The organism is Streptosporangium sp. NPDC051023 (assembly GCF_040689595.1).
In the GTDB taxonomy this organism is placed as follows: Bacteria; Actinomycetota; Actinomycetes; order Streptosporangiales; family Streptosporangiaceae; genus Streptosporangium.
The window spans coordinates 53,487-109,113 of the sequence record NZ_JBFBCE010000009.1; the positions used below are offsets into that span (position 1 = coordinate 53,487).

56 protein-coding genes, 1 pseudogene and 1 riboswitch (1 of these 58 running past the window's edge) are annotated in these 55,627 nt (G+C 70.3%); of the genes and pseudogenes, 25 read left to right on the forward strand and 32 right to left on the reverse strand.

Annotated elements, in window-relative coordinates:
- Positions 1 to 132: 132 nt before the first annotated feature.
- The 3 genes from AB0395_RS08210 to AB0395_RS08220 form a co-directional block, all read right to left on the reverse strand.
- Complete coding sequence (locus tag AB0395_RS08210; protein WP_366278207.1) at positions 133 to 450, reverse strand: multidrug efflux SMR transporter; 318 nt, start codon at positions 448 to 450, stop codon at positions 133 to 135.
- Positions 447 to 1,091: an NAD(P)H-dependent oxidoreductase gene (locus AB0395_RS08215; protein ID WP_366278209.1), complete on the reverse strand. Its 645-nt coding sequence runs from the start codon at positions 1,089 to 1,091 to the stop codon at positions 447 to 449. The genes AB0395_RS08210 and AB0395_RS08215 overlap by 4 nt, the downstream gene beginning before the upstream one ends.
- Positions 1,092 to 1,316: 225 nt before the next feature.
- Entirely contained in the window at positions 1,317 to 1,718 is a 402-nt protein-coding gene (locus AB0395_RS08220) for a hypothetical protein (protein ID WP_366278210.1), read from the reverse strand.
- Between the two features lie 182 nt (positions 1,719 to 1,900).
- On the opposite strand from AB0395_RS08220, the gene AB0395_RS08225 reads away from it, so the two are divergent.
- A complete protein-coding gene (locus AB0395_RS08225) occupies positions 1,901 to 2,488 on the forward strand; it encodes a TetR/AcrR family transcriptional regulator C-terminal domain-containing protein (RefSeq protein ID WP_366278211.1) in 588 nt (195 codons plus the stop codon).
- A gap of 362 nt (positions 2,489 to 2,850) precedes the next feature.
- A complete protein-coding gene (locus AB0395_RS08230; RefSeq protein ID WP_271217515.1) occupies positions 2,851 to 3,042 on the forward strand; it encodes a DUF5999 family protein in 192 nt (63 codons plus the stop codon).
- 7 nt (positions 3,043 to 3,049) lie between these two features.
- Here the strand turns inward: AB0395_RS08230 and AB0395_RS08235 are convergent, their stop codons facing one another.
- Complete coding sequence (locus tag AB0395_RS08235; RefSeq protein ID WP_366278390.1) at positions 3,050 to 3,622, reverse strand: alpha/beta family hydrolase; 573 nt, start codon at positions 3,620 to 3,622, stop codon at positions 3,050 to 3,052.
- Between the two features lie 145 nt (positions 3,623 to 3,767).
- On the opposite strand from AB0395_RS08235, the gene AB0395_RS08240 reads away from it, so the two are divergent.
- Entirely contained in the window at positions 3,768 to 4,106 is a 339-nt protein-coding gene (locus tag AB0395_RS08240; RefSeq protein ID WP_366278212.1) for a hypothetical protein, read from the forward strand.
- A gap of 67 nt (positions 4,107 to 4,173) precedes the next feature.
- Here AB0395_RS08240 and AB0395_RS08245 read toward each other — a convergent pair whose 3' ends face one another.
- The 10 genes from AB0395_RS08245 to AB0395_RS08290 form a co-directional block, all read right to left on the reverse strand.
- Complete coding sequence (locus tag AB0395_RS08245) at positions 4,174 to 4,956, reverse strand: hypothetical protein (RefSeq protein ID WP_366278213.1); 783 nt, start codon at positions 4,954 to 4,956, stop codon at positions 4,174 to 4,176.
- Positions 4,957 to 5,049: 93 nt separating this feature from the next.
- The gene (gene gcvP, locus AB0395_RS08250; RefSeq protein WP_366278215.1) at positions 5,050 to 7,905 is read right to left on the reverse strand and encodes an aminomethyl-transferring glycine dehydrogenase; all 2,856 of its coding nucleotides are present in this window, start codon (positions 7,903 to 7,905) and stop codon (positions 5,050 to 5,052) included.
- Between the two features lie 158 nt (positions 7,906 to 8,063).
- Positions 8,064 to 8,155: riboswitch (glycine riboswitch) on the reverse strand.
- 14 nt (positions 8,156 to 8,169) lie between these two features.
- Positions 8,170 to 8,790 (reverse strand): MerR family transcriptional regulator, encoded by a 621-nt coding sequence (locus tag AB0395_RS08255; RefSeq protein ID WP_366278216.1) that lies wholly within the window; start codon positions 8,788 to 8,790, stop codon positions 8,170 to 8,172.
- A 144-nt stretch (positions 8,791 to 8,934) separates the two neighbouring features.
- Positions 8,935 to 9,405 carry a bifunctional nuclease family protein gene (locus AB0395_RS08260; protein ID WP_366278217.1) on the reverse strand — a complete coding sequence of 157 codons (471 nt, stop codon included), beginning with the start codon at positions 9,403 to 9,405 and terminating at the stop codon, positions 8,935 to 8,937.
- Between the two features lie 79 nt (positions 9,406 to 9,484).
- Positions 9,485 to 10,135 carry a MerR family transcriptional regulator gene (locus AB0395_RS08265; protein WP_366278218.1) on the reverse strand — a complete coding sequence of 217 codons (651 nt, stop codon included), beginning with the start codon at positions 10,133 to 10,135 and terminating at the stop codon, positions 9,485 to 9,487.
- Between the two features lie 26 nt (positions 10,136 to 10,161).
- Complete coding sequence (locus tag AB0395_RS08270; RefSeq protein ID WP_366278219.1) at positions 10,162 to 10,674, reverse strand: FHA domain-containing protein; 513 nt, start codon at positions 10,672 to 10,674, stop codon at positions 10,162 to 10,164.
- A gap of 265 nt (positions 10,675 to 10,939) precedes the next feature.
- Positions 10,940 to 13,441, reverse strand: a complete 2,502-nt coding sequence (locus AB0395_RS08275; RefSeq protein ID WP_366278220.1) for a mannose-1-phosphate guanyltransferase — start codon at positions 13,439 to 13,441, stop codon at positions 10,940 to 10,942.
- A 3-nt stretch (positions 13,442 to 13,444) separates the two neighbouring features.
- Positions 13,445 to 14,005 carry a CDP-alcohol phosphatidyltransferase family protein gene (locus tag AB0395_RS08280; RefSeq protein WP_366278221.1) on the reverse strand — a complete coding sequence of 187 codons (561 nt, stop codon included), beginning with the start codon at positions 14,003 to 14,005 and terminating at the stop codon, positions 13,445 to 13,447.
- 247 nt (positions 14,006 to 14,252) lie between these two features.
- Positions 14,253 to 14,696: a DoxX family protein gene (locus tag AB0395_RS08285; RefSeq protein ID WP_366278223.1), complete on the reverse strand. Its 444-nt coding sequence runs from the start codon at positions 14,694 to 14,696 to the stop codon at positions 14,253 to 14,255.
- Positions 14,697 to 15,120: 424 nt separating this feature from the next.
- A complete protein-coding gene (locus AB0395_RS08290) occupies positions 15,121 to 15,540 on the reverse strand; it encodes a hypothetical protein (protein WP_366278224.1) in 420 nt (139 codons plus the stop codon).
- Positions 15,541 to 15,811: 271 nt separating this feature from the next.
- Between AB0395_RS08290 and AB0395_RS08295 the strand changes: the two genes are divergently transcribed.
- Positions 15,812 to 16,426, forward strand: coding sequence for a methyltransferase domain-containing protein (locus AB0395_RS08295; protein ID WP_366278226.1), 615 nt, complete (start codon positions 15,812 to 15,814; stop codon positions 16,424 to 16,426).
- 54 nt (positions 16,427 to 16,480) lie between these two features.
- Positions 16,481 to 17,695, forward strand: coding sequence for an acyl-CoA dehydrogenase family protein (locus tag AB0395_RS08300; RefSeq protein WP_366278228.1), 1,215 nt, complete (start codon positions 16,481 to 16,483; stop codon positions 17,693 to 17,695).
- Between the two features lie 35 nt (positions 17,696 to 17,730).
- Here AB0395_RS08300 and AB0395_RS08305 read toward each other — a convergent pair whose 3' ends face one another.
- Both AB0395_RS08305 and AB0395_RS08310 read right to left on the reverse strand, forming a co-directional pair.
- Positions 17,731 to 18,645 carry an alpha/beta hydrolase gene (locus tag AB0395_RS08305; RefSeq protein WP_366278230.1) on the reverse strand — a complete coding sequence of 305 codons (915 nt, stop codon included), beginning with the start codon at positions 18,643 to 18,645 and terminating at the stop codon, positions 17,731 to 17,733.
- A 61-nt stretch (positions 18,646 to 18,706) separates the two neighbouring features.
- A complete protein-coding gene (locus tag AB0395_RS08310) occupies positions 18,707 to 19,396 on the reverse strand; it encodes a gamma-glutamyl-gamma-aminobutyrate hydrolase family protein (protein ID WP_366278231.1) in 690 nt (229 codons plus the stop codon).
- A 490-nt stretch (positions 19,397 to 19,886) separates the two neighbouring features.
- On the opposite strand from AB0395_RS08310, the gene AB0395_RS08315 reads away from it, so the two are divergent.
- Entirely contained in the window at positions 19,887 to 21,002 is a 1,116-nt protein-coding gene (locus AB0395_RS08315) for a globin domain-containing protein (RefSeq protein ID WP_366278232.1), read from the forward strand.
- A gap of 103 nt (positions 21,003 to 21,105) precedes the next feature.
- Positions 21,106 to 21,423, forward strand: coding sequence for a molybdopterin synthase sulfur carrier subunit (locus AB0395_RS08320; RefSeq protein WP_366278234.1), 318 nt, complete (start codon positions 21,106 to 21,108; stop codon positions 21,421 to 21,423).
- Positions 21,424 to 21,484: 61 nt separating this feature from the next.
- Here AB0395_RS08320 and AB0395_RS08325 read toward each other — a convergent pair whose 3' ends face one another.
- The gene (locus AB0395_RS08325) at positions 21,485 to 21,943 is read right to left on the reverse strand and encodes a nuclear transport factor 2 family protein (protein WP_366278236.1); all 459 of its coding nucleotides are present in this window, start codon (positions 21,941 to 21,943) and stop codon (positions 21,485 to 21,487) included.
- Positions 21,944 to 22,044: 101 nt separating this feature from the next.
- Here AB0395_RS08325 and AB0395_RS08330 point away from each other — a divergent pair, with 101 nt between their 5' ends.
- From AB0395_RS08330 to AB0395_RS08365, 8 genes and pseudogenes are all read left to right on the forward strand, one after another.
- Positions 22,045 to 22,644, forward strand: a complete 600-nt coding sequence (locus AB0395_RS08330; protein ID WP_366278237.1) for a TetR/AcrR family transcriptional regulator — start codon at positions 22,045 to 22,047, stop codon at positions 22,642 to 22,644.
- A gap of 282 nt (positions 22,645 to 22,926) precedes the next feature.
- Complete coding sequence (locus AB0395_RS08335) at positions 22,927 to 23,448, forward strand: hypothetical protein (protein ID WP_366278239.1); 522 nt, start codon at positions 22,927 to 22,929, stop codon at positions 23,446 to 23,448.
- An 18-nt stretch (positions 23,449 to 23,466) separates the two neighbouring features.
- A complete protein-coding gene (locus AB0395_RS08340; protein ID WP_366278241.1) occupies positions 23,467 to 24,480 on the forward strand; it encodes a peptidase in 1,014 nt (337 codons plus the stop codon).
- Between the two features lie 242 nt (positions 24,481 to 24,722).
- The gene (locus tag AB0395_RS08345) at positions 24,723 to 25,736 is read left to right on the forward strand and encodes a hypothetical protein (RefSeq protein ID WP_366278242.1); all 1,014 of its coding nucleotides are present in this window, start codon (positions 24,723 to 24,725) and stop codon (positions 25,734 to 25,736) included.
- Positions 25,737 to 25,841: 105 nt separating this feature from the next.
- Entirely contained in the window at positions 25,842 to 26,858 is a 1,017-nt protein-coding gene (locus AB0395_RS08350) for an alpha/beta fold hydrolase (protein ID WP_366278244.1), read from the forward strand.
- A gap of 159 nt (positions 26,859 to 27,017) precedes the next feature.
- Positions 27,018 to 28,109 (forward strand): annotated as a pseudogene (locus AB0395_RS08355) (transposase); the annotation flags it as partial.
- Positions 28,110 to 28,113: 4 nt separating this feature from the next.
- Positions 28,114 to 28,341, forward strand: coding sequence for a zinc ribbon domain-containing protein (locus AB0395_RS08360; RefSeq protein ID WP_366278392.1), 228 nt, complete (start codon positions 28,114 to 28,116; stop codon positions 28,339 to 28,341).
- 54 nt (positions 28,342 to 28,395) lie between these two features.
- On the forward strand, positions 28,396 to 31,218 hold the full coding sequence (locus AB0395_RS08365) for a BTAD domain-containing putative transcriptional regulator (protein ID WP_366278245.1): 2,823 nt from the start codon (positions 28,396 to 28,398) through the stop codon (positions 31,216 to 31,218).
- 158 nt (positions 31,219 to 31,376) lie between these two features.
- Here AB0395_RS08365 and AB0395_RS08370 read toward each other — a convergent pair whose 3' ends face one another.
- Positions 31,377 to 31,520, reverse strand: coding sequence for a hypothetical protein (locus AB0395_RS08370; protein ID WP_366278246.1), 144 nt, complete (start codon positions 31,518 to 31,520; stop codon positions 31,377 to 31,379).
- Positions 31,521 to 31,760: 240 nt separating this feature from the next.
- On the opposite strand from AB0395_RS08370, the gene AB0395_RS08375 reads away from it, so the two are divergent.
- Positions 31,761 to 32,126, forward strand: coding sequence for a DUF488 family protein (locus AB0395_RS08375; RefSeq protein WP_366278248.1), 366 nt, complete (start codon positions 31,761 to 31,763; stop codon positions 32,124 to 32,126).
- Between the two features lie 187 nt (positions 32,127 to 32,313).
- Here the strand turns inward: AB0395_RS08375 and AB0395_RS08380 are convergent, their stop codons facing one another.
- Complete coding sequence (locus AB0395_RS08380) at positions 32,314 to 34,659, reverse strand: FdhF/YdeP family oxidoreductase (protein ID WP_366278250.1); 2,346 nt, start codon at positions 34,657 to 34,659, stop codon at positions 32,314 to 32,316.
- A 408-nt stretch (positions 34,660 to 35,067) separates the two neighbouring features.
- Here AB0395_RS08380 and AB0395_RS08385 point away from each other — a divergent pair, with 408 nt between their 5' ends.
- Positions 35,068 to 36,390 carry a pitrilysin family protein gene (locus tag AB0395_RS08385; RefSeq protein WP_366278252.1) on the forward strand — a complete coding sequence of 441 codons (1,323 nt, stop codon included), beginning with the start codon at positions 35,068 to 35,070 and terminating at the stop codon, positions 36,388 to 36,390.
- Positions 36,387 to 37,769: a pitrilysin family protein gene (locus tag AB0395_RS08390; protein ID WP_366278254.1), complete on the forward strand. Its 1,383-nt coding sequence runs from the start codon at positions 36,387 to 36,389 to the stop codon at positions 37,767 to 37,769. The genes AB0395_RS08385 and AB0395_RS08390 overlap by 4 nt, the downstream gene beginning before the upstream one ends.
- Before the next feature lie 99 nt (positions 37,770 to 37,868).
- Here AB0395_RS08390 and AB0395_RS08395 read toward each other — a convergent pair whose 3' ends face one another.
- From AB0395_RS08395 to AB0395_RS08430, 8 genes are all read right to left on the reverse strand, one after another.
- Positions 37,869 to 38,306, reverse strand: coding sequence for a VOC family protein (locus AB0395_RS08395; protein WP_366278394.1), 438 nt, complete (start codon positions 38,304 to 38,306; stop codon positions 37,869 to 37,871).
- A 259-nt stretch (positions 38,307 to 38,565) separates the two neighbouring features.
- Entirely contained in the window at positions 38,566 to 39,594 is a 1,029-nt protein-coding gene (locus tag AB0395_RS08400; protein WP_366278255.1) for an alcohol dehydrogenase catalytic domain-containing protein, read from the reverse strand.
- Positions 39,595 to 39,883: 289 nt separating this feature from the next.
- On the reverse strand, positions 39,884 to 40,486 hold the full coding sequence (locus AB0395_RS08405; protein ID WP_366278256.1) for an energy-coupling factor transporter transmembrane protein EcfT: 603 nt from the start codon (positions 40,484 to 40,486) through the stop codon (positions 39,884 to 39,886).
- Positions 40,483 to 41,157 (reverse strand): ABC transporter ATP-binding protein, encoded by a 675-nt coding sequence (locus AB0395_RS08410; protein WP_366278257.1) that lies wholly within the window; start codon positions 41,155 to 41,157, stop codon positions 40,483 to 40,485. Before AB0395_RS08410 ends, AB0395_RS08405 begins: the two co-directional genes overlap by 4 nt.
- Positions 41,158 to 42,339 (reverse strand): thiolase family protein, encoded by a 1,182-nt coding sequence (locus AB0395_RS08415; protein ID WP_366278259.1) that lies wholly within the window; start codon positions 42,337 to 42,339, stop codon positions 41,158 to 41,160. It lies immediately after the preceding gene.
- Positions 42,340 to 42,364: 25 nt separating this feature from the next.
- Entirely contained in the window at positions 42,365 to 43,822 is a 1,458-nt protein-coding gene (locus tag AB0395_RS08420; protein WP_366278261.1) for an AMP-binding protein, read from the reverse strand.
- 6 nt (positions 43,823 to 43,828) lie between these two features.
- On the reverse strand, positions 43,829 to 44,476 hold the full coding sequence (locus AB0395_RS08425) for a biotin transporter BioY (protein WP_366278263.1): 648 nt from the start codon (positions 44,474 to 44,476) through the stop codon (positions 43,829 to 43,831).
- Positions 44,477 to 44,724: 248 nt separating this feature from the next.
- Positions 44,725 to 45,252, reverse strand: coding sequence for a TetR/AcrR family transcriptional regulator (locus AB0395_RS08430; RefSeq protein WP_366278265.1), 528 nt, complete (start codon positions 45,250 to 45,252; stop codon positions 44,725 to 44,727).
- 114 nt (positions 45,253 to 45,366) lie between these two features.
- On the opposite strand from AB0395_RS08430, the gene AB0395_RS08435 reads away from it, so the two are divergent.
- A complete protein-coding gene (locus AB0395_RS08435) occupies positions 45,367 to 46,608 on the forward strand; it encodes an FAD-dependent monooxygenase (protein ID WP_366278267.1) in 1,242 nt (413 codons plus the stop codon).
- A gap of 162 nt (positions 46,609 to 46,770) precedes the next feature.
- Positions 46,771 to 47,436: an alpha/beta fold hydrolase gene (locus tag AB0395_RS08440; protein WP_366278269.1), complete on the forward strand. Its 666-nt coding sequence runs from the start codon at positions 46,771 to 46,773 to the stop codon at positions 47,434 to 47,436.
- A 41-nt stretch (positions 47,437 to 47,477) separates the two neighbouring features.
- Here AB0395_RS08440 and AB0395_RS08445 read toward each other — a convergent pair whose 3' ends face one another.
- The gene (locus AB0395_RS08445; protein ID WP_366278271.1) at positions 47,478 to 48,284 is read right to left on the reverse strand and encodes a LuxR C-terminal-related transcriptional regulator; all 807 of its coding nucleotides are present in this window, start codon (positions 48,282 to 48,284) and stop codon (positions 47,478 to 47,480) included.
- Positions 48,285 to 49,629: 1,345 nt separating this feature from the next.
- Here AB0395_RS08445 and AB0395_RS08450 point away from each other — a divergent pair.
- From AB0395_RS08450 to AB0395_RS08470, 5 genes are all read left to right on the forward strand, one after another.
- The gene (locus AB0395_RS08450; protein WP_366278273.1) at positions 49,630 to 50,025 is read left to right on the forward strand and encodes a DUF3592 domain-containing protein; all 396 of its coding nucleotides are present in this window, start codon (positions 49,630 to 49,632) and stop codon (positions 50,023 to 50,025) included.
- Positions 50,026 to 50,056: 31 nt separating this feature from the next.
- The gene (locus tag AB0395_RS08455) at positions 50,057 to 50,491 is read left to right on the forward strand and encodes a DUF3592 domain-containing protein (RefSeq protein WP_366278275.1); all 435 of its coding nucleotides are present in this window, start codon (positions 50,057 to 50,059) and stop codon (positions 50,489 to 50,491) included.
- 365 nt (positions 50,492 to 50,856) lie between these two features.
- Positions 50,857 to 52,065: a cytochrome P450 gene (locus AB0395_RS08460; RefSeq protein ID WP_366278277.1), complete on the forward strand. Its 1,209-nt coding sequence runs from the start codon at positions 50,857 to 50,859 to the stop codon at positions 52,063 to 52,065.
- Entirely contained in the window at positions 52,059 to 52,709 is a 651-nt protein-coding gene (locus AB0395_RS08465; RefSeq protein WP_366278279.1) for a TetR family transcriptional regulator, read from the forward strand. Before AB0395_RS08460 ends, AB0395_RS08465 begins: the two co-directional genes overlap by 7 nt.
- A gap of 200 nt (positions 52,710 to 52,909) precedes the next feature.
- Positions 52,910 to 53,104: a ferredoxin gene (locus AB0395_RS08470; protein WP_366278281.1), complete on the forward strand. Its 195-nt coding sequence runs from the start codon at positions 52,910 to 52,912 to the stop codon at positions 53,102 to 53,104.
- Positions 53,105 to 53,249: 145 nt separating this feature from the next.
- Here AB0395_RS08470 and AB0395_RS08475 read toward each other — a convergent pair whose 3' ends face one another.
- The 4 genes in view from AB0395_RS08475 to AB0395_RS08490 are tightly spaced (at most 50 nt apart) and all read right to left on the reverse strand, a layout consistent with a single transcriptional unit that may run on beyond the window.
- Positions 53,250 to 54,440, reverse strand: coding sequence for a HAMP domain-containing sensor histidine kinase (locus AB0395_RS08475; RefSeq protein ID WP_366278283.1), 1,191 nt, complete (start codon positions 54,438 to 54,440; stop codon positions 53,250 to 53,252).
- A gap of 3 nt (positions 54,441 to 54,443) precedes the next feature.
- Positions 54,444 to 55,106, reverse strand: coding sequence for a two-component system response regulator CseB (gene cseB / locus AB0395_RS08480; RefSeq protein ID WP_366278285.1), 663 nt, complete (start codon positions 55,104 to 55,106; stop codon positions 54,444 to 54,446).
- 3 nt (positions 55,107 to 55,109) lie between these two features.
- Positions 55,110 to 55,550 carry a hypothetical protein gene (locus AB0395_RS08485; protein ID WP_366278287.1) on the reverse strand — a complete coding sequence of 147 codons (441 nt, stop codon included), beginning with the start codon at positions 55,548 to 55,550 and terminating at the stop codon, positions 55,110 to 55,112.
- Between the two features lie 50 nt (positions 55,551 to 55,600).
- Positions 55,601 to 55,627, reverse strand: the end of a protein-coding gene (locus AB0395_RS08490) for a hypothetical protein (RefSeq protein WP_366278289.1). 441 nt of this gene lie beyond the right edge of the window; the window shows 27 of its 468 coding nt (coding positions 442–468); its start codon lies off the right edge, out of view; its stop codon occupies positions 55,601 to 55,603.

Below are 55,627 nucleotides of genomic sequence, written 5' to 3' on the forward strand. Positions count from 1 at the left end.
GCCCGCGTGCAACCCCCCGCACCACAACCTCCCGCCGCCCCTTCCGCTTTCCCGTCCCTCGTTCCCGCGTGCGCCCCCGCACCCCGCGAGCCCCCGGGAAACCGGCCTCACCTCTCGTCCGGTCCGGGCGGGTCAAGCAAGGACCCTGGCCAGTACGATCCCGCCGACGATCAGCGCGAGCGCTGCGATACGGCCGATCCCGACCGGGTCCCCGTGCAGCACCACTCCGAGGGTGATGGCGCCGACGGCGCCGATGCCCGTGAAGACGGCGTAGGCGGTGCCGACGGGGAGGCCCTGTTGCATGGCCTTCGACAGCAGCCACACCGCGAGGGACCCCAGCACGAAGCAAATCACCGTGGGCACGGGCCGGGTGAACCCCTCGGTCGGCTTGATGCTCTGCGACCAGGCGATCTCCACCAGCCCGGCCACGACGAGCAGGAGCCAGTTCATCGGGCGGCCAGCTTCCCGGCGAGCTCCCGCGCGGCGGCGTGCGACTCCTCGTGCTTGGTCCGCAAGGCGGCGAGTGCGGGATCGATCAGCGCGTTGACCAGCTCAGTGTGGACGAACGTGACGTCCTCGACGGCGAAGTGCCCGAGGAAGAAGTCACGCAGGTAGCGTTCCTCGTGATCGAAGGGCTCCCTCGGCGTGCCGGGGCCGTAGGACCCGCCCCTGGCGCCCGCGACAACGAACGTCCTGCCCGTCAGCTTCATCCTGGGGAAGGTCACCTGGTCGATCCAGGCCTTCAGCGCGGAAGGGATGGAGTAGTTGTACATCGGCGTGCCGATCAGCACGACGTCGGCGGCCACCAACTCGTCCAACAGCGGCTCCACGATCGCCCAGGCCTCGGCCTGCTCCGGCGTGCGCACCGCCTCGCCGTAGCGGCCGATGTCAGTAATGCCGTTGGCCAGGACGTGGTCGCACAGCTCGGTCCACGCCTGGCCGATGTGCGGGACGGGGTTCGCGGCCAGGTCCCGGTAGGAGTATTCGCCCTCGGGATTCGCGGCGCGCCACGTCGTGGCGTAGATCCCCGACAGGGTGCGAGAGAAGGACTCGCGGCGGGCGCTGGCATCCAGGTGGAGCAGGCGGCTCATGGGTCTCCGATCATCGAAATCAGCCAAGCGGACATGACGTCCACTTAGCCATCATAGCGACAAGCGGACACAGTGTCCAGATAACCGGGTCCGGAGGCGACATCTCCGCATCACAGCGACGGCGAGGCCGGGCGCGGGCATGAAAGCAGACATGAAAAAGGCATGAAAAAAGGCATGAAAAAAGGCGGCCCCGGTGTTCCGGGGCCGCCTGCTGTCTCCTGTCGCCTACGCGGAGCGAACGGCGGCGGGGCGCGGGACGCGGGCGATGCCGGTCAGGCGGTTCTGCTCACGGAGGCTGCGCAGCCGGTCGACCTCCGCGGTCCACTCGGCGCCCTTCGGGGTCGCCTTGCCCTTGCGGCGGCGGATCCGGTCGTCGTAGGCCTTGGGGCCGAACGTAGCCCGCTGAGCCGCCTCCGCCGCGCGCAGCGCTTCGGTCAGCGCCGCGTCGAAGGCCAGCCCTGCGGCCCTGAGGACCTCGGGGGAAGCCGCGGCGGCCTGCGCTCCGCGCAGCGCAGCCTCGGTCTCGCGCGCCTTCTCGAGAAGCTCGGGGAAGCTCTTCCCGACCTCCTGGTCAGCGTGGTGACGAACCTCCGCCTCCCGGCTCACGTTCGGTCGGAAAAACGCCATCGTCTGCCCTCTCTCACCCGTCGCCGGGCACACCCCGGCAGATCACGGCTGTAGCCTACGCCGTCCACCCCCGGATCACCCACTCAGGGATCTCCGGGCTGCGGGATCCATGCGCCCGGATGATCGACTCCTCCGGCGCGGCGCCCTTTACGCAGTAAGGCCGCCGGTGACAGGATCTTCCCATGCCCGCCAAGCGACCGCCCGTCCCGCTCTCCAGGGAGCGCATCATCGAGGCCGCCCTGCACATCGCCGACAGCCAGGGGCTGCGACGGCTGACGATGCGGCGTCTCGGCGACGCGCTCCAGGTGGAGGCGATGGCCATATACCACCATCTGCCGCGCGGTAAGGACGCCCTCATGGACGCCCTCGCCGAACACGTCACCGCCGTCCACGCCGAACCCGCGGGAAGCTGGCAGGACAGCGCACGGGCCTGGTGCCGGGCGAGCCGGGCCGCCCTCAGAGAGCATCCCGGGGTGCTGGCACTGGCGCTCACCAAGCCGCCGAAGGGTCGCGCCGCGATCGCCGTCATGGAGCAAACCGAGCAACTCTCCGACGCGGGGCTCGCGGACGCGGCCCAGGCGGTGCGCGCGCTGCGGGCCTACGTCTTCGGCGCGGTCGCGGTCGAGGTGCAGCAGTCCGGCTGGGCCGAGCCCACGGGAGACGACGACGAACCGTGGCGTCCTCCGTCGAAGGGAGGAGGCTCCGCGGCGGCCGATGCCGACTTCGAACGCGGCCTTAGCGCCCTCCTGGCGGGCCTGAACACAGGCTGAACGGCAAAGAAACTCGCGGCCGATCCTTTTTTACCCGACAGACGGCGTGTCCCCCTTGGCCAGATGTCCGCTTATGAGGCATCCTGTGCTAAAGGTCACACCCCCGAAGGAGCCCTGAAGGACCACCCTGCAGAGTTCGTAAACAGTCCTAACGGGCTATGTCGCGGGATGCGATCCAGATCCACACTTGATCTGCTCGATGTGTGAGCCTCACCCCGTTCGAGGCGCGCACAGCCACATGTCCACACCAGATGCTCGTCGCCCGTCGAACGATGGGAACGGAATCCCATCGGGGACGCGGTACTCACCGGTTGTCCGATGTCGATCCAGCGAGCCGACAAGAGAGATCCGGAGGCACGCCGATGTGCCCGCATCAGCCGTCCTGTCCGTCCGCCGAGGCGCTGGACCGCGAAGCCGCCCGTACGATGGCAGCACACCCCGAGCAGGGATGGAGCCTGCTCTGCAACGGTGTGGTGCTGTTCGAGGACACCGGCGAGCTCCTGCCCGACGGCGCCGTCATCGAGCCGCACCGGCCACTGGCCGGCGTCTCCTGATCATCATTCACTCCGTGGCAGGGCGCATCCTCACGCCGAGCCACAGCGCGACCGCCTCGCCCACCCTGGCGGGATCCTTCTTGAGATCGTGCCCCTCACCAGGCAGCACCACCAGGCGCGAGGCGTCCGCCGCCTCGGGCACCCCGAACGGGTCGCGTCCCCCGCTGACCACCAGCACGTCGACTCCCGCGCCGCGCAGCTCGCCCGCGCGGGACCTGTCCGGCTTACCCGGAGGGTGCAGGGGGAAGGCCAGCGCGACGACCGCCTCCGCCCCCGTGCGCGAAGCCGTACGGCAGGCGACGCGGGCTCCGTTGCTCCGCCCTCCCTGCACCAGCGGCAGCCCGGGCAGATGACGGCGCAGCTCGGCCACCAGCTCCGTCCAGGCCTCGTCCTGTTTGACCGGGGAGCCGGGAGCCCTGGCCCCCCGCATCCTGAAGGGCTGGAGCACCCGGGCGACCACCCCGCCGATCGGTGTCACCGCGTCCCGTACGGCCAGCAGGTCAGGAGCGTCGACTCCCCCGGCCGAACCGTGGGTGAGCACCAGGAGAAAACGCGGATCGACGGCCTCGTCGATCTCCACCCTGGCCTGGCCATGGGTGGTCGTGATCTCGAAGGGCGACGGGGTACTCCGGATGGACACAGATCTAGTCCTAACGGCCGATGCCACAGACCTGCGATGGGCGGACAATCACAACGTGCAGGATCATCAAGATATCCGACAGGACATGCGCGCCACCATCGAGGCCCGGCGTGACCTCGGCCCGGAGTACGAGAGCGCGCTCATCGAGTCGTTCGTCGAACGCCTCGATGCGACGATCGCCGCCCGCGTGCGAGCCGAGATGCAGGGTGCCGGCTACCGCCCCCAGCACCTCAACCAGCCTCCTCCCCCACCGCGCAAGAACGGCAACGGCGCCCTCCCGCTCGCGCTCGGCTCGATGGCCCTCGCCATCCCGCTGACCGCCATCGCGACCGAGAGCGGGACCGTGGGGGTCCTCCTGGCCTGGGGCGGCATCGTGGCGGTCAACTTCGCCCACGCGATCGGCCGCCTGTTCGGCCGCGACTGAGCGACCCGGCGACGGATCCGCGAAGGCCGCGGATCCCCCGGCGACGAACGGCGCAGTCGCGAGGGCGTCAGCCGCCGCGGTTGATCCGGAGCCTGACGCCCTCGGCCAGATCCTCGTCAGCGCTGTCCAGGCCGTAGCGCCACACCCGCTCTGCGTCCTCGTCGCGGCCTCTCAGCGGGAGCGTGCGGGCCAGCAGCTCGATGGCGAGCGCGCCGGTCTCGGCGTCGCCGCCCTCCTCGACCGCCCCGGTGAGCTCGGCGCAGGCCAGTTCGAGATGCGCGATGCCGAGGAGCACCCGCAGCCTCGCCACCTCGGCGACGTCGGGCACGGACAGGGCGTCCATGAGCACTCCCGCCGCCTCGGCCGCCTCCCCCTCGTCGAGCAGGATCTCGGCCAGCCGCTGGGCCGCTCTGGAGGAGATCTCCGGTTCCTCGGTGGCCAGCGCGGCCCTCAGAGCCTTCTCCGCCTCCTCCAGGCCTGTCGCAAGCCTGGCGAGGCCCATGTGGGCCAGCGGGACACAGACGGGGTCCCCCGTGCCCAGGGCGGCCTGCCAGGCGGCCCTGGCCTGGTCGGGAAGGTTCTCCCGTTCGAAGCTCCTGGCGAGCAGGCAGGCGGCCTGCGCAGCGTACTCCGGGTGCCCGGTCGCCAGCGCGGTGCGGGCCGCCGCCCTGGCACCCGCCACGTCTCCGCGCTCCTCAAGCACCACCGCCAGCCCGACCGCCGCCTGGGCCTGATCCGGCTCCGCGGTGTCGGCGGCGAGCTCCGCGAAGATCGTCGCGGCTGCGGCCAGGTCACCGCCCTCGGCCAGCCTCCGCGCGGTGTCCAACGGACGCGTGTCCACCTCTGGCATGCAGGGTCCCTCCGGGTAAGGAATCGCCCCGAGCCTAATGACCCGGGGCCATGTTCGTCTCCCGACATACGAGGTGGATCTTAACGGTGCGAATCAGTCCTCGTAGGCCTCAAGGGGCGGGCAGGAGCACACGAGGTTGCGGTCGCCGTACGCCTGGTCGATGCGGCGGACCGGCGACCAGTACTTGCCCTCGCGCACCGACGGCAGCGGGTAGGCCGCCTCGGTGCGGGAGTACGCGTGCTTCCAGTCGTCGGCGACCAGGCAGGCGGCCGTGTGCGGGGCGTTGCGCAGCGGGTTGTCCGTCCTGTCGTACGCCCCTGAGGCGACCTTCTCGATCTCACCCCTGATCGCGATCATCGCCTCGCAGAACCGGTCGAGCTCGGCCAGGTCCTCGCTCTCGGTCGGCTCGATCATCAGCGTGCCCGCGACGGGGAAGGACATGGTCGGCGCATGGAAGCCGTAGTCGACCAGACGCTTGGCCACGTCGTCGACGGTCACACCGGTCTCCCTGGTGATCTGGCGCAGGTCGATGATGCACTCGTGGGCGACCAGGCCGCCACGGCCGGTGTAGAGGACGGGGTAGTGCGGGGCGAGCCTGCGGGCCAGGTAGTTGGCCGACAGGATGGCCTGTTCGGTGGCCGCCTTGAGGCCGTCGGCGCCCATCATCCTGATGTAGGCCCAGGAGATGGGCAGGATGCCCGCGGAGCCGTACGGTGCGGCCGAGACGGGGCCGACCGGCGAGTCGTCGCGCAGCGGGTGGCCGGGCAGGTAATCGGCAAGGTGGGCGCGGACCGCGACAGGGCCGACGCCGGGGCCGCCGCCACCGTGCGGAATGCAGAAGGTCTTGTGCAGGTTCAGGTGGGACACGTCCGCCCCGAACTCGCCCAGCTTGGCCAGACCGACCAGCGCGTTGAGGTTGGCGCCGTCGACGTAGACCTGGCCACCCGCCTCGTGCACCCGCTCGCAGATCTGGGTGATGGTCTCCTCGTAGACGCCGTGCGTCGACGGGTAGGTCACCATGATCGCGGCGAGATGGTCACGATGCTTGTCGATCTTGACGTTGAGGTCGTCGAGGTCCACGTTGCCGTTGTCGTCGCAGGCGACCACCGCGACGCGCATGCCCGCCATGACCGCACTGGCGGCGTTCGTCCCGTGCGCCGACGACGGGATCAGGCAGACGTCGCGGCCGGAGTCGCCGCGCGCCTTGTGGTAGGCGCGGATCGCCAGCAGACCGGCGAACTCGCCCTGGGAGCCCGCGTTCGGCTGAATGGAGACGGCGTCGTAGCCGGTGACCTCGGCCAGCCAGCCTTCCAGTTCCCCGACCAGCTCCGCGTAGCCGGCGGCCTGGTCCTCGGGGGCGTAAGGGTGCAACCCGGCGAACTCGGGCCAGGTGATCGGCTCCATCTCGGTGGTCGCGTTGAGCTTCATGGTGCAGGAGCCCAGCGGGATCATCGACCGGTCGAGCGCGATGTCCTTGTCCTGGAGTCTGCGCAGATAGCGCAGCATGGCCGTCTCGGACCTGTGGCTGTGGAACACCGGGTGGGTGAGGTAGTCGCCGACGCGCGCCAGGTGGGCGGGCAGCGCGTCGTGGGTGGCCGCGTCCAGGTCGGTCAGGACGGCGCCGCTGACCTCGAAGGCGGCCAGGACCAGCTCCAGGTGGAGCAGTTCGGTCCTCTCGTCGCAGGTGACGCCGACGTGGTCGGCGTCGACCAGACGCAGGTTGACCCCGTTGTCGCGGGCCACGGCGACGATCTGGGCCGCGCGGCCCGGCACCCGGGCGAGCACGGTATCGAAGAAGTCGTCGTGGACGACCTCGACACCGCCGTGGCGCAGGCCCGCGGCGAGCACGACGGCGTGCCGGTGAACGCGCCTGGCGATCCTGCGCAGGCCCTCTGGGCCGTGGTAGACGGCGTACATGCCCGCGATCACCGCGAGCAGCACCTGCGCGGTACAGATGTTGCTGGTCGCCTTCTCCCTGCGAATGTGCTGCTCGCGGGTCTGCAACGCGAGCCGGTAGGCGGGGCGCCCGTCGGCGTCCTGGGAGACGCCAACCAGGCGGCCCGGCATCTGCCGCTGCAGGCCGTCACGGACCGCCATGTAGGCCGCGTGCGGACCGCCGAAGCCCAGCGGGACGCCGAAGCGCTGCGAGGAGCCGATCGCGATGTCGGCGCCGACCTCGCCGGGGGCGGCGAGCAGGGTGAGGGCGAGCAGGTCAGCGGCGGCGATCACCTGGGCGCCACGCGCGTGGGCGGCGTCCGCGACGGCGCGGAAGTCCCTGATCCGGCCGCTGCCGCCCGGGTACTGCACGAGCACGCCGAAGCACTCGGGGAGCTCCGCGGTGAAATCGCTCTCGACCAGCTCGATGCCGAGCGGCTCGGCCCTGGTGCGCAGCACGGCCTTGGTCTGCGGCAGCGCGTCCGCGTCGACCACGAACACGTTCGACGAGGTACGGCCCGCCCTACGGGCCAGCGTCATCGCCTCGGCGGCCGCGGTCGCCTCGTCCAGCAGGGAGGCTCCGGCAACGTCGAGCGCGGTCAGGTCGGAGACGACCGTCTGGAAGTTGATCAGGGCCTCGAGGCGGCCCTGGGAGATCTCCGGCTGGTACGGGGTGTAGGCGGTGTACCAGCCCGGGTTCTCCAGGAGGTTGCGGCGGATGACGGCCGGAGTGATCGTGTCGTGATACCCCAGGCCGATCATCGAGGTGAGCACGGTATTGCGCCCGGCGAGGGCGCGCAGTTCGGCGATGGCCTCGGTCTCACTCGCGGCGGGCGGCAGTTTCAGCCGATCCTTCGCCCTGATGGCCTCGGGAACGGTCACCGCGACCAGGTCGGCGGTCGAGGCGAATCCGACCGCCTCGAGCATGCGGGCCTGGTCGGCGTCGGCAGGCCCGATGTGGCGGGTGGCGAACGGCGGAGGGGTGAGCTCGCTGAGCGGTGACAGGTCGGTCATGGGAAGCCTCCCGAGGCGTTGGAGACCGGCGCTGGGCGCGGGCGTATGCCGGATCTCCCCCTCTGTCATCGCGACCTGAGAGTTTCACCTCCCTGCCGCAGGAGGCTTTCACCGTCGGTGAGGCGCGCCTGGCGAGCGCACCTGCTTTCCAGAGTCGCCTCGTCCATGCGGTACCGGGTGCCTGAGAGATTCCGGGGAGGTTGCTCCTTCGGCGCCCCGATCGCGTCGGGGTCTCTCCCGCGCAGAGTCAGCAGCACACCAACCTTACCCGGTGCGGCGAGCCCTACGACGGCGGGCCAGCTCATCCGCGTGGTGATCGCCTAAAGGGCCCTGGTCCGACTCCGCACGCTCTCCGGGAAGGTCTGCTAGAGAGCCCTCCACCTCCTGCCAGACCCGGCCGAGCGCGATGCCGAAGACACCCTGACCCCCCTGAAGCAGGTCGATGACCTCGTCGGGCGAGGTGCACTCGTAGACGCTCACCCCGTCGCTCATGAGGGTGATCTGGGCGAGGTCGTTGACCCCGCGGTCGCGCAGGTGCTGGACCGCGATGCGGATCTGCTGGAGGGACACGCCCGTGTCGAGCAGCCGCTTGACGACCTTGAGCACCAGGATGTCGCGGAAGCCGTACAGCCGCTGGGAACCCGACCCGTGGGCGGCTCTCACCGTCGGCTCGACCAGGCCGGTGCGCGCCCAGTAGTCCAGTTGCCGATAGGTGATGTCGGCCGCGGCACAGGCCGTGGGGCCGCGGTATCCGATGTCGGCGGGCAGTTTCACCGGTTGCCCATCAAACAGCAGACCCTCTTCACCCGCGCGCTGACGTGCCGACTGGCGTCGTTCCGGGTCATCCTGGTCGGCGTTTCTACCCTCGCCGCTGCTGACCGCCACGCGGACCTCCGGCTTTCTCTCATCCCGTGGCCTGATCTGGGGGTTTGCGCACGGCCACGGGTTTCACTTGCACCGTAGGACCGGGACCAAGATCAGTCAACGACCCCACTCGGCGCGTCGTGAAGCGTAAATGCACCGAAATTCCTACCCTGCGCGACCGAAGTCCTCGGGTGTGATCGTGTCAAGGAACTCCCTGAACTTCTCCACCTCGTCCTCCTGGTCATCGGGAATGATCACCCCTGCCTCCCTGACGACCTCCTCACTGGCGAAGATGCGGGCGCCCGTACGCAGTGCCAGGGCTATGGAGTCGGAGGGACGGGCGCTCACCTCGACCCCGTTGGAGAAAACGAGATCGGCAAAGAAGATCCCGTCACGGAGTGCGACGATGTTCACGGTGCTCAGCCGAACGCCGAGCGCGTCGAGCACGTCGCGGAAGAGGTCATGGGTGAGTGGCCGGGGCGGCGGCTCTTCGGCCTGGGCCATGGCGATGGCCGTCGCCTCTGTCATGCCGATCCAGATCGGCAGGTAACGCTCCCCATGTGCCTCCTTCAGCAGGACAATAGGCTGGTTTGAGGGCATCTCAACCCGAACGCCCACGACCTCCATCTGCAACACGGGCTGCTCCGTCTTCGCTGGATTACGACCGGTTTGTTCAACGTAACACTCGTGAGGGCACGAGTGCCTGGTCAGGTTCTCACCGGCCCAAGACCCCACGCACGGCGGAACGCAGGAGTGAAGCATGCAATTCCAGTAGAAGACCGGAAATCTCCCTGGCGGTCTCATCCGCCCGGTCGATCGCACCGGGTCCCCTGCGGCGCAGCAACGGCGCGACGGCCTGCTCGACGAGGCCCGCCTCCCGCTCGGCCGCGGCCTTGACGACCCTCAGGTGGCGCGCTCTCAGCCCGAAGGCGGCCAGAGCCCCGACGCTGCGGGCCACGGCCAGCGCCTCGGCGTCGTAGTAACGGGCGACGGCGGCCAGCAGGCCGAAATCCTCGAGCTCGGCGAGGGTCTCCTCGTCGAGCTCGGCGGCGGTGAGCAGTTCCTCGCGGGTGAGGCGGACCTCGGGGGGCGCCTCGTCGGGGATGGCGCGCGGACGGGCGACGGGGCGCTCCTCGCGGGCCGCCGCCTCGAGCCGATCCTTGATCACACGCAGCGGCAGGTAGCGGTCACGCTGCTCGCTGAGGATGTAGCGCAACCGCTCGACGTCGGCGTAGCTGAACTTCCGGTAGCCGGAAGGGCTGCGCTCCGGCTCGATCAGCCCCTCGCCCTCCAGGAAACGGATCTTGGAGATGCTGACGTCGGGGAACTCACCCTGCAGGAGGGTGAGCACCTCCCCGATGCTCATGTGCGAACGAGCCGCCTGGGAGCTCATCATCCTCCAGCGGCGCCACGGGTGAGGAAGACCAGCCGGAACTTACCGATCTGCACCTCGTCGCCGCCGTAGAGCGGAACCTCCTCGATACGCTCGCGGTTGACGTAGGTGCCGTTGAGGCTGCCGACGTCGCGAACGGTGAACACCCCGCCACCGCGCCGGTAGAACTCGACGTGGCGGCGCGAGACGGTGATGTCGTCGAGGAAGATGTCGCTCTCGGGATGGCGGCCCACGGTGGTCAGGTCGCTGTCCAGCAGAAAACGGCTACCCGCGTTCGGACCACGCATGGCGACGAGCAGGGCGGTGCCCGGGGGCAATTGCTCGACGGCCTGCCGTTCGGCGAGAAGCGTCTCTCCAGTCTCCGCCTCGTAGGCCTCGATCCCGGACAGGGAGATCGTCGAAGTGCTGTCTCCCGGGGTATCGGACCTGCTCAGCGGCGACCCGCATCGTGAACAGAAACGGGCATCCTCAGGGTTGGCATGACCGCACTGCGTGCAGTAGACGCTCGGCATCGATCGGCTCGGCCTCCTACCGCGAAGACGCGGCAACGGTACTCAGTGATGCGCGCCTCGCTTCATCGCTTCTCAAGTATTTGCTCAGACTGCGAATGCCGCAACATACACCGAGGAGACAGAAAGATCAAGTCCGACGCTCGACCGCGGGTTCGGTCGGTGACAAAGCTACCGTCGGGCGGCGCCCCGGTCCATGCCGCCGCGCTGGGTTTTCGCACTCGCTCCGCCATGGCGGCGGATCACGCGGCCCGCCCCGGTCCGCCCCTCAGCTGGCCGCCGCGTCCTCGACGACCCTGGCCCAGTGTTCCAGCAGGCTCTGCGCCGAGTCGACGTCCCCGGCCTCGGCCCACAGGTGGGTGACGGCCTCGGCCGGGTCCGGCAGCACCAGCGCCCAGCTGCCGTCATCCGCCACGACACGCACCCCGTCCGTGGTGTCTATGCGGTAGAGCTCGGCGGCCTCGATGACCGAGCGCATCACCACGCCCTTGGCCGCCCACGGAGTCGGGACCGTACGGCGCAGCAGCTTGGCCTCGGGGATCCTGGCGTCGATCTGGCTAAGCGACAGGCGGGTCCTGGCGACCAGGCCGAGCAGGCGCAGGAACACCGCCAGGCCGTCCACGGTCGGGCCGAACTCGGGCACCACGAAGCCGCCGCGCCCGTCGGCGGCGAAGATCATGCCATGTCCCCTGGCCGAGGCGGTCAGCGCGTCGAGCGCGGTCGAGGTCCACTCGACCTGCACCCCGTGGAAGCGGGAGACCTGCTCGGCCACCCGGGTCGTGGTGACCGGCAGCGCGACCCTGCCGCCGCGCCGTTCGGCCGCGACCAGGTCGAGCACCACCAGCAGAGCGCGTTCCTCGCTAATCAGCTGGCCCATCTCATCGACGAGCGCGACCCGCTCCCCCACGGGGTCGAACCGTACGCCGAAGGCCGCCCGCGAGGAGCTGACGAGCTCAGAGAGGCGTTGCAGGGCCCGACGGCGCTCGGCGAGGGTCTCGGTCGGCGAGGCGTCGTCCAGGCGGTTGTTGACGGTGAGCACCTCGACACCGACCCTGCCGAGGAGGCTGGGCAGGACCAGCGAGGAGGTGCCGCCCGCGCAGTCGACCACGACCTTCATGTCGGCGTCGCGGACCCCGGTGATGTCCACGCAGCGCAGCAACTCGTGGGTGTAGCCCTCAACCGCCCTCGCGGGGAAGCTGAGCTCGGCGATCTCTCCGGGGAAGGCACGGCGGAACTCCTGGCGGGAGAAGACCCGCTCCAGCTTCCGCTGTGCCCCCTGGGAGAGGTCGGCGCCGTGCTCGTCCATGAAGACGATGTCCACGCTCTGCGGATCACCCGGGGTGGTACGCAGTGCGATCCCGCCGACGGCGCTCTCCCTGGCGGTGTGGAAGCGCGAGACCGGCAGCGGGGCGGCCTCCAGGTCGAGTACGTTGATCGCGCTGGCGTTCAGCGCGCTGATCACGGCCCGCTTCAGCGCCCTGGCGGCACGGGAGGAGTCCCGCGAGGTGATGACCGAGGCGCCCTTCTTCAGGGTGGTCGCGTACGCGCTGGCGAGCCGTACGCACAGTTCAGGGGTGATCTCCACGTTGACGAGGCCGGAGACCCCGCGCGGGCCGAACAGGTTGCGCTGGCCCCTCGGCTCCCAGATGACGCTGGTGTTGACGACCGCGCCCGCCTCGATGGTCTTGAACGGGTAGACCTTGACTCCGGAGGAGACATAGGCCTCGGCCTCGATGATGCACTCGTCGCCGACGACGGCGCCCTCCTCGATCCTCACCCCGGTCATCAGATCGGTGTTCTTGCCAATGACGCAGCCGCGCAGATGGGCGCTCGGCCCGACATAGACGTTGTCGTGGATGACGGCACGGTGCAGGAAGGCCCCCTCGCGTACCACCACGTTGCTGCCCAGCACGGTGTACTCGCGCAACTCGGCCCCTGCCTCGACCTTGGCGTAGTCGCCGATGTAGAGGGGGCCCTTGAGCACGGCGTCCGCATCGACGGAGGCGCCCTCCGCCACCCAGACGCCCGGTGAGACCTCGAAGGCGTCCGTGTCCACCCTGACCCGCGCCGACAGCACGTCGGCCTGCGCCTTGAGGTAGCTCTCGTGGGTGCCGACGTCCTCCCAGTAGCCGTCGGCAATGTAGCCGTACAGCGGGGCGCCCTGCGCCAGCAGCCGGGGGAAGACGTCCGCGGACCAGTCGACGGACTCGCCCGCCGCGATCTCGTCGAGGACCTCCGGCTCCATCACGTAGATGCCCGTGTTGACGGTGTCGGAGAAGACCTGCCCCCAGGTGGGCTTCTCCAGGAAGCGCTCGACCCTGCCGTGGTCGTCGACGATGACGATGCCGAACTCCAGCGGATTGGGGACGCGCTTCAGCCCGATGGTGACCAGCGCGCCGTTCTCGCGATGGAAACGGATCATGTCGGTGAGGTCGATGTCGGTGAGCGCGTCGCCGGAGATGACCAGGAAACGGTCGTCCCTGAGCTTGTCGGCGGCGTTCTTCACGCTGCCCGCGGTACCGAGCGGGGTGTCCTCGGTGGCGTAGTACAGGCTCATGCCGAGCTCGTCACCGTCGCCGAAGTAGTTGCGGACCAGTGCCGCCAGGAACTGCACGGTCACCACGGTCTCGGTGAACCCGTGCCGCTTCAGCAGGCGCAGCACGTGCTCCATGATCGGCCGGTTGATCACAGGTAGCAGTGGTTTGGGCTGGTTCGCGGTCATCGGCCGAAGCCGTGTTCCTTCCCCGCCCGCCATCACGACGGCCTTCACAAATCACCTCTTAAGGCGTCCAGCTCCTCGTATGAGCTGACGCACCTGTACCCAATACAGAACCCCTGACCACCAGTACAGGCCGGTGCCCCAGATCGCGAGCGACCACCCGACGATCCGGGCGGGCCCGGCGTACCAGGAGTCGTGGTGGGCGAGGAAGAGGAGGGGGAAGGCGTAGAGCAGGTTGGCGGTCGCGGCCTTGCCGAGGAAGTGCACGGGCAGGGCGGGGCCGTACCCGAGACGGCGCAGGATGAGCGGGATGCCCAGCAGCATGACGTCCCTCAGCGGGATCGCCAGGGCCAGCCACCAGGGGATGATCTCACGCATGGCCAGGCCGAACAGGGTGGCCAGAATGTAGAGTCGGTCGGCCAGCGGATCGAGGAGGCGGCCGAGCCTGCTGGTCTGGTTCCAGGCGCGGGCGATCTTGCCATCGAGCCAGTCGGAGAAGCCCGCCAGCATCAGCAGCGCGATGGCCCAGCCGTCGGCCTTCGGCCCCAGCACCAGCCACAGGAAGACCGGAACGCCGAGGAGTCTGGCCAGGCTCAGCGCGTTGGGGACCGTCAAGATGCGGTCTTCGGCTCCAGATGCTTCCGGGTTCACCCGAATGTCTCCCCTCCCGTGCTTGATGCCGACCCTACTGCGTCCGGTCACGACATCCGCAGGTGACGGGAGCGCGGGCGGCGCGGGCCGGTGAGGGACGCCGGGCGAACGGAGGAGGGAGCGGAGAGGGTCGCGCCCTCTCCACTCCCCCGGGAGAACACGGCCGGTCAGCGTCCCCGCGCGAGACCGGCCTCAGGATGGGCGGAACCGCTTAGTGCGCGGCCCCGACGGCGGTCAGCGAGCGGTCGCGCCGCCAGAGGCGGTCGAGGGCCAGCGCCCCTCCACCGCTGAACCCGATGGCCAGGCAGACGGCGAACAGGACGAGGACGTACTCGAATCCTCCCTGCTGGGAGAAGAAACCCTTGCCCGCGTGAACGAAGAAGTAGGCGCCGATCATGTCGAGGGCGAGGATGACGCCCACGACGGGAAGCCCCGCGCCGAGAATGAGGGCGGCGCCGCCGAGGACCTCGCTGAAGGCCACGACGGGGGCCGCCAGGGAGGGCAGGGGGATGCCAAGGTGGGTGAACCCGGTCGCGACCGCGCCGAGCCCCTCGCCGAGGACCTTCTGCAGCCCGTGAGCGATGAACACGACACCGATGACCACCCGCATGAAAAGAAGGGTGTAGGGCCCGATTCTCTCCAGTCTCTCCAGCATGACGTTTCTCCTGTTGCGATGTAGTTCTCTGGTGAACCGGCACCCACAGGTCGACATTTGATTGAAAGTTGAACCATTTGGGGACGCTAAAGCGGGGGGTCACCGCTTCATCGAAAAGGGGGGCCGGAACTGTGCAGTTGGCGCACTGAGCACTTCGCTCTTCATCGAGCGTGCGACCAAGGACGGCGGGCGACGGACCCGGCCACGGATGTTCCTTGACCCACATAGCATCCAACTATTCGCAACAGCCGCTGTCAACGGCCCTCGCGCGGGAACGGCCCTGGCGGCACGACAAAGGCCCGGCGCGCACGGTGAGGCTCGCTCACCGTGCACCCCGGGCCTTTGCGCGTCTCCCTGGAACGGACGACACCCCCCGGGTGAGGAGGGAGATCGGCCCCCACCAGGGCGCCGCCCCGTGTCGCGCTCAGGAGCCGCGGACCCCGGCGCGGGACGACCAGGCCCAGACGAGCACGGCCACGGTCAGCCCGAACAGCGTGAGCCCGCTGGGCACGTGTGTGCCGAGCAGGTTCCAGGTGAAGTGCTGCCCCATGCCGATCAGGAGCAGGCCGGCACTGGCCAGCGCGGGCCATCCCGCGCCCCTGCCCGGCCGCCAGAGCAGCACGGCCGCGACGACCTGCAGCAGCGCGATCAGGTGCACCACCATCCCGACCATGACGTGGGTTTCGGCCAGACCGGCTCCGCCCCGTACGGCCTGGCCCGCGAAGGACGCCGCGACGATCAGGCCTACCGCCTGGGCGGTCACCAGGACGCGCAGGCCGTACAGCAGGCCCACGGAGACGGAGCGTCCCGGCGCCGGAACCGGCCGGACGATGCCCTCCTGCATGAGATGTTTCCTTCCAGCATTGACTGTTCAGGGACACATCGTGGCCGCGCGGGCGCGCCGGGTCGTCAGCCTCAGGGGTTACCCGTCGATCCGCCGTGCGGCGGATTCGACGTGCTCAGAAAAGCGCACCGGAATGAGAATCTGTGCGCGGGCACCCGCACCCCTCCTCCTGAGGTAGGTCAATGCCGCTGGGCTCTCATCCTCCCGACGGAAGGAAAATCAACCGGATTACGGGGTCATGCCGCCCGGTTCAGCCTCTACCCTTCACAACATGACCAAAGACACCACGCTCTTTCTGGGGCAGTGGCTACGCTCCCCGGGAACCGTTGGGGCGGTGGCGCCGAGCTCGCAGCGGCTCGCCGAGATGGTGACCACCCCGGTCCCCCAGCGGGGCGATCCCGTGATCGTCGAGCTCGGTCCCGGCACGGGAGCGTTCACCGCGGAGATCCAGCGGCGGCTGAACGGCAGGGGGCACCACCTGGCCGTCGAGATCAACCCGGCCCTGGCCTCGTTCCTGTCGGCCCGGCACCCGAAGGTGGACGTCGTGGTCGACGACGCCGCGCGGCTGCCCGAGCTGCTGCGGGAGCGCGACCTCGGCAACGCGGACGTCATCGTGAGCGGGCTGCCCTGGGCGGCGTTCTCCGCGGACACGCAGACGCGCCTGCTGGACGCCGTCGTCGCGGTCATGAGCCCCCACTCGGCCTTCACCACCTTCGCCTACAGCTTCGCCAAGCGCATGCGGCCCGCGCAGCGCTTCCGGCAGCGCCTGCACGACACCTTCGAGGAGGTCGTCGTCGGCAGGACAGTCTGGGGCAACCTCCCACCGGCCTTCGTCTACTACGCACGCAGGCCGCGCGTCCTCGGCACCACCGGCCCGGGCGCCTGAGCGTGGGCGCGGCGGCGCCCCGGGGCTGGAGATCGAACCGAACTTCGTTCTACGATGACGGCCGCGACCGGAACGGAGTTGATCACGGTGGACTTCACGCTTCCCGAGAGCGCGCTCGCCGTCCAGCGCGGCGTCGCCGGGATCTGCTCGCGCTACGACCTGGACTACTGGGAGCGTTGTGAGGCCGACAAGCGCTGGCCCGAGGAGATCTGGGCTGAGCTGGCCGAGGGTGGCTGGCTCGGCCTGGCTGTTCCCGAGGAGTACGGCGGGGGCGGTCAGGGATTGCTCGAGCTGGCCGTCGCGACCGAGACCCTGTCGGCCTCCGGCTCCGCCGGAGGGTCGGCGTTCACCTACGTCCTCACCCCGGGCTTCGGCGCGCTGACTCTGGCCAGGCATGGCAACCTGCGGCAGCGCGAGGAGCTGCTGCCGGGACTGGCCCGCGGCGAGCTGGAGACCTGCTTCGCCCTCACCGAGCCGGACGCCGGGTCGAACGCCCTGGGCATCTCCACCTTCGCTCGCCGCGACGGGGACGGGTTCGTCGTCAACGGCCAGAAAATCTGGATCACCGGGGTACAGCGCGCGACCTGGATGCTGCTGGTCACCAGGACCGTTCCCGCCGCCGAGGCCAGGCCCCGCACGAGCGGCATGACGGTCCTGCTGGTGAACGTCCCCGAGGCGGTCGCCGCGGGCACGCTCTCCTTCCGGCCGATCCAGAAGATGGGCGCCAACACGACGCCGTCCAACATGGTCTTCATCGACGACCTGCGGGTGCCGTCTGCGAATGTGGTCGGTGAGGTGGACCAGGGCGCGCTCGTGCTGTGGGACATCCTCAACCCGGAGCGCGTCCTGCTGGCCGCCTCGGCCCTCGGCGCGGCCGAAGTCGCCCTGAGGGTAGCCGTGCGCTACGCCGGAGAACGCGAGGTCTTCGGCCGCCCGATCGGCGCCAACCAGGCGATAGCCTTCCCGCTCGCCCAGGTCAAGGCGAAGATCGAGCTGGCCAGGCTGATGCTCTACAAGGCCGCCTGGCTGTTCGACAACCGGCGGCCGTGTGGGACGGAGGCCAACATCGCCAAGCTGACCGCCTCGCAGGCGGCCTGGGAGGCGGCCGACCACGCCTTCCAGACCCACGGCGGCATGGCCTGCTCGCTGGAGTATCCGGTCGCCAGGCTGCTGGCCGACGCCCGCATCGGCCGGGTCGCCCCGGTCACCGAGGAACTCCTGCTCAACTACCTCGCAACCCAGGTTCTGGGGCTTCCCAGAAGCTTCTGACCCGGTCGCGGCCTCACATCGGCCCACCGGTCACCTCACCGGAAGGCCTCGCCGAACCTCCCCGCCGCATATCCGCGCGCCTCCTGCGCCTGGTCGAAGAAGCCGGGCAAGCCGAAGAAGCCGTGAATGGCGCCGTCGTAGCGCCTGAGCTCGACGGGGACGCCCGCCGCCGCGAGCTGGGCGGCGTACGCCTCGGCCTCGTCGCGGAGCGGGTCGTACTCTGCTGTGATCACCGTGGCCGGGGGCAGCCCCGCCTTGTCGGCGAGGCGGACCGGCGCGAGCGCAGGGTCGGCCGGGTCTCCGCCGTACTGCTCAACGAACCACGCCATCTCGTCGGCGCCGAGCCCGAACCCCGCCGCGCACACCCGGTAGCTGGGGGTGTCCATCGCCACGTCGAGCACCGGGTAGATCAGCATCTGGTGGACCAGGCGCAGCCCGGCGTCCCTGGCCCGCCAAGCCGCGACCGCGGCAAGGTTGCCCCCTGCGCTGTCGCCGCAGACGGCGATCCGCGCCGGGTCGGCGCCATAGGCCCCGGGACGGGCGAAGACGTCCTCGACGACGGCCGTCGCGTCGTCGGCCGCCGCGGGGAAAGGATGCTCGGGGGCGAGCCGGTAGTCCACGGAGACCACGACCGCCTCGTTGCGCGCGGCCAGGTCACGGCCGAGCGCGTCGTTGCGGCCGACGCTGCCGAACACCCAGCCGCCGCCGTGGAAGTAGACGATCACGGGGAGAGGGCGGTCGCCCTCCCGCGGCCGGTAGACCCGGACCGGCACCCCGGCCACGACCTCGTCCCTGACGACCGGCAGCAGCGCCTTCGGTCCCCGCTGCTCGGCGAAACCGTCCACACTCCGCATCCGGACGATCGTCTCGGGGGTGAGCGAGGAGAGCGGGGTCCCAAGGTCCGTCGGGAACAGCTTCAGGTAGGCCTCGGCCTGGGGATGCAGTGGCATGAGGGCACCATAACCCGTCTCCTTCTCCCGCTTCCCCGGCGTCCGGCCGCGCCCGCGCCGGTCAGCGCCCAGCCGCCTCGACCAGCGCCTCGGCCAGCCGGTTGCCGTCGCCGCGCTCGGGGTGCCACTGGACACCGACCCCGAAGGGATGCCCTTGAAGCTCGACGCCCTCGACGATCTGGTCGTCGGCCCATGCGACGGCGAGCAGGCCGGTGCCGAGCCGCTTGACGGCCTGGTGGTGCGGCGCGGTCACCTCGATGTGGTCTCCGACCGCCTTGCCCAGCCTGCTCGACACGCTGATCTGGACGAGATGCGTACGGCCGGCGGCGGAGTGGCGGTCGTGACCGACCTCATCGGGCAGCCACGGGATGAGGGAGCCGCCCTGAGCGACGTTGAGGACGTGCATGCCCCTGGCGACGGCGAGCAGCGGCAGGCCCTCCTGGACGGCGGCGCGGGCCAGGGCGAGCTCGAAGCGGTCACGGTGGGGCTGGGGCTCGTCGACCCGCTCCTCGCGGGCCGCGCCGTACAGGGCAGGGTCGAGCTCGCAGCCGCCCGCGAGGATCAGTCCGGACAGGGTCCGCACGTAGTCGCCGATCCCGCCCAGGTTCATGGGCGGGATCAGCACGGGGATCCCGCCCGCCTTCTCGACCGCGCGCGCGTACGAGGGGGGCGACAGGACGGCTTCGCGGACCCAGTTTCCCCAGCGGGCGGCCTCGAGGTAGGCGGTGATACCGATCAAGGGTCGGGGCATGTGATCTCCAAGGGGGCCATGCGGACGGCGGCGTCCCCGTTTCGGGTGGCACCCATCCCGTCTCCAGTAGCCCCCCTATCATGGCGCACACCATTTCGGTCATGTCACGCATCTGGTGGTATCAGTGTCGTCTCGCCTGGCGCCCCCCACCGCCACGGGACGGGGAGGGCCGGGCACCGGATCCCCGATGAGGAACATGACAAAGTTCCATAGAACGGGTAAATCGTAGACTTCGGATAAATGTGATTCTTATTCACTTGTTACCATCCGCCCTCATGGCTTGGTCACTCAAAATAGCCCCGCCATTACGGATAGTTTGAATTCCCACCATATTACCGAGAACCCATTGTGACCCCCACAAGGTGATGGAAGACTCAAATTCGAGCGCTCTGGTGCGCCGGGGCCGCAGAACGCTCATCACCCGGAGCCGTCAGGAGGTAGATCTGCGTGATCGGACTTTTGATCCGGTCAATTAGGGTGGGTTCTGTACATGTCTTTGAATCCGCGTCTCGTGAAGGAAAGCTTCGCCGTCATCGAACCCGTCGCGGACAAGGCCGCCGCGTACTTCTACGGGCGCCTGTTCGCCGAGAGCCCGCACCTGCGGGCGATGTTCCCTCCGGCGATGGACGTCCAGCGCGATCGCCTGTTCAGCGCGCTGACCAGGATCGTGTGGAGCCTCGACAGTCCGGACAGCCTGTCGTCGTTCCTCGGCCAGCTCGGCCGCGACCACCGCAAGTACGGAGTGCTCGCCGAGCACTACACCACCGTCGGCAACGCGCTGCTGGCCACGGTACGGCGCTTCGCCGCCGAGGTGTGGACCGCCGAGATGGAGGCCGCGTGGCTGGCCGCGTACACCGCCGCCGCGAACATCATGATCGGTTCCGCCGACTCCGACTCCGGGGCCTCCCCCGCCTGGTGGCTGGCGGAGGTGATCGACCACGAGCTCCGCACCCCGGACATCGCGGTGATCACGCTGCGGCCCGGCGAGCGGCTGCCGTACCTGCCGGGCCAGTACGTCAACGTGCAGACCGCGCGCTGGCCCCGGGTGTGGCGCCCGTTCTCCATCGCCAACGCGCCGAGGGAGGACAACACCGTCCGCCTGCACGTCAGGGCGGTCCCCGGCGGCTGGGTCTCCACCACGCTGGTCGAGCACACCAGGATCGGGGACACGCTGATGCTCGGCCCCCCGGTCGGCACGATGACCCCGGTCGCCTCGGGACGCGACATCCTGTGCGTCGCGGGGGGCACCGGGCTCGCGCCGCTGAAGGCCATCGTGGAGCACGTGATCGAGTCGGGCGGCAGGCCCCGCGTTCACCTGCTGTGCGGCGCACGCACCGCACGCGAGCTCTACGATCTGCCCGACCTGGTCAGAATGCAGTCACGCTCCCCCTGGCTGAAAGTGGTGCCCGTGGTCTCCGACGAGCCCGGTTACGGCGGCGCCCGGGGGCGGGTGCCCGAGGTCGTGGAGCGCTTCCACTCGTGGGCGAACCACGAGGTCTACATCTGCGGCCCGGCCGCCATGGTCGACGAGACGGTCCGCAGGCTCCAGCGGAACGGCATGCCGCCCGCCGACATTCACTGGGATCTCTCCCATGGAGAACACTGATCGACATTCGGGACCAACCATCCGATCCATCGCTCGATTCGCCGAGCGCGGGACGGGACAGGTCGCGACATGACAGCATGAGGCCGCATCCGGAGGGAGAGTGATGACCAGGCCCGTCACGCTCGTGACGTTCGTACTCCCCTCAGCCCTGGGGCGCTGGGCGGGCGACATGGTCGAGATCCGCGTCTTCGCGGTCGCCGACCGCAACGACGGTCATCCCACGCTGGGCGCCGCCCTCGACACGCTCTGCCGTACGCACCCGTCGCTCGAACGGCGGATCCGCGACGACTACGGACGTGTCCGGCGCCACATCAGCATGTTCGTCTGCGGCGAGAACGCCAGAGGACTCGGCGGCCTTGACTGCGCGCTGCCGCCGGGTGCCGAGGTCCACATCCTGCCCGCCCTGACCCGGGTGTGCTGACCGCGCGGGCCGCCGTGACCCCTCCGGCACGGCCCGCGAGACGCCGCGTCGCCCCGGCCCGTCAGGCACCCGTGCCTGACGACAGGGCGGACGGGCCCCAGAGGGCCTCCGCGATGCCCGCGACGTTCTGGTACTCGCGCCAGTGCGCCACCCTGCCTCCGCGCGCCCGGAGAACCCCGATGAAGGGAAGGGCCGCGCGGTGCCCGGTGGCGGTGGACGTCCCCGTGATCTCGTACTCGACGACGATCACCTCGGGGTCGGCGGTCTCGTGGACGACCAGCTCCCGGATCTCGTCGAGCCGCGCGGGGAGGGCCGCTCTGCGCGGGGTGGTGAAGGCCAGGACCTCCTCGCGTCCCTCGATGCGCCGAGGGCCGCCCGGGGCGGCGAAGGGCATCTCGAGCACGACGTCCTCCGTGAGGAGGTCCCCCTCCGCCTCCGTGACGTCGGCGACGCCCAGCCAGTGCCGCCGCATGCGCTCGAAGAGCTCGCGGGGGCCGGGAACGTCCGTGGATCCGGACATGGCGGATCTCCTTCCATGACGGGCAGATAAGATGAGTCTCAACTCACTTTCAGCATGGTGAGTCGAGGCTCACTTTGTCAACGGCGGAAGGGACCTGCGGAATGACCGGACCGAAGCCGCCCGAGGGCGGCGCGAACCCCCAGGGCGCCACCAGGGGACTGCGCGCCGACGCCCGCCGCAACCGGGCCAGGATCCTCGCGGCCGCGGAGGAGGTCTTCGCGGAGAAGGGGCCTTCGGCGTCGACCGAGGAGGTCGCCGCCCGCGCGGGGCTGGCGATCGGCACCGTCTTCAAGCACTTCCCCACCAAGCAGGACCTGCTGGGGGCCATCATGAAAGACCTCCTGGCCCGGCTCTCCGAGGAGGTCGACGCGCTCGCGAGCGACGGCGACCCGGCGACGGCGCTGTTCACCTTCGTCTCACAGACGGTCGAGCAGGCCGCCAGGAAGAAGACCGTCATCGGCCTCCTGACCGAGTCGGGCGTCGACGTGCGGGTCGCCGACGCGGTACGGCTCCTGCACGAGGGGATCGAGGGGCTCCTGTCCCGCGCCCAGCAGGCCGGCGCGGTTCGCGGGGACGCCCGCCCCGACGAGGTGCTCGCCCTGCTCACCGCCGCGTGTCAGGGCGCGCTGCACGCGGGATGGGACCCCGACCTTCAGCACCGCACTCTGGCCATCGTCTTCGACGGCCTGCGCCCGCGGTGAGCCCGGGGCCCGGACGGCCTGCCGGACGACCCCGCCGCCGGCGGACCCGGCCTCCTTCACCCCGGAACCGGCCGCCCGCCGGAGATCCCCGGTCAGGGCACGCGAGGTCGGAGAGCCCGCTACGTGCCGGAAACCACCGGTCGGCGAGATCTTTGCATCCCCGCGACCACACAGAGAGATCGATCGAATACACACCGTGTTAGCTTCTGAACTGCTTGATCCACTTCCGGCGGGGAGGTCGCCTCCCGCGTCCTCCGCGCCACCGAGTCCTTGGAACCACTTATGCGTAGATCACTGTTCGTAACGGCCGCGGCCGTCGCCCTCATCGCGGCTCTCGCACCACCGGCCGGCGCCGTCGACACCATCACCACCTTCACGATCAGCGGCGGCGCCCTGGCGATCACCGCGCCCGCGAGCGCGAACCTGGGCAGCGCGACCTCGGGCGCGACGAGCGTCTCCGGTCAGCTCGGCACCGTCACGGTCACCGACACACGCGCCGCGCTGGTGGCGGCGTGGACCGCGAGCGCCAGCTCGTCCGCCTTCACCACCGGAGGGGGCAGCGCCGCCGAGACGATCGCCGCCTCAAGCATCACCTACTCCCCGGGACTGGCCACCGCCACAACCGGGCTCGGGGTGTTCACGCCGGGAGCCGCCGGTGTCCTGGGCGCCTCGCGCACCGCCTTCACCCTCGCCGCTGGGACGGGAAACAACACCGCGACCTGGAACCCGACGATCAGCGTGGCCCTGTCCGCCTCGGCCGTCGCCGGCACCTACACCGGCACCATCACCCATTCGGTGGCCTAGCCGGATGCGGCGATAACCGTGCTCCGTCGTCTCATCGCCCCGGTCCTGCTGGCCGGGGCACTCGCCCCCGCCAGCGGCCTCCTGGAGGCCCCCGCGACGGCCCAGGACAGCCCCGCGACCCAGGACAGCCCCGCGCCGGGCAGCCTCGGCATCCGGCTGGTCGACGCGCCGATCAGCAGCCGGGCCGATCCCCGAGCCAGGCGCTACATCGTCGACCACCTCCCGCCCGGCATCGTCATCCACCGCCGAGTCGAGGTATCGAACACCTCCGGCGCCCCCATGCCGATCAGCCTCTACCCGGCCGCGGCGGAGATCGGCCACGGCGCGTTCAGGTTCGCCGACGGCCGTACCGCCAACGACCTGACGACCTGGACGTCGATCGTCCCGCACGCCCTCACCCTGGCGCCGCACTCCCGGTCCATGGCCACCGTGACCGTCTCCGTGCCCGACGACGTCCCCGCCGGGGAACGGTACGCCGTGATCTGGGCCGAAACGGCCGGAGAGGCGAAGGGCACCGTCAGGGAGATCAACCGGACGGGCGTCCGGATGTACCTGTCGGTCGGCAGAGGGGGCGGGCCGCCGACGGACTTCAGCATCGACTCGCTGACGGCCCAGCGCTCCGCGGGCGGCGACCCGGTGATCCTCGCCCAGGTGCACAACACGGGAGGCCGCGCCCTCGACCTGAGCGGCGATCTGCGCCTGACCGACGGTCCCGGCGGCATGAGCGCCGGGCCGTTCGAGGCAAGACTCGGCACGACCCTGGGCCCCGGCGAGATCGAGGCGGTCACCGTCACCCTCAGCGACCAGGTACCCGACGGGCCGTGGAAGGCTCTCGTGCGCCTCAGAAGCGGGCTGGTCAGACGCACCGGCCAGGCGACGATCACGTTCCCGCACGACGCCGGCACGGCGGCGGCGGTTTCGACGGGGAGGAGCTCCCTGGAGACGGCGCTCGCCTCCGCCCTCGCCCTGTGCGTGCTCGGGTTCATCGTCATGCTCGTCAGACGGGGCAGGCGCCCGGCCACCCCGGCATGACCGGCCGTAACGGGAGGCTTCCCCGGGACCGCACCCGGGAAAACCAGCGGTAGAACCACCCAAGAATTCCCAAAACACATAAAAGCTATAAATCCTACTAATAGCAAATATGGCGAATTTTGGGACGCGCAAATTCAGGAGATTCCCTGACCATTAACCGGAAATATGGCGACACGTCTTCGAGGTGCCACGTGGGAGGACTGGGATGCGTTGATCTGCCCCCGTGACGTTGGAGGACGAGGATGCGCAGAACGTTGGTCGTGGCCGCCGCAGGCGCGGTGTTGATGTTCGGCGGGACACTGGCCGCCCACGCGGGCGACGCCCCGCAGCGGGACGGCCACGGGGAGTCCCACGGCGACCGCGCCGGAACGTACGAGATCGCGCTCATCGGCGACATGCCGTACGGCGACAGCGGGCGGGCGCAGTTCCCCAGGGTGATCGACGAGATCAACGCCGACCGGCGAATCTCGTTCACCGTGTTCGACGGCGACATCAAGAACGGCAGCGAGCGGTGCGACCAGCCGCTGTACGACCTGGCGGTGAAGAACTTCGGCGCCTTCCGCCGCCCGCTGGTGTACGTCCCCGGGGACAACGAGTGGACCGACTGCGACCGGGCCAGCAACGGAGCGTACGACCCGAACGAGCGGCTCGCCCTCGTCCGCCGCACGTTCGCCGCCACCCCCGAGTCTCTCGGGCAGCGAAGGATCGGGCTCACGCGCCAGTCGGCGAGCTACCCGGAGAACGTGCGCTGGCAGTACGGCGCGGTGACCTACGCCGGCCTGAACATCCCCGGCAGCGACAACAACGCCCCGCAGTTCGATGCGACCGGCAAGCAGGTCGACGGCGACCTCGCCGAGTACACCGCGCGTAACGCCGCCAACCTGGACTGGCTGGACCAGGCCTTCGGCGCGGCCAGAAGCGCGGGCTCGAAGGCGATCGTCGTCACCCTCCAGGCCGACATGTGGACCGAGGAACCGACCGCGCACTTCGCCGACACCAAGCGCAAGCTGGCCCAGCTGGCCATCGGCTTCCCCGGGCAGGTGCTGCTGGTCAACGGCGACAGCCACGTCCTGCGGATCGACAAGCCGCTCACCGACGCGAAGAACCAGGTGATCCAGAACGTCACCCGGCTGCAGACCTTCGGCAGCGGTCAGAACCACTGGGTGAGCGCCGTGGTCGACCCCGACGACCCGCAGGTGTTCACCTTCCACCAGCATGTGGTCGCGGCGAACGTGCCGTCCTACGTCAGCCCCTGAACGACCGGCCGGGGCGGTGCCCCGCCTCCGGCCACCCGCCGGGCCCCGGACTACCATGAAGCTGAGATTGGGCGGTCGAGACCGGTGGTCGGCAAGGAGGCCACGATGGACTACGACGTGTTCCACCTGGGGGATGTCCGGCTGCAGAACGGCACGACGCTGCCCGGCGCCAAGCTCGCCTACAAAACCTACGGCGAGCTCGACGCGGACAAGGGCAACGCGATCGTCTATCCCACGTGGTACTCAGGCCAGCACTACGACAACGAGTGGCTCATCGGCGAGGGCATGGCCCTCGATCCTTCGAGATACTTCATCGTCATCCCGAACATGTTCGGCAACGGACTTTCCTCCTCGCCGAGCAACACCCCGCCCCCGCACGACAGGGCGCGGTTCCCGCACGTGACGATGTACGACAACGTGGAGGCGCAGCACCGCCTGGTCACGGAGGTGTTCGGCATCGAACGCCTGGCGCTCGTCACCGGCTGGTCGATGGCGGCGGGCCAGACCTACCAGTGGGCGGTCAGCCATCCCGAGATGGTCCGGCGGATCCTTCCCTTCTGCGGCTCGGCACGGACCAGCCTGCACAACATCGTCTTCCTTGAAGGGGTCAAGGCCGCGCTCACCGCGGACGCCGCGTGGCACGAGGGTTGGTACGCCGAGCAGCCGGGGAGCGGCCTGCGGGCGCTGTCCCGGGTCTACGCGGGCTGGGGCTTCTCCCAGCAGTTCTACCGGGAGAGGACCTACGAGCGCGACCCGCTCGACTACGGCTCGCTGGAGGACTTCCTCGTCGGGTTCTGGGAGGGATTGTTCATCAAGCGTGACGCGAACAACCTGCTCGCCATGCTCTGGACCTGGCAGAACGCCGACGTCGGCAAGACCCCCGGAGCGGGCGGCACCGAGGAGGCGCTCGGCTCGATCAGGGCACCCGCGATCGTCATGCCCGCCCGGCAGGACCTCTACTTCCCGCCGGAGGACAGCGAGTGGGAGGTCGCCCACATGCCGAACGCGGAGCTGCGGGTGATCCCGGGGGCGTGGGGGCACTTCGCCGGAGGAGGCCTCAACCCGGTGGACACCGAATTCATCGACGACGCCCTCAAGGAGCTGCTCGCCCGGGACGCCTGAGCCCCGCCGTTCCAGGAAGCCCTCCGCGAGGCCCGCTCACCCGCTCCTGGAGCCGGGACGCCCCGTCCCGGCTCCACGGGAAGTCCCGCGTCGCGCGCCGAGAGATCCACAACGATAGCGTGTGGTCCGCCGTTTCCGCCGTTTCCGCAGCGAACGGCGATGCTCATCGGTTCTGTGTCACCAGACCCCTCCAGCGCGGATGCCCCGTCCTTCAGGGCGGGCGGGAAGCGCGGATCGGGCGGGCACTGTGGCCTGCTGGTTTTGTCGGTGCGGCTCGGTAGGTTGATCGGTGTGTCCCGCTACCGGCTCTCCCCGACCTCTGCCCAGGCGGCGGCGCTGGCCGAGCAGTGCGGGCATGCCCGGTTCGTGTGGAACCTCGCCGTCGAGCAGCACGCCTGCTGGAAACCGGGCCGCAAGAGCGCCCCCGGGTTCGCCGAGCAGTGCCGCCAGCTCACCGAGGCCAGGGCGCAGTCCGAGTGGCTGCGCGCCGGGTCGATCGTCGTGCAGCAGCAGGCGCTCAAGGACTTCGCCCAGGCCATGGCGAACTTCTTCGCCAAGACCCACCGCCGTCCGACGTGGCGCAAACGCGGCCAGGGCGAGGGCTTTCGCGTCGTCGCGGTCAAACCCGGCGACGTGCGGCGCCTGTCGCGCCACGTGGGCGAGGTGAGGGTGCCGAAGGTGGGCTGGGTGCGGTTCCGCCGGTCCCGCCCCGTCCCGGACGGGGCGAAGTCCTACCGCATCACCCGGGATCGGGCAGGGCGCTGGCATGTCGCGTTCGCCGCGATCCCCGTACCCGTGCCTGCACCCGGCACGGGCGAGGTCGTCGGCGTGGACCGGGGCGTCGCGGTGTCGGCGGCCCTGTCCACCGGTGAACTGCTGCGCGCTCCCGGCCTGCGTGAGGCCGAGGCGAAGCGGCTGGTGCGGTTGCAGCGCGACCTCGCCCGCGCCGAACGAGGCTCCAACCGGCGGGGCAAGGTCAAGGCTGCGATCGCGAGGTTGAAGGCCCGCCAGAGCGACCGCCGTAAGGACTGGGTGGAGAAGACATCTACCGGCCTGGCTCGCCGGTTCGACGTGATCGCGGTTGAAGACCTGAAGATCCGCGCCATGACGCGGTCCGCGAAAGGCACCCTCGAGGCGCCTGGCCGCAACGTCCTGCAGAAAGCCAGACTGAATCGCGGCATTCTCGCCAACGGGTGGGGCCGGCTCGTCGAACGGCTGGAGCACAAGGCCCCGGGCCGGGTCGTGAAGATCAACCCTGCGTACACGAGTCAGCGGTGCTCGGCGTGCGGGATCGTGGACCGGGAGGCGCGAGAGCCAAGCCGCCTTCCGGTGCCGGTCCTGCGGATACGCCGCCAACGCGGACGTGAACGCGGCATGCAACATTCGACACGCGGCAGGGCATGCCGTGTCCGCACGGGGAGGCCCGCCGTTGGGTGAGCCTGCGAACCGTGAACCTCAACGCGCCCTTCTCCTGGTGGGGTAGGTGCTGTTGGAATCCCCTGCCTTCAGGCAGGCGGAGGATGTCAAAGGTGATGGTGTGAGATTTCGTGTACTTGGTCCGCTGACCGTGCTCTCCGAAGGCCGCGAGGTGCCGATCGGTGGCAACAAACTGCGCGTGGTGCTGGGCGGCCTGCTGCTGCGCCCCGGGGAGACGGTCCCGGCCTCCCGGCTGGCCTCGTGGTTGTGGGAGGACGGCGCCGACGACCCCGACCGGGCCAGGGCGACCGTGCACAGCTACGTCAACCGGCTGCGGCAGCAGCTCGGGACGCGGGAGGTCATCCGTACCGTCCCCGACGGCTACCGGGCCGAGGTCGACGCGGGTTCGCTGGACCTGCTGCGGTTGCGTGACCTGGCGGACGCGGGACGGCAGGCGGCCGCGGCGGGGGACCTGGACTCCGCCTCGCACGTGCTGTCGGAGGCGATCGCGCTGTGGCGGGGACCGGTGCTGTCCAACGTGGACTCGGCGACGCTCCACGACCAGGAGGTCGGGCCGCTCACCGAGGAGTGGCTGCGCCTGCAGGAGCAGTGGCTGGACGTCGGCCTGCGCACCGGCAGGCACGCCGAGCTGGTCGCCACGCTGCGCGAGCTGACCCGCTCCCATCCGCTGCGGGAGCCGTTCTGGGAGCTCCTGATGCTCTCGCTGCACCGCAGCGGACGTCACGCGGAGGCGCTCCAGGCCTATCATTCGCTGGGCGCGCTGCTGGCGGAGGAGCTCGGCGTCGATCCCGGCCCCTCGCTGCGCGCCACCTACCAGGCGATCCTGACCGACGACCCGTCCGTCCGCGCGCCCGAGGCGTTTGCGGTGCCGCGAGAGGAGGCGGCCGCCCCGATCCCCCGGCAGCTCCGCCCCGACATGCCCGGGTTCGCCGGGCGCCGGGCCGAGCTGGCGTCGCTCGACCTGATGCTGGACGAGGACGCGTCCATGGGAGGGCCAAGGATCGTCTCGCTGCAGGGCACCGCGGGATCCGGCAAGACGGCCCTGGCCATCCACTGGGCGCACCGGATCGCGGAGCGCTTCCCCGACGGGCAGCTCTACCTCGACCTGCACGGATACGGCCCGGAGCCGCCCGTCGATCCGGCAAAGGCCCTGGAGACGCTGCTACGGGCGCTCGGCACCCCGCCGGGCCGGATCCCCGCGGGTCTCGACGAACGCTCCGCCCTGTTCAGGACACTCCTGACCGGCAGGCGGACGCTCCTGCTTCTCGACAACGCGGGCAGCAGCGAGCAGGTCCGCCCGCTGATCCCCGGCTCGGACGGCATGGTCGTCGTCACCAGCCGCAACCAGCTCCGCGGCCTCGTCGTCGAGTACGGCGCACGGCGCGTCGTCCTCGACCAGATGCCCCGGGAGGAGGCGGCCGAGCTGCTGGCCGAGGTGCTCGGCCGGGACCGGGTGTCCTCGGCCTCCGAGGCGGTCGCGGAGATCGTCGATCGGTGCGCCCGTCTTCCGCTGGCGCTGCGCATCTTCGCCGAGCGCGCGGCGCGATTTCCCGGCGTCCCGCTCGGCAAACTGGTGGCGGATTTGCGGGACGAGGCGACCCGCCTGTCCGCGCTCGACGCGGGAGACGGCGGCAACACCGACCTACGCACGGTGTTCTCCTGGACCTACGGCGCACTGGACGAGGACACCGCGCGCCTGTTCCGGCTTCTCGGCCTGCATCCGGGACCCGAGGTGAGCACGGGGGCCGCGGCCGCCCTGATGGGCGGGGACGTCGCGGGCGTCACACGGCTGCTCGACCGGCTCACCGCCGACCACCTGCTCAGGTCCCGGTTCCCCGGACGCTACGACTTCCATGACCTGTTGCGTAGCTACGCCGCCGAACGAGCTCTTGAAGGGGAGGCGGAAAAGGATCGGGACGCCGCGCTCGGCCGGGTGCTCGACTGGTACCTGTACGCGGCCCGTGACGCCGCGGAGCACCTGCCGCCGACCAGCCGGGCCCCGATGCCCGGGCCTGTGCCCACCGGTATCGGCCTGCCGCGGTTCGGCGGCCCGGAGGAGGCCGTCGGCTGGTTCGAGGAGGAGCTGCCCAACCTGATGGCGGCGGCCCATCACTCGGCGGCGCGGGGATGGCTGGGGCCCGCGTGGCGGATTCCCCGGACGCTCGCCGCGTTTCTCGACTTCCACGTGCCGGGAAGGGCGTGGATCGCCGTCTACCGTGTCGCGGTCGAGGCGAGCAGGATGGCGGGCGAACCCTTCGAGGAGGGCTACGCCCTCAACCACCTGGCCTGGGTCAGCGCCCGGCTCGGCCGTCTCGACGAGGCCGTCGCACACTACGACGAGGCGCTGACGGTCGCCCGGCGGATCGGAGACCGGGGCTTGGAGGGAGACGTGCTGGTCAACCTGGGCGCCACCTGTTTCAGGCTCGGCAGGTTCGCGGACTCGGCGACGTGTTACGGCCAGGCGCTGGACATCGCCAGGGACAGCGGCGATCGGCCGCTGGAAGCTGAGGCGCTCAACGACCTCGCCCGCAACGACAACGAACTGGGCCGCCACCGTGAGGCGCTGTCCGGCGCGGGCGCGGCACTCGGGATATACGCCGAGCTCGACGACCGGTATCGCCGAGGTCTGACGCTGCGCACCCTGGGCACCGCGCAGGCCGGGCTCGGCCGGTACGGGGAGGCCGTCGCGCACTATGGCGAGGCGGTGGAGCTGATGCGGGAGTTCGACGACCGCGTGGATGAGGCCGAGGTCCTGAGCCTGCTGGGCGAAGCACTGCACGACTCCGGCGACCTCGCGGCGGCGCGGGCCCGATGGCAGGAGGCCGCGGAGATCTTCGCCGAGCTGGATGACGAGCGGGCGGACGCCGTACGGCGGCGCCTGACGGAGACCGATCCCCGCTCCTTTGGCCTTCACCGGATCTGAGGCGGTCTCGGGCGGCGGACGCGCGAGCCGGCCGGAGGAGGTGCCGCGCGTCCCGCCCCCGCGCGAGGACGAGCGGCATGTTCCGGCCTGCTCGCGCCTCGCGCGGGCCGTGCGGGGAGGGGCGACTTACGCCCCTGGTCGCCCCTCCCCGGCTCCGATCAGGTGATCCGGACGCTGTCGCGGGCAGCGGGGACGTGCGTGGTGCCCCTCTCCCGCTCGGTCCAGGTCCCCGCACCGCACCCGTTCGCGCCGCCGGTGTACAGCTCCGCCATGCTCACCGGCCCCCATGTGACAGCACGCATGATCTTCTCCATTCGTCCTCGTCGTTCTCGTTTTGTGAGGCGGAAACGAATCTAGAAGCACTCCCTGACATATCTCTCACAAAATCCTCATAACCACCGCCAGCCTCATCCGTCTCTTCAGTCACACCTGCCTCTCTGGCCCCTGCCCGAACACCCTCACGCGTCCCGGGTGCGCAACCATCACGTTGCACATGAGCCGCTCGAGAGCTTGACGTCAAAGACTCCGGGTAGGCACGAGAGATGGGGGATATCACTGTCAGCAGGGCGTACGACCGGGAGCCCACCGAGGGAGCGGTGTTCCTCGTCGACCGGATGTGGCCCAGGGGCGTCCGCAAGGACGATCTCAGGCTTGACGGATGGGCACGCGACGTCGCGCCCTCGGCGGACCTGCGACGCTGGTTCGGGCACCGCCCGGAGCGCTTCGAGGAGTTCCGCGCCCGCTACCTCCGCGAACTGGACGCCAACCAGGACGCCGTACACCCGCTCCTCGAAGCCGCGCGGCGGGGACCGGTCACCCTTGTCTACTCGGCGAAGGACACCGAGCACAACAACGCCGTGGTTCTGAGGGAATACCTGCGCCGCCATCTCACACCGTCACTCCGGTGAACGGCCGCCACGTCCCGCCGATCACGACGCGATCCGGCGCCTCCGGTCACGGCATCGGGCCGTGGCACATCCCGTGAGAGCCGCGCCCCGCAGGCTCCCAGGCGGCGCAGGAGGCTGGTGATGGCCGGCCCCCTGCCTCTGGGGCCCGTTCGCCGGGGCCCCGCGGGGGCTGACTCGTCCGCTCACGTCATTCGCGGGAAAGCTCACGTCCTTCCTGGGAAATCCCGTGCTCGCCCGCGGAGGCGGCGGGCGCCGTACCGGCGTGCCGAGTGAGCCTGACGACCACGCTCTTGGAGGTCGGGGTGTTCGAGGTCTCCGCGACCGAGTCCAGCGGCACGAGCACGTTGGTCTCGGGGAAGTAGGCCGCGCAGCACCCACGGGCGGTCGGGTACGCGACGACGCGGAACTTCTCGGCCCTGCGCTCGCCGTCGGGCCACTCACTGACCAGGTCAACCGTTTCGCCGTCCGCCAGGCCGCGCTCGGCCAGGTCGTCCGGGTTGACGAAGACGACCCTGCGCCCGCCGCTCACACCCCGGTAGCGGTCGTCCATGCCGTAGATCGTGGTGTTGTACTGGTCGTGGCTGCGGACCGTCTGCAGCAGCAGCCGTCCCTCCGGGACCCTCAGCACCTCGAGCGGGTTGACGGTGAAGTTGGCCCTGCCCGTCGCGGTCGGGAAGCGCCGCTCGTCACGGGGCGCGTTGGGCAGGGCGAAACCTCCGGGGGCGCGGACACGGGCGTTGAAGTCGTCGAAGCCGGGCACGACCCGCGCGATGCGGTCCCTGATGACGTCGTAGTCGGCCTCGAACTCCTGCCAGGGCACGTGGGGGTCGGCCCCGAAGATCTCGCGCGCGAGACGGCAGACGATCGCCACCTCGGGCAGCAGCTCGGGTGAGGCGGGCCTGAGCCTGCCCCGGGAGGCGTGAACCATGCCCATGGAGTCCTCGACCGTGACGAACCGGTCGCCGTCGCGTTCGGTGCGTCCCAGGGTCGGCAGGATGAGCGCCTGCCTGCCGCAGACGGCGTGGGAGCGGTTCAGCTTGGTGGAGACCTGCACCGTCAGCCGGGCGGTCCGCATCGCCGCCTCCGTCACCTCGGTGTCCGGCGTCGCGGCGACGAAGTTGCCCCCCATCGCGAGGAACACCTTCGCCTCGCCGGAGCGCAGAGCCCTGATCGCCTCAACGGTGTCCAGGCCGTGCTCACGGGGCGGCTCGAACCCGAACTCGTCGCGGAGCGCGTCGAGGAACCGCGCAGGCGGCTTCTCGTAGATGCCCATCGTCCGGTCGCCCTGGACGTTGGAGTGCCCTCGCACCGGGCAGACCCCGGCGCCGGGGCGCCCGACGTTCCCACGCAGCAGCAGGAAGTTGACCACCTCCCTGATGGTGGCGACGGAGTTCTTGTGCTGGGTGAGGCCCATCGCCCAGCACACGATCACCGACCGCGCCCCGAGCACGTCGCGCGCCGTCTCCTCGATGGCCCGGCGCTCGAGACCCGTCGCCTCCTCGACGTCCGCCCAGTCCAGGGAACGGGCGTCCGCCGCCCACTCCTCGAAGCCATGGGTGTGCGCCTCGACGAACTCGCGGTCGACCACCGAGCCCGGCGCCGTGTCCTCGGCCTCGAGCAGCAGCCTGGACAGTGCCTTGAACAGCGCCAGGTCACCGTTGAGCCGGATCTGCAGGAACCTGTCGGCCAGCGTCGTGCCGTGCCCGACCAGCCCGGAGGGGCGCTGCGGGTTCTTGAAGCGCAGCAGCCCCGCCTCGGGGAGCGGGTTGACGGCGACGATCCGCGCGCCGTTCCGCTTGGCCCGCTCAAGCGCCGACAGCATGCGCGGGTGGTTGGTCCCGGGGTTCTGGCCGACCACGAAGACGAGGTCGGCCCGGTGCAGGTCCTCCAGGGAGACCGTGCCCTTGCCGATCCCCAGGGTCTGGGTGAGCGCGGACCCGCTGGACTCGTGGCACATGTTGGAGCAGTCGGGGAGGTTGTTCGTGCCGAAGCGCCGCACGAGGAGCTGGTAGGCGAACGCCGCCTCGTTCGAGGTGCGGCCCGAGGTGTAGAACACCGCCTCGTCGGGGGCGTCGAGGGCGCGCAACTCCCGCCCGACGATCTCGAACGCCTTCTCCCACGTCACGGGCACGTAGTGGTCCGACCCCTCCGGCTTGTGCATCGGCTCGGTGAGACGCCCCTGCTGGCCCAGCCAGTAGTCGGTGCGCCCCGCCAGCTCGTCGACGGAGTGCTTGGCGAAGAAGTCACGGGTGACCCTGCGGGTCGTGGCCTCCTCGGCCACCGCCTTCGCGCCGTTCTCGCAGAACTCCGCCGGGCTGCGGTGCTCGCCCTCCGGCCAGGCGCAGCCGGGGCAGTCGAACCCGTCCTTCTGGTTGACACGGACCAGGGTCAGGAACGTACGGCCCGCGCCCATCTGGGCGTAGGAGGTCAGCAGCGACCTCGTGACGCCGGGAATGCCCGCCGCCCACTCCTTGGGCGGGTGGATCTCCAGCCCGTCCTCGGTGACGTCCTCTCGCGGAGCCTTCCTGACCATCCCGGTGCCTCTTTTCCGATCACACGCCATCCGGCCTGCCGGGCACCCCGGGCGTGGAGCGCCCGGCTCGGTGCCCGCTCGGCACCGGCACCCCGCCCTTGGCACGGGCGCCCGTCGCCGACCGGCTTTCCCACATCTTTCAAAGTTTCGCACGTTCACCCGTGAAACGGCTCGGCGAGCGGCCCTGATCCCCGGGGCAGGAGCTGACATGGCCGGTTCGGCATCAGTGACAAAAACCGCAGAAATACCTACTTCCTGGACAGGGTTCGCCTGGTAGAACTGGGCTCCAGGCCATCCAGCGCAGCCCCGGGCAAGAAAGGACGTCATGTCAGACGCCATGTCGATGGGAACGTCGCTCGATCCGCACGGCCGTACGGCGGAATCCCGCGAGACGCTCAGGCACGAGGCGTGATCCGGGTACCGTCGCCGGGGCTCGTCCAGATCCCCCGCACCCGCTACCACATCGAGCGTTTCACGCTCGGCAACGGCCTGCGCGTCGTGCTCGCCCCAGAGCCCGGCTCCCCCGTTGTCGGGGTCGCCGTCGTGTACGGCGTCGGCATCCGCTCGGAGCCCGAGGGCCGCACCGGCTTCGCCCATCTCTTCGAGCACCTCATGTTCCAGGGCTCGGCGAACCTGGAGAAGTTCGAGCACTTTCGGCACGTGCAGGGCTCGGGCGGCACCTTCAACGGCTCGACCCACCTGGACTACACCGAGTACTTCCAGACGGTGCCCGCGAACGCGCTCGAACGCGTGCTGTTCCTCGAGGCCGACCGCATGCGCGCGCCACGGCTCACCCCGGAGAACCTGCGCAACCAGGTCGACGTGGTCAAGGAAGAGATCCGGGTCAACATCCTCAACCGGCCCTACGGCGGCTTTCCCTGGCTGAGGCTGCCGCCGGTGATGTTCGACGCCTTCCCCAACGCGCACGACGGCTACGGCTCCTTCGAGGACCTGGAGGCCGCCGAGGTCGGCGACGCCCAGGAGTTCTTCGACCGGTACTACGCCTGCGGGAACGCCGTGCTGAGCGTCACCGGCGGCTTCGTCCCCGAGGAGGCGCGGCGGATGGTCGAGCGGCACTTCGGCGACGTCCCCGCCCGGCCGGCTCCTGCGCGGCCTGACCTGTCCGAGCCCGACCTCACCGCGGCACGTCACCGCTCCCACGTGGACGAGGCCGCGCCGACGCCCGCGGTCGCCGCCGCGTGGCGGGTGCCGGACCCGGTCGCCGACCTCGCGGGCTACCTGCCGTACGTGGTCCTGGCCGAGGTGCTCACCGACGGGGCCTCCTCCCGCCTGGTCGAGCGGCTCGTTCTGCGGGACCGCATGGCCACCGGGGTCAGCGGCTACACGGGCTTCATGGGCGACGCCTTCGACGTCCTGGACCCCACGGCGCTGCTGCTGCAGGTGAACCTGCCCTCAGGGGGGTCGGCGGAACGGGTGCTCGAAACCGTCGACGAGGAGGTCGAGCGCCTCGCGACGGAGGGGCTGCCCCAGGAGGAGCTGGCGCGTGTTCAGGCCCGGATGGTGGCCCTGCTGCTGCGCGACGGCGACGCGGTGACCGGAAGAGGGGTACGAATGGCCATCCTGGAACTGCAACGTGGTGATCCCGCCCTGCTCAACGAGTTGCCCGCGTTGCTCACCTCGGTGACCACCGAGGAGATCCGCGCCGCCGCCGCCCGCCTGCGGCCACACCGGCGGGCCTCGATCGAGCTGGTCGCGGGGAGGGACCGGTGAGCACCGTCGCGACAGGGCCAGCGCGCGCCCTTCCCGAACTGGGACCGGAATCCCCGCTCTCCCTGCCCCCGCAGATGGAGACGGTGCTGCCGAACGGGCTGACCGTCCTGGCGATCGCCCGGCCGAGCGCTCCCCTGGTCGAGCTGCGGCTCTGGGTGCCGATGGCGACGGTCGACATCGCCGAAGGCGCGCTGCTGGCGCAGACGCTGCTGTCCGGCACGGGCACGCGCTCCGCCACCGGGATCGCCGTCGAGCTGCAGGCGGCCGGGGGCACGCTCAGCGGCGGCGCCGACCCCGACCGCTGGCTGATCAGCGGTAACTGCCTCGCGTCCGGTCTCGACCGGACGCTCGAGGTGCTCGCCGACGTGCTCGGCGAGGCGGCGTACCCCGGCTACGAGGTCTCCGTCGAGCGTGAGCGGCTGGCCCACCGGATGCGGATCGCGCTGAGCCAGCCGCCGAACGTGGCCAAGGCCGAGTTGCTGAGGCGCGTCTACGGTGACCATCCGTACGCGGTCGAGACCCCGGCTCCCGAGCGGGTCGGCGCGGTCACGGCCGAGAACGTGCGGGCCCTGCACGGGCGGCGGCTGCGCCCCGGCGGTGCCACGCTGGTGCTCGTCGGCGATCTGGAGCCGGACGACGCCGTCGAGCTGGCCGGCCGCAGGCTCGGCCAGTGGACCGGCGCCGCCGCGGAAAACGTCCTGATGCCACCCGCCCCGGCACCGGTGCCGGGACCGCTGCTGCTGGTCGACCGTCCCGGAACCGTGCAGTCGTCGATACGGCTCGCGCTGCCCGCCCCGGGGCGCGACCATCCGGACAACGCCGCCCTGCAGCTCGCCAACCTGATCTTCGGCGGTTACTTCTGCTCCCGGTGGACCGAGAACATCCGCGAGGACAAGGGGTACTCCTACGGGCCAAGCTCGGTGGTCGACCACTCGCTCGGCGGCTCCGCCCTGATGCTCTCGGTGAACGTGGCCACCGAGGTGACCGCCCCCGCGCTCGTCGAGACGTTCTACGAGCTCGGCAGGATCGCCGCACTCCCGCCGAGCCTGGAGGAGGTCGAACAGGCGCGGCGGTACGCCATCGGCTCTCTGTCTCTTTCGACGGCAACCCAGGCGGGCCTGGCCGGGTACGCCGGGACGCTGGCCGGGTTCGGGCTGCGGCTGGACTACCTGACCCGGCACGCGGAACGGCTGGCCGCCGCGACGGTCGAGGACGTGCACCGCGCCGCCGTGACCTACATGGGCCCCGGGCGGGCGGCGGCGGTGGTGCTCGGCGACGTCGAACGCGTCGAGCGAGGTGTGACGGCGGTCACCGCGACCGAGGTCAGGCGATCTCCCGGCGGCCCTGGCGACGACGGACGAGCTGAGGAAGCAGGGTGAACGGCATGAGGGCGGCGGTGGCGCGCAGGCCCATGGCCTGCGCCGGCACCCCACGGCGGCCGTGTCACCCGGGGTGTCACCTGCCCGCCGCCCGCCGGGTCACCGGCCAGGAAGGCGGGTGGTGACCTCCTGGAGCAGCCAGCCGTTGCCATCGGGGTCACTGAACGAGGCAAAGGAGCCGTAGCTCTGGTGGCCCGGAGCGGGACCGGACACCCGCCCCTCGGTCCCGGCGTGGTGGAACACCCCGCCCGCGTCGTGGAACACCTCACTCACGTCGGCCCCGCGGTCGATGAGCTCGGACCGTGCCGTGTCGATGTCGTTGACGACCAGGTACAGGCCCTGCATCGAACCCGGCGCGGCCGAGGTGACCCCGGTGCCGAAGATGACCGAGCACGCCGAGCCGGGTGGAGTCAGCTGCACCACCCGGAAGTCCTCACCGGTGGCGACGTCGGCGTCCTCCCGCCACCCGAGTGCCTTGTAGAAGTCCTTGGATCGGTCCACGTCGGCGACCGGCACCACCACGATCTCGAGCTTCATGTCCACGGTCTCTGCTCCTCCGCGTTCGATGCCGGTGGCCCGTGTACGCCACCGGGGCTGTTGTGCGTGGGGGGCGCCCTCCACATTCGCGTCCCTCGCCGTCGAAGTCCAGGAGCGACGGCCGGATGTCGGCAGACGGTGAGGGGCAGGTCAGGCAACGGCCCCGGATGAGGCGGCGTCACGCGGTCGCTCATGCCGTATCCGCCTGTCCGCCGTGTGCCCTCGATGGAAGGGCCTGGCGTTCCTCCTCGCGGAGCGTTCAGTTGCCGGTGGTCAGGACCATGCGGAAGCGAGCCTGGCCGGAGAGCATCTTCTGGAACGCCGCATCGGCTTCCTCCAGCGGAACCTCCTCGGTCCACGCCCGGACGCCGCTCTGGACGGCGAACCTCATGGTGTCCTGGGTGTCGACCGCGATGCCGGAGGCGTGGCCGTACACCCGCCTGGCCTGACCCACGAGTTGCAGGGGCGTGACGTCCAGCGGCTCCACGGCGACGCCGACGATGATGAGCTCGCCGCGGCGCCCCAGCCCGTCGACCGTCGCGGACATCGCCGCGGCGTCGGTCACCGTCGCCAGCACCACCTTGGCTCCCCCGTGGACCTGCAGCGCGTCGGCCGTCCTCTCGGTGGCGCTGTCGATGTAGTGGGACGCGCCGAGCTTGTGAGCCAGCGACGCCTTTTCCGGACCGCGGGCCAGCGCGATCGTGTTGAAGCCCATCTTCGAGGCGAACTGAACGCCCAGGTGTCCCAGGCCGCCCAGACCGAGGACCGCGACGGTGTCGCCCGGGCGCGCGGAGCTACGGCGCAGCGCGTTGTACACGGTCACACCGGCGCAGGCCAGGGGCGCGGCCTCCACCGCCGTGAGCCCGTCCGGGACTGAGGCCAGGGCGACGGCCGGCACCACGACGGAGTCGGCGAACCCTCCGGCGTACGCGACCCCCGGCACCTGAAGCTCGGGACAGAGAACGCCGTCGCCCTCCCTGCAGGCGTCGCAGTGGCCGCAACTGCCTCCGTACCAGCCGATCGCCACCCGATCACCGACGGACCAGCCGGTGACGCCGTCGCCGATCGCGTCAATGCGTCCCGCGATCTCGTGCCCTGTCGTGACGGGAAAGGTGGTGCCCGGGATGTGTCCGGCGGTGATCAACGCGTCGGAGTGGCACACCCCACACGCCTCGACGGTGACCCGCACCTGGCCCAGGCCCGGCTCCTGGGTATCCACCTGAACCGGAGACACCTCCCCGCCAGGCTCGGCGACCTGCATGGAACGGTGCGTAGCGGAAGAAGACATGCCTTTTCCTTTTCTTCTCACGAGAGGCGGCGGCCTTACAGAGAGGCCTTCATCGGTTCGCCTTTTGCGATTTCACCTCGTTCGTTCACTGCCCGCCGGATCCCCGGCAAGGATCCGCCTCCACCTTCGGGTGCCGGTCGAAGCATGTTCGCGTCCTCATCGCCATCGACGACCACCGGGCCGGAGCGCCCAGGTCAGACCACCACAGGCCGTGCGGCGCAGGGCGAAGGAGGTCGATCGGCGCGGAAAGCCGGACGCGGCGCAGGCCGCCCCGTTCACGACGATACGCTCAGTCGTCCAGACCACGGGCGCTGAGCGCCTCGCCCAGCGTGTCGGCGTGCCGCAGCGCGCTCACCACCAGCGGGACCGCGAAGGCCCGCAAGCTCCGCTCGGTTCCCCTGGCGCGCTGCGCCTCCCGGACCCGGGTGGCCAGCCCGGCGACGACCGGCACGCTGCGCAGGGTGAGGGACAGCAGCAGCGACAGGCGGAACGGGTCGAGGCCGACGAACCTGGCCGGGGCGAAGCAGCGTTCCAGGAAGGCCATCATGTCGGCGGTGCGCGTGGTGAGGGTCACCAGCCCGGCCAGTGCGACGGCGAGCACGACGCGCAGCGTCGAGGACACCGCGCCGGGCAGGCCGACGAGCGCGAACTGCATGCCGAACAGGACAACGGCGAACCAGCGGACGGGCCGGATCTGCGCCCACGCGGCGGCGGCGCCCACGCCGGAGACGACGTACAGCAGCGCCACGGCGGCCACCGCGCCCGCCAGCACCACGGGCGGGCTCAGCAGGAGCGCCGTGCACGAGACGGCGAGGGCGAGGAGCTTGGCACCCGTGGGGAGGCGGTGCAGGAACGAGCCGCCCGGGACATAGGCCCCGGTGAGCCCGTTCAAGACATGATCTTCCGGTAGTGACCGATCGCCGACTCTGGTTCGGCGTCGGCGACGATCCGCCCGGCGTCCAGCACCAGCACGCGATCGAAGTCCTCAAGCAGCGCGAGGTCGTGGCTGATCACCACGACCTGCTGTGGCAGGCCACGCAGGACATCGGCGACCTGGCGGGAGTGGCGCAGGTCGAGCAGCGTCGTCGGCTCGTCCATGACCAGGATGTCGGGCTCGAGCACCATGACCGAGCAGAGGGCGAGCAACTGCTTCTGACCTCCGGACAGGTGGTGCGCGGGATGGTCGGCGTGCCCGGCCAGGCCGTACCTGGCCAGGACGTCCCGCACCCTGCGGCCGGTCTCCTCGCGCGACAGCCCCTTACGCCTGAGGGAGAAGGCCACGTCCTCGGCCACCGTCGGCATCACGATCTGCGCGTCGGGGTCGCTGAACAGGAATCCGACACGGCGCCTGATCCGGGCGGCGTCGCGGCGGGTGTCGAGCCCGAGGACCGTGACGCTTCCCGAGGAGGGCAGGGCAAGGCCGTTGAGCAGGCGGGCGAGCGTGCTCTTGCCCGAGCCGTTGGCCCCGATCACCCCTACCCTGCGCTCCGGCAGTGAGACCGTGACCCCGCACAGCACCTCGCGCTGTCCGAACCGGACCCCGACATCGGACATCTCGATCATTCACACCACCTCGAACAACGCGGCGACGCCCAGGCCGCCGCCGACCGCCGCCGTCGCCAGTCCCAGCGTCCCCGGCGGCGCGCCGGAGCGCACGAGCCTGCTGAACAGCCTGGTGACCACCACGGCGCCGGTGGCGCCCCAGGGGTGGCCGAGAGCGAGCGCGCCGCCGTCGGCGCAGACCCGGTCCGCGTCGGAGCCCAGGGGGTCGAGGCCGAGTTCGTCGGTCACCGCGAGCACCTGCGCCGCGAACGCCTCCACGATCTCCACCGCCGCCACCCGCTCCAGATCCGCGCCCGCGCGCCGCAGCACCCGCCGTACGGCGAGCACGGGCCCGAGCCCGGGGAGCCCGGGGTCGCAGCCGACGACGGCACCGGCCCGCAGCCGCAGTCCTGGCAGGCCCTCGGCCGCGCGCAGCCGTTCCGGCACGACGGCCACGGCCGCCGCGCCGTCGCTGACCGGGGAGGAATTGCCCGCGGTCACCGTGCCCCCCGGCACGAACGCGGCGGGCAGCCGGGACAGCGACCTCATGCGCAGGGCGCGCGGCCACTGGTCGTCCTGCCTGCCGTCGAGCGCGACGATCTCCTGCCCGAACCGGCCCGCCTCCCGCGCGGCCAGCGCCTTGGCGTGACTCTGGTACGCGTAAGCGTCCTGGCGGTCACGGGTCACGCCACGGGCTGCGGCGAGCGCCTCCGCGGCGGGGCCCATGTCCGGATCCGCGTATCCGGCGGGGACGAACGGCGCCCGCTCGTACGGTACGTCCTCCTCGCCCGCGAGCCCTCGGTGGGCGCGCAGCGGCGCGGTCGATGCGCTCTCCGCCCCTCCGGCGACGACGAGGTCCATCTCCCCGCTGCGGATCGCCTGCCCCGCCAGCAGGATCGCGGCCAGGCCGCTGCCGCACTGCCTGTCGACCGTGACGCCCGGAACGCCGTGGCCCATCCCGGCGGCCAGCGCGGAGATCCGCGCGATGTTGCCTCCGGGACCGGTGCAGTTGCCGAGCACCACGTCCTCGACCGGGACACCGAGGCTCTCGACGTCACGGGCGACCGCCGCGACGACGGGGGCGGCGAGCCGGTCGACCGTCAGCGCCTTGAACGCGTGCGAGGCGGTGCCGATGGGAGTACGGCGGGCCGCCACGACGACCGGTTCCCGCCCCGTGCCGGGCGAGTCCCGCCACGCGCGCATATCGGATGAGTCCTCCTGCCGCATGTCAGGCGAGCCGCCGGATGTCGGGGTCGCCACCGGCCAGGCGGGCGGCGAGCAGGCCACGCGCAGGCTTGCCAGCGGGGGTGCGGGGCAGGTTCTGGACGGTGTACCAGCGTCTCGGCCGCTGCGCCACGTCCAGCCCGCCGCGCGCCAGCTCCTCCAGAGCCGCCCGCGGGGGCGGCGAGGCGCCCTCCGTCTCAAGGATCGCCGTGACCACGGCGCCGAGCTCGGGGTGCGGCGAGCCGACGACCACGACGTCGCCCACTCCCTGCGCCTTCCTGAGGACTTCCTCGACGTCCTCGGGCACGACGGTCGCGCCACCGGTCTGTATCGCGCCATCGCCCCGGCCGCGCAGCCGCAGGACCTCGCCCGGCCGGTACGGTTCCGCCACGTCGCCGACCGTCATCCAGCCCTCGCCGTCGGTCCTCAGCGGACCGGCCGCGCCTGCGAGGTATCCCTCGGCCAGCCAGGGCGAGCGCGCCCACACCTCGCCGAGCGCCTGCCCCGGGGCCGTCCTGACCTCGATCTCGACTCCGGGGAACGGGCGCAGGCCGGAGCCGTCCGGGTCTGCGGCGACGAACGACAGCTCGGTCGCGCCGTAGTAGGACACCACGTTCACCCCGGCGTCCGCCGCCAGGGCACGAGTGTCCGCGTCCAGTGCGGCCCCGCCGACCACCGCCGTGCGTAGAGCCGTCCGCCGCGGGCCTCCGGGCGCGCGCAGGGCCTCCAGCACGATGGGCAGGCGGTGCGGGACCACGTGGATCACGGTCGAGCTTCCCAGGTGGGCGGCCAGCGAGGCGGCGGGCCAGCGCCCCGGCACGACGGCCGTCGCGCCGGTCGCCAGGGCGTGCACGGCCGCGAAGCCGTACAGGGAGGACGACAGCGGGCCGGGGACCAGCACGACGTCGTCGGGGCCGATTCCGGCGAGTTCGCTCAGGTGCGGGAAGGATCCCGTCCACGACGCCCTGGTGCGCACCACGGCGCGCGGCCTGCCGGTGCTTCCCGAGCTGAAGCAGGCCCACGCCCGGTCGGCCGGGGCTGCGACCGCCCCGGCCCACGGTCCCGCCGCCGGGTTCCCCGCGCCTTCTCCCGTCCTGGCCCCCGCCGCCGGGCCCTCCGTCACGGGCAGCGGCGTCACGGGTAGCGGCGCCTCGACGCGGGCGTCCGCGGAGACCGCCTCCATGACCCGCTCCCGCCGGTCCGGCTCCCAGCTGTGGTCGCAGACCAGCGGTGTCGCTCCCACCAGGTCGGCGGCCAGCACCGCGGTGAGCAGGGCCACCGGATCGGCCAGGCTGATCGCGGCCAGCGCGCCACGCCCGATCCCGCGCCCGGAAAGGTGTCGCGCGGCGGCGGCGACCCTCCCGGCGAACTCGGCGTAGCTCAGATCACCCTCCGGCCCGCGCAGCGCGAGCCGGTGCGGGCGTTCCAAGGCGTGTCGCATCACCTGCGCGGCCACCGGCATGGGGGGTCAACGCCTCCCCGCGGCCTTGAGCCGCTCGCGGTGCACGGCGGGGACCGCGTCGGGGTAGGCCCGCTGCGTACCCCGCACCACCAGGGACGCGAGCACCGCCTTGATCGCGTCACCGGGCAGGAAGATGGCGCTGAGCAGCGCGGCGTCGCCCAGGGAAATCCCGCTGAACGCCGCCCGCATGGGGATGCCGAAGAGGTAGATCACCCCGATGCCGCCGACGAGGCAGGCGGTCACCAGCCGGACGATGCCCGGGTTCCGGCCGCCGCGCTCGACGATCCAGCCGGTCACGGCCGCGCCCGGGAGCCAGCCGATCAGGAATCCCACCGAGGGCCCGGCGAAGACGCCCAGGCCGCCGCGGCCACCGGCCAGCAGGGGCAGGCCCGCGGCGACGAGCACGAGCAGGACCGCGACGGCGAGAGCCCCCCTCCAGGCGCCCAGGATCGCGCCGGCGAGCATGACACCGAACGTCTGCAGGGTGATCGGCACCGCGTTGCCGAAAACGTTCAGCGCGCCCGGCAGGCCGAGCACGGCGATCAATGCGGCGAACACGCTGATCCGGGCCAGGTCCCCCGTGGAGAATCCACGGCCTGACGAGGGACCTGCCGCCTCTTCTGGTTGTGACAACGACTTCCCTTCATCTGTCATGAGGTCGATCCCACACCAAAACGTTCCGGTCGGCGCATGGAGAAACCCCACAACATTCTGCGCGACCGTCTGGGAGAACGGATACCGGCCACCGTACGCGTGCTGCTCATACTCGTACGAAGGAGGATATCCACTCACTTTCAGTGCCCGCCGTATGCCGTTCGGTGATACGGCCAGGTGACACCGTCCCTCACGACGCCCCTTCACGACGGACGCGACGGCGCACACGACGGCGGCGGCCGGCGGGCTCAGAGGGCGAGGGCGGCCAGTGCGGCCTCCACGGCGACGGTCTTGACCTCGTCGAACGGAAGGGTCGCGTGTTCCACCACGCAGTCCGACATGCCGCCGAGTGCCACGGTCGCGCGGATCCGCGCGGCGGCCGAGGGGTCGGGGCCGAGCAGGAGGACGGTCAGCCGCTTGCGCCACTCCCACATCCGGTCCATCAGGTCGAGCTCGACGAGCGCGGCGGGCGCGTGCAGGACCATCACGAGCACCTCGCGGTGCCGCCAGACGAGGTCGAAGTAGTCCTCCAGCAGCCGCCGCCCGTCCTCCCCTGCCTCACGCTCGGCGACGAACGCCTCCAGGCCGTCGACGAGCGGCTGGATGATGCTCCTGACCAGGTCCTCTCTCGACTGGAAGTGGTAGTAGAGGGCCGGTTTCGTGATGCCGAGCCGGTCGGAGATCTGCTTCAGGCTGGTGTTCTGCACGCCCTGCTCCAGGAAGAGCTCGCGCGCCACCGCCTGGATGCGCGTCTTGGTGTCCGAAGGTCTCGCCATGGGACCAAGGTTAGCGTTTACCTATCGTTCAGTAAGCCCTTGCGCCCGGCCGCGAACCGTGCTTACCTATCGTTAAGTAAAAAATTTACCTCCCGTTAAGTAAGGAGACGGCGCGTGCGAATCCTCATCTCCGGCGCCAGCGTCGCCGGTCCCGTCCTGGCCTACTGGCTCACCAGGTACGGCTTCGCCGTCACCGTGGTCGAGCGGGCCCCGGCACTGCGCAAGGCGGGCGGCCACGCGGTCGACCTGTTCCGCCCGGCCATGGACATCGTCGACAGGATGGGCCTGACCGAACCGGTCCAGGCCAGGAAGACCGGCACCGAGTGGCTCACGTTCCGGCCCGAGAACAGCGGCCGCCCGCACAGCCTGGAGATCGGCAAGCTGATGCGCGTCGTGTCCGACCGGCACGTCGAGATCATGCGGGACGACCTGGGCGAGATCTTCCACGAGGCCACCCGGAGCGACGTGGAATATCTCTTCGGCGACTCCATCGCCTCCCTTGCCGAGACCGCCGGGGGCGTCGACGTCACCTTCGAGCAGGGTCCCGCCCGCCGGTTCGACCTGGTGATCGGCGCCGACGGGCTGCACTCCAACGTCCGGCGCCTGGTCTTCGGCCCGGAGTCACGCTTCTCCACCTGGATCGGGGCCTACCTGGCGGTCATGTCGATCCCCAACTATCTGGGCCTGCGCGACCGGATGGACGGGGTCACGGGCGTCAACAGAATGGTGGGCGTATACGGCGGTGCGCACCTGGACGACGCCCGCGCGGTCTTCCTGTTCCGCCCCGGCGCCCCGCTCGACTACCACCACCGCGACGTCGACCGGCAGAAGCAGTTGCTGCGCGAGCAGTTCGCCGGGCTGGGCTGGGAGGTGCCCCGTCTCCTGGGCCGGGAACTGGACAACGCCTCGGCGTTCTACTTCGACTCGATCACCCAGCTGCGCATGGACACCTGGTCCAGGGGGCGGGTGAGCCTGGTCGGCGACGCCGGTTACTGCCCGGGTCCCGCGGTCGGCGGCAGCACCAGCCTGGCCGTCGTGGGCGCCTACGTCCTGGCGGGCGAGCTGGCCGAGGCCCGTGGCGACCACACCCGGGCGTTCCCCGCCTACGAGCGGGAGATCGGCGACTACGTACGGCGCAGCCGTACCTTCGCCGTCGGCGCCGCCAAGCGGCTCATCCCCGCCGACCGCCTGGGCCTGTGGAGTCTGATCCAGGGAGTACGGCTGATCAACCACGTTCCCACGCCGATCGCCCGCACCCTGACCGATCTCGGCGCCAGGGGCCTGCGGCTGCACGACGAGGTCGCCCTGAAGGACTACCCGCACAGGCCCGTCACGAAGGCGGACGCCCCCCGGTGATCCCCGCGAGGGCGGCCCCGGCACCGCGACGGGGCAGCGTGAAAGCGTCACCCGGCCTGCGCCCGGATGGGGATCAGGCGGGTGAGCTGCCCGCGTAGCACCGCCAGGGCGCTTTCCGGGTCACGTTGCCCCGCCAGCACGGCGACACCCAGCCCCGCCGCCATGGCCATCGGACGCCGTCATCCCGTCTACGCGATCGACACGATCGACGACCCGGGCGCCAGTGTCCAGCGCAGGCTCGTGACCGGTTCCGGCGACGCCGCCGCCTGGCTGTCGGGGGTCCTCACCGACCTCGGGTTGGACCGGGTGCACCTGGCCGGGCTTTCCTACGGCGGCTGGCTGGCGCTCAACCAGGCAGTTCACCGGCCGGAACGACTCGCCTCGGTCACCCTGCTCGACCCCGGCGGCCTGGCGAAGGTGCCCCTTCGCTTCATGCTCAGCCTGCTGGCGACCCTGTTCGCGATGCGGACGCCCGAGTCCTGGCGGCCGGCGCTGTACCGCCTGCTGGGCGAGCAGGCCCTGGTCGAACGTCCCGAGATCATGAGGCCCGTTCTGATCGGCGCCCGCGGATTCCGCCCGGATCGCAGCCCCGCACGGCGCTTCACCGACGACGAGCTCCGCCGGGTCACCGTGCCGACGCAGCTCATCGTCGGGCAACGCACCAAGATGTTCCGCCCCGCCCTGGCAGTCGCCCGCGCCCAGCTGCTCCTGCCCCTGCGTCACACCGAAATCGTGTCCGGCGTCGGCCACGCGATCCCGCTCGAGGCACCGGAACTGGTCACCGAACGTGTTCTCGGCTTCATTGGCCGCGCCGCCGATCAGACCTGAACCCGGAACACCGTCGATCAGACCTGAATCCGGCACCTCCCCTAACCACAGCGCTGACGCTCCGGGGCCTCACGCAGCAGCCCCAGCTTCTGGGCGCGCAGCACCGTGCCGAGCCGGTCGACGGTGTCGAGTTTGCGGTAGAGGTTCTGCAGGTGCTTGTGAACCGTTCGCACGGAGATGCCCAGGCGTCGTGCCATGCCGGCGGCGGGAAACCCCTCGGCCAGCATCAGCAGCACGGTGATCTCACGCGGCGTCAGGTCGTACTGCGCGGCGAGCTCGTGTGGCCGGCCCGGCTCGACGAGTGCCTGCCAGCGCGCCAGAAGCCCGTGCTGGGCTGAGGCGCCGGCCAGCAGGGGCTGGATGCGCGTGGCGTAGAGGCGGTCACGCTCCCTGAAGTCCTCTCCGGCCCGGTGGACGACGAAACCACGGACGTGACCGCCGACGTCGGGAAGCGGTATGCCGAGCATGTGGCGAGTGCCGAAGGCCTCGCGCGTCGCGCTGGCCGTCGCGCTGTGCAGCCACGCGCGTTCCCCGACGAGCTGCGTGGCCGTGCGCGGGCCGCGGTCCGCACGGGCACCGTAGTGGCCCGCGAACGGGTACCCGCGCCGGACGTGCTCCGAGCCCGGGCCCGCGAGCACGGACGCCTGTGTGGCGTCGCGATGCCAGACTCCGACCACGCCGCTGGACGGAGTCCACTCCACATCCTTCATGACCAGGACGGCGCCGTCCAGCGCGCGCATCAGCTCATCGGCAATCAGACGCCAGACCTGGTCAGACTGCCTGGCCTCCAGCACCTCCACAGCCAGGCCGAGCATCCTCTCGTAGTCGCCCCTCGGCAGGTGTGACACGGCCCCCTCCGTTGTCCATACGCACTTGTGCTCATGGCAGGTCCAACTATGGCGCTGCCATCGTAGAAATGTCCACAAGCGACCGATGGACGGAAAATCTGGGCCTGCACATCACACTTTTCCACGATCGGCAGAGGAAAACGCCCTATCACAAACCGATCTCATTTCGCGTGAACACCGCCCTCGCGCAACCGAGAAGAGAAACAGCGCAGAAAACCTCGTAATCCGGTGGCGATCGACGGTTCAGGAGTGCGCGAACAGAAAAATCACCCGACAGGCCGGAAAGCATCAAAGTGATGACTTCTCACGAAGCAGAGGGGCGACACATGAGCAACAGGCATATCGCTGAGAGTGGCTCACGAGGGTGGCGTAAGGCCGCGGCCGTCGCCGGAATCATCTTCTTCACCCTGCCAGGCACCGCGGTCGCGGCGAACGCCGCCTCCCCCGCCGGACATGCGCCCACACCTCCCGCATCGGCCTCGGCGCGCGCGCCCGCCGGCGCCCGGCAGAGCACCTCCGGTCACAGACGCGGCAAGGTCCAGGCAGTGGGTGCCGGCACGCGGATCTCCTTGCTGCGTGACGCCTGGGCGCACCACCTCCCTCGGATTTACACCACACCCGACCGCGTCTTCACCGCTCACCCCGGCGAGAATCTGGCCGCCCTCTGCCGGATCTCGGGAGACGTTTACCAAGGAAACGTCTTCTGGGATCTGGTCATCGACCGAAGTCAGGGAAATGCCATAGGTTATATCAGTGAAGCCGACATCGCGGGCGCCACTCCCCTGCCTGCATGCGGTTCGTCTTGAGCGTCGCGAAAATCCCCGGCTGCTTTTGTGAAATCCGGCGAAAACCGTCGGCCATGCCAGCCCGTGAAATCAGAGAATTCCCACGCCCCGCCCGAACGACCGGTTCCCGGGCTTAACCGCGTGAAGACGTGACCACGGATACAGGGGGTGTCCACGCCCGGCTTGTGACGGCCGAGCGTGGACACCATCGCGACCGCGTGCCGCATGTGGACGGGCGATCCGCTGAAGGCTCCGCCCAGTCCGGGATCACGGCGACCGACTGCCCCATCTGGCCAGGTAGTCCTGCAGTTCGCGGTGGCGGAACCGGTGAGCGTCTCTTTTACCCCGTCAGATACGAGCCTGCCGGAACACATGCGGCACGAGGTCCTGACCGTCACCGCGGTCTGTGACACCATAGTCAAGATCCCGGCTTCTGATCTGGTGTTGTCGGCGCCTCACCCATCGTCAGCGTCTGAAAAAGCACGGACATCCGCCCGTCCTCTCCCTGCAGGACGTATGAAGGAGACAGGAACGGCGTCCGCGCGAAAGGCGAGGAAAGCGTGAGCTTTGGGTTCCTGTTCTGCTTGATATGCGGCCTTGCCATCTGGGGTGTCGCGTTCGCCGTGAACCGAGCGGCGAGCCGGCTGCGCCGCGAGGGCCTGCGTGCCCAGGGCACCGTGATCGACAACGTGGAGGTTCGGGGGGACTCGGGCAGGGAGTGGGTGCCGGTCATCGGCTTCACCGACAACCTGGGCTATCCGGTGGAGTTCTCCCCTTCGGTGCGCACCGGGCGCAAGTGGCCGCCCGGCCGTACCGTCAAGGTGGTCTACCTGCCCGACAGGCCGCACGCCGCCCGGGTGGAGTCCTGGAGTGAGCTACGGCTGGGCGCCCTGGGCCTGTTCGTCTTCGGAGCGATGTTCATCGGGGCCGCGATCGCCATCGCCACGGGGCATTGACTTTTTCACGGCAGAAAGCGAGGAATCGACGTTGACGGGACGTGCGAGGAAGCTGGCGAAAAGGCTGCCGGAGACCGCGGGCATGCTGGTGGCCGGCCTCTACGCCCTGGGCTGGGGGTTCAGGGAAGTCTCCCTGGCCTGGCGTCTGCACCGGCGCGGCCTGCGCGCCGAGGGACTCGTGGTGGAGAACGTCCGCTACGTGGACCCGGATTCGTCGGGGCCGAGCTGGGCCCCGGTGATCGTCTTCACCGACAACACGGGCAACCGGGTGGAGTTCACCCCGCAGGCGCACGGCGGCGGCCTGGGGCTGTCCACCGGCCGTACGGTCCGGGTCATCTATCTGCCCGAAAGTTCACAAGATGCCCGGGTCGACACCTGGCAGCACCTGCTGCTCCCGTCCCTGCTGGCCATCACCGCAGGCCTGGTCTTCGTCGGCTTCGTCACCTTCGTCGTGGTCAACCTCTGACAGCGCCCGAATCGACGGTGCGTGCGAGCCGCCGACAGGCCGCTCCAGCACCGGAGAGCGGCACGCCGACTTCTTTTACATTTTCCTTTACTTTCTTTTACATTAAGGAAGGTTTGACTTCACAACCACCTCCGCGCCTCGAAGTGCGTCCATCCGGGCGAAGGTTGGCCCGCCGGAGCGCCAAGGACGGAGCATTGACGGATCGATCAAGGTCGAGCGCACAAAATCCCAGCTCACCACAGTTCACCTGAACGACCATCCAACGGAGGACCGATCGCCATCCGACCGCCCCAGCAGTTAAGTCGGTTGACTTAACTAAGTCAACCGACTTATGTTGTCTCTGACAAAGACAGGGGAGAGTGACCGTGAGTAACATCCGTATCGACGTTCCCGAATACCCCTTCCGCAGCCCCGGTGCGCTGGAGCCGTCACAGGAGTGGGCCGAGCTGCGGGAGGAGTGCCCCGTGGCCCCCATCAGACTGGCCAGCGGGGACGAGGCGCTGCTGGTGACCCGCTACGACGACGTGCGGCAGGTGCTGGCCAACCCCCGCTTCACGCGCCGGCTCGACGCCGACGACGCCGCCCGGGTCACCGCCAACGAGTCCGGCGGCGTCTTCGGCGACAGCGGCATGGGGATAAACGACGACAACCACCGGATGTGGCGCCAGCTGGTCGGCAAGGCGTTCACCGCCAAGCGCGTCATCGCGATGCGGCCCAGGATCGAGGCCATGGCCGAGCACCTGGTCGGAAATATGACCGTCCAGGGGGCACCGGCCGACCTGGTGAGCGCCCTCGGCTTCCCGCTGCCGGTGTGGGCCATCTGCGACCTGCTCGGTGTGTCCGACTCCGACCGCGACAAGTTCGCCTACTGGTCCGACACCATGCTCAGCATGACCAAGTACGGCCAGGACGAGATCGACGCCGCCCAGGCCGAGTTCGACGCGTACCTTGTCGCGCTCGCCGACGCCAAGCGCGCGGAGCCGGGCGACGACCTGATCAGCGAACTGCTGTCGATCGCCGGGGAACTCGACGGACGGCTGACCGAGCAGATGGTGCTGGTGACCGCCAAGGGCCTGCTGGTCGCCGGGCACGAGACCACCGCCAACATGATCGGCAAGATGGTCGCCATGCTGCTGTCCGACCGCACCCGCTGGGAACAACTGCTCAGCGACCGGGAGCTCATCCGCCCGGCCGTCGAGGAGGCCCTGCGCCTCGACGCCAACCCCGGTTTCGGCATCCCCCGCTACATCGGCGAAGAGGCCGAGGTGGCCGACGAGACACTGTCGGCGGGCACCACCGTGGTGTGCAGCATCGCCTCGGCCAACCGGGACGACAGGCAGTTCGAGCAGGCCGACCAGATGAGACTGGACCGCTCGCCCAACCCGCACCTGACGTTCGGCGCCGGCCCGCACTCCTGCCTCGGCCAGGCGCTCGCGCGCACCGAGCTGCAGACCGTGCTCAAGGTGCTGCTCGACCGTCTGCCCACGCTGGAGCTGGCCGTCCCGGCCGAGGAGCTCAAGCGCCGCGAAGGACTCATCGTCGGCGGCCTGGAGCAGGTGCCCGTGCGATGGTGACGGCGACCCGCAGGCCCGACCGGGCTCGGGAGACCCGCGTGGCCATCCTCGACGCCGCCGAACGGCTGTTCGCCGAGCACGGCGTCGGGGAGGTCTCCAACCGCCAGATCAGCGAGGCGGCCGGGCAGGCGAACAATTTCGCGGTCGGCTACCACTTCGGTTCCAAGGCCGACCTGGTGCGGACGATCGTGCGCCACTACACCGAGCAGACCGAGCAGCGGCGCCTGCGCATGCTGGCCGAGATCGGCGCCTCCGACGACCTCCGCGACTGGGTCTCCTGCCTGGTACGGCCCGCCATCGATCACTTGGCTGCGCTGGGAGTGCCGAGCTGGCGGGCCCGTTTCATCGCGCAGGTCACCACCGTGCCCGCCCTGTGCGAGGTCCTCGTCGAGGAGTCCATGGCGGCCCCCTCGATGCGGCGCACCCACGAGGGCATGTTCCGCCTGCTGCCCGGCCTGCCCGAGGAGGTGCACCGCGAGCGCGGCGACATGAGCCGCCTGCTGATCGTGCACACGCTGGCCGAGCGCGAGCGCGCCCTGCACGAGGGCGCCCCTACGGCGCGCACGACCTGGGAGGCCACCGCCGTCGGCCTCGTCGACGCACTGATCGGCCTGTGGCTGGCACCGGTCACCACTGTTCGCTGAACCGGTGGAACACGTGTCACACGTGAAGTGAGGAACGAGAGGGTCATAGCAGGCGACAGCACTCCCGGCACCGGCTTAGCGTCGGCGCACCACGGCCGGTCCGGGTGCCTGGCCATCGACGGCGACCGCTCCTTGCACGACCCGTACGACCTGCATGAACCGTCGACCCGTACAACCTGCATGACCGAAGGAAGGCTCCCATGAAAGTGACCGTCGACACCGACAAGTGCTGCGGCGCGGGGCAGTGCGTGCTGCTCGCTCCCGATGTGTTCGATCAGGGTGAGGACGACGGCATCGTGATCCTGCTCGACCCGGCCCCGGCCGAGGAGCACCACGCCGCCGTCCGCGAGGCCGCCCACGTCTGCCCGGCCGCCGCGATTTTCGTGGAGGAGTGACCTCGACCGACGTCTGTCCCACCGCCGTAATCACCGTGAAGGAGTGACCTCCACCGGGCCTGAGAGCGCGCCGGTTGCCTCATAGCCGGTTGCCTCATAGCCGGTTGCCTCATAGAGGAGAGCCCGAAGGTCTTCTCTCGCCTCCTCACCGTCCGCCCAGGTCCAGCCGAACCATCGCGCCGCCGTCCGGGGCGTTGGCGAAGGTGAGGGTCGCCCCCAGGACACGTGCCTGCCCGGCGGCGATGGTCAGGCCGAGGCCGACACCGTCCCCACGGGCGGCCGAGCCGGTGCCGAAGCGCTGCGGACCATGCTCGCGGAGGGTGACGAGCATCGCCTCGGAGAAGCCTGGACCGTGATCCCTGACCGTCATGGCGGTTCCGGTCACGCTGACCAGCACGGGCGGGGCGCCGTGCCTGGCCGCGTTGGTGACCAGATTGGCGAGGATCCGCTCGACCCGGCGCGGGTCGGTCTCCACCTCGGCCTCGCCGGAGACGACGACCTCGACGTCCGGCACCCCCGATGCCGTGACCGCCCGCCTGACCAGCACCCCGGACGAGCGGATCTCCCTGACCGGCGTTTCGGCGGAGGCGTCCAGCCGCGCCACCTCAAGGATGTCCTCGACCAGGCGGCGCAGCGTCGCGGCACTGTCTCTAACCAGTTCGGCGGGACGCCCGGACGGCAGCAGCCCTGCCGCCGTGACCAGTCCGGCGACGGGGGTGCGCAGCTCGTGAGCGATGTCGGCGGTGACCCGCTGCTCGGCCTCCAGCCTGGCCCGCAGCGCGTCGGCCATCTGGTCGAGCGCGGCTCCGACGGCCGCGATCTCGTCTTGGCCCCGAGCCTCGACCCGCGCGGACAGATCACCCTCGGTGATGTGCGTGGCCGTTCTCGCCACCGCGCGGATCCTGCGGCTGAGACCGCCCGCGACCGCGAACCCCACACCGGAGGCGAACAGGGCCGCCGCTAGGCCGGAGCCGAGGAGGATCCGGTCGAGCTGGGCCAGCTCCGCGTTCTCCGCGTCGTAGGGACGGCGCAGCGAGAGCGTCTGGCCGCCCATCTTGGTCGCCGCCCAGAGGGTGACGCCGTCCTGCAGGTAGGTGACCCGCGTTCCCTCGCCGACCGCCCCGGCCAGCGGCGTGGGGACAGGACCTGTCGTCAGCGGGGTGTCCTGCCCCTCCTGGTAGCGGATCAGGGTGCTCGTCAGCTCGGCGTCCAGGCCACGCCGCGCGGCGTCGAGCGTGACGACGGCCGTGCGCGTGTGGACGAGGAGGCTCAGGACTGTGGCGACGAGCACCGACATCCCCGCGATGACCAGGCTGAGTTTCGCCCGCAGACCCATGCCTCATCTCCGCAGCTTGTAGCCGAAGCCGCGCACGGTCTCGATGCGGTCATTACCGATCTTGGTCCTGAGCCGTTGGACATGGACGTCGACGACCCGGGTGTCGCCCTCCCAGGCGTAGTCCCAAACCCGGTGAAGCAGGGTGTCCCTCGACAGCACGACCCCGGGCTCGGCGGCGAACTCCAGCAGGAGCTTCAGCTCGGTCGGCGTCAGCGCGAGCCGCTCGCCGCGCAGCCGTACCTCCATGGACTCGACGTCGATCTCCAGGTCACCGAACGAGAGCACCGGGTTCACCTGCTCGGGTACGGCGGCGCGGCGGAGCACGGCCCGGATCCTGGCATGGAGCACGGCGGCGTCGAACGGCTTGGTGACGTAGTCGTCGGCTCCGGCCTCCAGGGCGTTGATCACGTCGATCGCGTCGGACCTGGCGGAGATCATGATGATCGGGGTTCCTCCCGCCTCTCTGATCCGCCTGGCCAGGCTGACCCCGTCCAGGTGCGGAAGCATGACGTCCAGCAGCGCGACGTCCGGGGACTGGGCACGGAACTCCGCCAGGCCGCCCAGCCCGTCGGACGCGGTCCGCACCCGCATGCCGTACAGCTCCAGGGCCATGCCCGTGGCTTCACGGATCACCGGGTCGTCCTCGACGAGAAGCACATCGGTCATGTCTCAGGGCTCCGGCACCGAGAGTTTTCCGCCGGTCAGCTCCTTGGCCTTGTCCGGAGGCAGCCCGTCCGCGCTCACTGTGAAACGGCCGTAGTATCCGGCCCGCTCGTGCCAGGTGAGATGGCTGAGCGTGATCGTCCCCGGGTACGGCTTCTCCTGACAGCCGGGCAGGCACCACGTGCCGCTCAGCTCGCCCGTTCCCACAGCGCTCTCCCCTCCCCAGGACTCCCAGCGAATCCCCGTGACACTGCTGAACTCGTCCAACGCGAGCCTGCTCGGCCGTCGCAGCGGATCACCCGGATAGGCGACCACGTAAACGGGCCCCCGGGGCGGTGCGGACGGCGGCTCCGAGCCCTCGACACGCACGCCGCCATCCGCCCCGCACCCGGCCGCCGCCAGAACGGTGGCGCACAGGAGAGCCGCTCTCTTCACACCGGTCATCATCGTGTGGAGGGTATGCGACCAGCCAACCCCTCCGCTCAGGAACGCCCAGTTCAGGAGGTGGAAAGCGGCAGAGGAAG

Excerpts from the sequence above, each read along its gene's own strand:
- gcvP (WP_366278215.1), bottom strand. The coding sequence starts at position 7,905 with ATGACCGACCTGTCACCGCTCAGCGAGCTCACCCCTCCGCCGTTCGCC.
- AB0395_RS08315 (WP_366278232.1), top strand. The coding sequence starts at position 19,887 with ATGTCTTTGAATCCGCGTCTCGTGAAGGAAAGCTTCGCCGTCATCGAA.
- AB0395_RS08415 (WP_366278259.1), bottom strand. The coding sequence starts at position 42,339 with ATGCGCGCGTGGCGGGACTCGCCCGGCACGGGGCGGGAACCGGTCGTC.
- AB0395_RS08305 (WP_366278230.1), bottom strand. The coding sequence starts at position 18,645 with ATGCCACTGCATCCCCAGGCCGAGGCCTACCTGAAGCTGTTCCCGACG.
- AB0395_RS08395 (WP_366278394.1), bottom strand. The coding sequence starts at position 38,306 with ATGAAGCTCGAGATCGTGGTGGTGCCGGTCGCCGACGTGGACCGATCC.
- AB0395_RS08225 (WP_366278211.1), top strand. The coding sequence starts at position 1,901 with ATGCCCGCCAAGCGACCGCCCGTCCCGCTCTCCAGGGAGCGCATCATC.
- AB0395_RS08470 (WP_366278281.1), top strand. The coding sequence starts at position 52,910 with ATGAAAGTGACCGTCGACACCGACAAGTGCTGCGGCGCGGGGCAGTGC.
- AB0395_RS08335 (WP_366278239.1), top strand. The coding sequence starts at position 22,927 with ATGCGTAGATCACTGTTCGTAACGGCCGCGGCCGTCGCCCTCATCGCG.
- AB0395_RS08330 (WP_366278237.1), top strand. The coding sequence starts at position 22,045 with ATGACCGGACCGAAGCCGCCCGAGGGCGGCGCGAACCCCCAGGGCGCC.
- AB0395_RS08485 (WP_366278287.1), bottom strand. The coding sequence starts at position 55,550 with ATGATGACCGGTGTGAAGAGAGCGGCTCTCCTGTGCGCCACCGTTCTG.
- AB0395_RS08320 (WP_366278234.1), top strand. The coding sequence starts at position 21,106 with ATGACCAGGCCCGTCACGCTCGTGACGTTCGTACTCCCCTCAGCCCTG.
- AB0395_RS08310 (WP_366278231.1), bottom strand. The coding sequence starts at position 19,396 with ATGCCCCGACCCTTGATCGGTATCACCGCCTACCTCGAGGCCGCCCGC.
- AB0395_RS08290 (WP_366278224.1), bottom strand. The coding sequence starts at position 15,540 with ATGCAGGAGGGCATCGTCCGGCCGGTTCCGGCGCCGGGACGCTCCGTC.
- AB0395_RS08430 (WP_366278265.1), bottom strand. The coding sequence starts at position 45,252 with ATGGCGAGACCTTCGGACACCAAGACGCGCATCCAGGCGGTGGCGCGC.
- AB0395_RS08420 (WP_366278261.1), bottom strand. The coding sequence starts at position 43,822 with ATGCCGGTGGCCGCGCAGGTGATGCGACACGCCTTGGAACGCCCGCAC.
- AB0395_RS08265 (WP_366278218.1), bottom strand. The coding sequence starts at position 10,135 with ATGAGCATCGGGGAGGTGCTCACCCTCCTGCAGGGTGAGTTCCCCGAC.
- AB0395_RS08285 (WP_366278223.1), bottom strand. The coding sequence starts at position 14,696 with ATGCTGGAGAGACTGGAGAGAATCGGGCCCTACACCCTTCTTTTCATG.
- AB0395_RS08215 (WP_366278209.1), bottom strand. The coding sequence starts at position 1,091 with ATGAGCCGCCTGCTCCACCTGGATGCCAGCGCCCGCCGCGAGTCCTTC.
- AB0395_RS08475 (WP_366278283.1), bottom strand. The coding sequence starts at position 54,440 with ATGGGTCTGCGGGCGAAACTCAGCCTGGTCATCGCGGGGATGTCGGTG.
- AB0395_RS08300 (WP_366278228.1), top strand. The coding sequence starts at position 16,481 with ATGACGGCCGCGACCGGAACGGAGTTGATCACGGTGGACTTCACGCTT.
- AB0395_RS08245 (WP_366278213.1), bottom strand. The coding sequence starts at position 4,956 with ATGCCAGAGGTGGACACGCGTCCGTTGGACACCGCGCGGAGGCTGGCC.
- AB0395_RS08220 (WP_366278210.1), bottom strand. The coding sequence starts at position 1,718 with ATGGCGTTTTTCCGACCGAACGTGAGCCGGGAGGCGGAGGTTCGTCAC.
- AB0395_RS08410 (WP_366278257.1), bottom strand. The coding sequence starts at position 41,157 with ATGATCGAGATGTCCGATGTCGGGGTCCGGTTCGGACAGCGCGAGGTG.
- AB0395_RS08350 (WP_366278244.1), top strand. The coding sequence starts at position 25,842 with ATGGACTACGACGTGTTCCACCTGGGGGATGTCCGGCTGCAGAACGGC.
- AB0395_RS08465 (WP_366278279.1), top strand. The coding sequence starts at position 52,059 with ATGGTGACGGCGACCCGCAGGCCCGACCGGGCTCGGGAGACCCGCGTG.
- AB0395_RS08325 (WP_366278236.1), bottom strand. The coding sequence starts at position 21,943 with ATGTCCGGATCCACGGACGTTCCCGGCCCCCGCGAGCTCTTCGAGCGC.
- AB0395_RS08210 (WP_366278207.1), bottom strand. The coding sequence starts at position 450 with ATGAACTGGCTCCTGCTCGTCGTGGCCGGGCTGGTGGAGATCGCCTGG.
- AB0395_RS08400 (WP_366278255.1), bottom strand. The coding sequence starts at position 39,594 with ATGTCTTCTTCCGCTACGCACCGTTCCATGCAGGTCGCCGAGCCTGGC.
- AB0395_RS08370 (WP_366278246.1), bottom strand. The coding sequence starts at position 31,520 with ATGCGTGCTGTCACATGGGGGCCGGTGAGCATGGCGGAGCTGTACACC.
- AB0395_RS08380 (WP_366278250.1), bottom strand. The coding sequence starts at position 34,659 with ATGGTCAGGAAGGCTCCGCGAGAGGACGTCACCGAGGACGGGCTGGAG.
- AB0395_RS08375 (WP_366278248.1), top strand. The coding sequence starts at position 31,761 with ATGGGGGATATCACTGTCAGCAGGGCGTACGACCGGGAGCCCACCGAG.
- AB0395_RS08295 (WP_366278226.1), top strand. The coding sequence starts at position 15,812 with ATGACCAAAGACACCACGCTCTTTCTGGGGCAGTGGCTACGCTCCCCG.
- AB0395_RS08230 (WP_271217515.1), top strand. The coding sequence starts at position 2,851 with ATGTGCCCGCATCAGCCGTCCTGTCCGTCCGCCGAGGCGCTGGACCGC.
- AB0395_RS08240 (WP_366278212.1), top strand. The coding sequence starts at position 3,768 with ATGCGCGCCACCATCGAGGCCCGGCGTGACCTCGGCCCGGAGTACGAG.
- AB0395_RS08440 (WP_366278269.1), top strand. The coding sequence starts at position 46,771 with ATGGCCATCGGACGCCGTCATCCCGTCTACGCGATCGACACGATCGAC.
- AB0395_RS08345 (WP_366278242.1), top strand. The coding sequence starts at position 24,723 with ATGCGCAGAACGTTGGTCGTGGCCGCCGCAGGCGCGGTGTTGATGTTC.
- cseB (WP_366278285.1), bottom strand. The coding sequence starts at position 55,106 with ATGACCGATGTGCTTCTCGTCGAGGACGACCCGGTGATCCGTGAAGCC.
- AB0395_RS08425 (WP_366278263.1), bottom strand. The coding sequence starts at position 44,476 with ATGACAGATGAAGGGAAGTCGTTGTCACAACCAGAAGAGGCGGCAGGT.
- AB0395_RS08270 (WP_366278219.1), bottom strand. The coding sequence starts at position 10,674 with ATGCCGAGCGTCTACTGCACGCAGTGCGGTCATGCCAACCCTGAGGAT.